Raw genomic sequence first — 56,928 nt, 5'->3', positions numbered from 1 at the left:
TTGTTTGCGCAAGCCAGGTGCCGCCGAAACTCGATGATGCACGCGTCTATTTTGGCCGAGCCTTCGCGATGAAGTTCGAGCCTGACATCGACCAAATTACCTCGTGGTATTTCGCAGAACGAGATTCTGGTCACGGATTGGAGCAATCGTTGAAGATTGCCGACTTCGTTTGCTCGGGCAAGACATACGATGAAGATACGAAGTTCGTCTTCTTGAGCAGGAAAGCCACTCTGCTATTCAATCGTGGTAGAGATAACATTCATTTTGATCCTTCCCGGGGTGCTCAGGATTTGGAAGCTGCTCTGAATTTACATCTCGTGTGCTACGAGAAGGCATTCGAGGGCGGGTCGAACCGGCTCAATAAAGTCGAGGAGTATGCCCGAAATTCTGCCTTCGTATTGTTTCAGTTCTTCAACGGAAATCATCGAAGAGACGATCTCTTCGCCGTTATCGCGCGGGTTCTCGGAAGCGAGAACTTGAAGTTTGACCCTCTCGAGGATCCTCTTGGAGCTGCGGTTAGCTCGCTAGCCGGCGTTCGAGGAACCAGAGCAGAATTGCAGAAGTGCGTTGGCCGGCTGCAGCAAATTACCAAGCTGATAAGCCGGGAAACTGGGTGGTATGATCGCTTTGCGCGCGAGCGGCTAACGCAGCAGATTAGCTCCTCCGTTGCGGAGCTTAACCGACAGGTGGGTGCTCTAGGCAAGCGCACTTGATTGCGTCGGCCTAAAGCACGTCATCGCTTGCGGTAAAGCCAGGGGTTTTTGAATGACGTCCAGACACGGCAATCCAATCTTCTACAAGGATGGTCACCCAGCAATTCCCCTCACCAATCTCAGGCTTGGACAGCGAGGACACGAGGGAGATCATCGCGAGAAGTTTCTTCAGACCTTAGTTTACGACCATCCCGACGTGATTCCCATGGCAGAAATCGAGCCGGCGTATCGGCCATTGATCTCTGTCTGCACGGAGCTGAATACGTCAGCCGGATCTGTCGACAACGTGTGGATCACGCCTGAGGGCGGGCTAATCCTTGGAGAGTGTAAGCTTATTCGTAACCCTCAGTCGCGACGAGAGGTTGTGGCGCAGGCACTTGATTATGCTCGCGCGGTAACAGGATGGCACTTCGACGATCTGCAAACCGCCGTGCGAAACGCTCGTAAAGATTCGACATTCTCTCTCTGGAGCTTGGTCAGTGAGCAGACCGACCTGCAAGAAGAGCAGTTTTGTGATTCAATAGAACGGCGATTGCGATTTGGTCGAATTATGCTTCTTATCATCAGCGACGGCATTCATGAGGGTGTTGAGGCATTAGCTTCCTATCTCCAACTTCATGCCGGGGTGCACGCCAGTTTGGCGTTGCTAGACCTCTCAATTTGGGAGGGTGTTGGAGGCGGATATTTGGTCGTCCCCAGAATCCCATTGAGAACGGTGCTGGTCGAACGAGGTATCGTGACTCTGGAAGGCGAGAGAGGGCGAATACTCGCTCCTCAACAGACTTTGGCATCAACGACCGTGCTCAAGACGACCACGGCTTCAGAGTCGGAATTTTATGCGCAATTGGACCAGCGATTGCCAGGTCAAGCCGACAAGCTAAAGGCGTTCGTGCTCTCACTAAAGCCTTTGGGTATTGAACCAGAATTCGGCAAATCTCTTTTTCTGAGATGGCAAAGCAAAGACGGATCAACGCTGTCCGCTGGGACCATCGAGCCAACTGGGAGTATCTGGCTTCTCAAGACCGCAACGGATGCACGAATTGCCGGCAATCAGGGTGCGGCGGAGCGATATTTGGAAACAATTGCTAACCTAGCAAATGGCTCTGTCAAGCGATATGAAAATGGAACGATCGACGTTCGCGGCCCAGATGAGCGTTCGCTTCGGTTGCCGACGCTTATTCAGTTCTCGACCGAATGGAAGGAGGCAGTCGCTAAATTGATAAGCGACATTTCAGAGACTGAGAAAAAGTAACGAGTAATATCAGCATCGACCTGTCGGCTATTGTTGTATCCCTTGACGGCCTGCGCAGGCAACGATGGCTTCATCCAGACGAAAACCGCTTAAGCCTCTCATCTCTTACATAAGCTCGCCAAGGATGAGAAGTTTTTCCTCCATCGGCAATGAGAGCGCGTTCAGTCAATTCGGGCGGACGAAGAGCCCATTTGAGCGCTAAGGGCCTCAACGATTTGGCAGAACTATTCATAGTCCTGGCCGGAATTTACATCGCTGACGATAGAATCGACTACTTGCCTCGCTCGGCCATTCGTTATCTGCCATCTGATGTGCTGGTCGAGCTTCACGATTTGTCGTCCTGTCAGTAGATTGACTGAGCAGCCTAGCCACTGATCCATGATGTAGCCCTTTGGAGACTCGAGAGTTCCGGGAGCAAGGAAATAAAGTAGCTTGGTGAAATAGGCGGGACCCATTCCAGCAATCGGATTGCTCTTGCCATTTGTCCTTAGCGTTGCAAATGAATCATAGGCACTAGAGCGGCTTAGCTGATTGCGGCGCACCTGATCGGCTATAGTAACCCACGGGTCAATAGGGCGTGCGAAAAGGAGGTCGCGGTGATTTCCACGCATTCCTCCCCAAGCGAAGATGCCTATGCACAGTTCCACGGTGCCCACGCCGCTAGCTGCCGCCATGGCCAAGAGTGAGGTGCGATTTACAGCGATTGGGAGCGCCCCAATCGTCAACCCGGCCTTCGTCCGGTCTACACTTTTGAACCAAGCAGCGGGACTGTTCCCTTCTTGTCTGGTGCCAGACGCGAAAGCGAGCGGCGACGGAAAGCATGCTTCAAATCGTGCAAGATGCTCAGTGTCAAACAACGTGCCAACCTTTACCTCGGCTATCAATTGTGGTCTTCCGCCTCTACCTCGCGCTTGAGATTCTGTGATTCCCCCTAATGAAGTCGAGCTTCACGCTACTGTCCTAGCGGTGGCGCGTCTTGCCGATCCGCGTGACGATGTTGGTTGGTATTTTTAGCTTCCAAATACCCCTTGAGTGGCGCGTCTATATTCCAGCAGCTGTGAGACTGCATCGTAAGAATGGTATCGCGCAAAGACACTCTTGGCATCCCTCTCGCGCAAGTCAGCTAATGCCTCTGCCCAATATGCAATTAGAGCTCGGCGAATGCCGGCCAACCTAAGCAGCTTCTCCGCACCCGCAAAGTCCTCATGGAAGCTTATGACGACGGCTCTATCAGCGCCGACATACTCGGCTTTCTGTATCTCACCATGACGTTTTCCAATCCAGATGATCGTATCCGGATACTCGAGTATGAGGCGATCCATGACAAGGTAATGCGAGAATCGCCCTTCAATGGCCTTTCGACTGGAAAAGGCGACCTCGTGAGGGCCAATATTGACCGTAAACCATCGTCCGCCTGCTGTTCTTGGCAAGAGTGTTAAAGTCCACGCGCCTTGAATGTCCAGGTTTCCAAACAGCCCGGAAAGATGAAATAGCTTGAAGAGAAATAAACTTGCTTCTCGGTTCGCAAAGAGCTGATCGGTCTTCTCATGATCAACGCGTAAGCGAATATCCGTCAGCCGCAGTCTTTGGCGCGCCTCGTGGGGAGGGACGCGAAATAACTCCCGCGTTCCTGTTGCATCGAGAATGTTTCGCCTCCGAAAATGGCGGTGCATCTCTCCTTCGACTAGCCGCCAGTCGGTCACGTGTAGAAAATCAGATAACTCCCACGGTCCGTGATCAGCATAGGCTTGCGTGCCGTTTATTGCTCGCAGTCGTTCACGAAGGGGTTTTTCGGTGCCACCAATCTTGACGTAATCGCTGTTTGGCGAAACCAGGATATATACAAGCCCCTGTGCCATAGAGTGTCCCTCAAGCAGCTGCCCTATTCATCGTCGTTTACGATTGGTTCGGGCACATAGACACGTCGGAGTGGCAAGAGGCCTTTGTATCTGGCATCGAAGCGATCGTAGTGGGCGAAAACGAGTTGAACAAACTCCTCGCCATCGATCAGCCTTAGGTTGCTTTTGCTCTGTTCGAAGTTTCTTGACTGAGCGCTGAAGGTGCTCAGGGTCACAAACAGTCCATACTCACCATTTGATAGCTTTCCATAAAGCGCAGATACATCCTTGTCGCTAACAGTGGAATCGCCGCTTTTAACTTGAACCTTAATAATTGGGGGCTCGATTCCTAGATGGTCTTTGTGTGCGATGATATCCACGCTCGGTTCATTTGGGCGAGTTAACCTGGCATGATAGCCCATGCATTCGAGTAACTGAACAACCACTCCCTCAAAGGGTGCCCCCTTAACTTCCTGAGACAAACGCTTGAGAACGAAATCCTTAGTAGTTTCCTCAATATCCTCGACCACCGCTGCAACGGTCTCGTCCTGCTGAGTCGCCGCTACAGGCAAAGATTTGACTTCAAGAGCGGAACGAAATTCGTCAGCGTAGTTCTTCACCTGAAAAAGACTGATCGCGGAGCCGATCTCGTATAGCGCCCCCTGGGTAAAGTGTGTTCGCGGAAGAGTTCTAAGCCACTCGACAGCTCGGAGGTTAGGATATCCCGGCTCCGTTTTCGGATCGTAGAAATAATTTCCAGTCACGCGACCTAAGTTTATCTGACGATCCTTTTTCGAAGGATAGACCACAAAATCACCGATCTCCATTTCATGGACAAATCGAAAGAGTTGCCCCGCATTGTTAGCGATGGCCCCTTTCTTCTTTCCAGCGTAAACCTGAGCAACACGCGCCTTAAAAGCGTCGCGGTCGGCCTTGATAGCCGATAGATCCCCTACTTGCTGCCACCCTAACGCTATGCATTTCTTGTTGAGAAACAGTGTCTCTGCGTCACCGGTCCGGCCGGCGTGAATGCCCCACATGGTTTGATCATTGGCGCTTTCCATTCTTGCCCCCTCTTGCTCAGCACTACTTAAAAGCGATCTCAGCTTACAATCTGATTCGCAATTAATCGATCGGCTGAGGTATGAGCACGGCTCGGGCAAAGCCGAACCTGCTGCTGTGGCATATGCCGTCGACCTCGCTGCGCTTCACGAGGCCGGCAGACGGCTCCTGGTGAACCCATCCGACGGGAAGTGCATGAGGCCAAAGAGAGAGCGTGGCGTGGGCGGTGCCGAGGCGAACCTGTTCTCAGGCCGTAAGGAAGCCGACGGCGCTGAAGAGAACGTAGTGTCTCGAAAACTTCAGAGAGCCCCCCGGCGTAAACCTCATCGTGCCATGGCCGTGCCGCTCAGACATTTTGAGCGCTAACCTGCCTCTAAGATGTTGTTTCCACGGGGAGTTTGGCGTAGAGAGCGTTGCTCTGCCAGAGCCATGGTCTATCTGACTCGCTTTAGACGGAGTGCCGACCTTAAGCCGGCACTCCGATCTGGTTGCTGAGCCAGCGAAAGCTCGCCGGCCTGATGGGCTCTGCGCGGGTTCGCCGCCGTCCCCATCACCACGATTGCTCCGCCTCCAAGTGCGGCTTCTCCCGTGGTCCCCGCGCTTATAGGGTCCGGGTCCCCTTAGACGCAAAAAGAGTTTTCAGCATGTCTCCGCCGTCATGCCGTCGTTTCAACGATACTCTTGAATTCGCTGAAGAATTCGGGGTGGTGTCTCTCCAGATATTTAGCGATCTTCGTGTTGCCGACGAGTTTGGCCAAGTAACCTCTGAGCACCGTAAGGTGCAGGTGGTCTTGGCCGTAGGTGTCCTGGATCGATGTTATCGCCTGCTGAAGCCTCGAGAGCTCACTTTCCATCCGTGAAAGAGCTTCCGCAGTCATGCCCTTTATTCGTTTCGGCGTGGACGAGTTTACGAGCTGCGCTTGAGGTGTGCCGGCGAGTATGGCCGAGGCGTATCCCACTGAATAGTTGTTTGCGTTGATCAGAAGCTCCGCCGTCTCAATTTGTCGTATCGGAATCATCTTCCGCAATACGTCGAAGACCGCCATCGGGCACATCTTATCTTTGAGAAGCGCCACGGCCTCTTCGCAGATGCCTTCAATCAGCGTTGCCTTACGGACTAAGCTACGAACGTTGATGTCGAGCGCTCGGGCGATCTTCTCCTTTGGAACATTGCGTTCCATCGCCTTCGCTATCATGCGCTGTTCCTGAATGGCTGACAACCGGCTTATCCTCTTATTGTAGGTGAAAGCCTCATCGTCGCTAGACAACAAGCATTCTACTTGCGTTTCGCCAAGGTCTTTCAGCACTTCAATCCGAAGGTGACCGTCTAGCAAAAGAAACGTATTTGCCCTCTGCTTGTCTCGGCAAACAACCGGCGGTTCGACCAGGCCGATCTCCCTGATAGAACAAGAAATTTGTTGGTATTTGCGGCTCGACTTTACGGTCTTGCGGATTGCGCGCACAGGCAGGATCGCAGAGATATCGATATGGACGGTGTCTGAGCTAAAGGCCTGCATTACCTCGCCCAATGCACCCGGATCGACGTATTCATTCATTGGTTTGGCCTCGCTGCGAGTCGTTCTTGCAATATTGAGGGCATCATCGCGAGGTCCTCGACCTGCAATAGTCTGACGAACTCGGTGTCATCGCGCAGGGCTCGGATTGCCTCGACCACAAACAGCAATCGGTTCTGAGTTACTTCAGCTTTCTTGATCAATAGGCGTTGGCGATCGGCCTCCTGCCTGTAGACCCTAATCATGGATTCACTCGTTAGGGGCCTCTTGGAAGTCTGTCGTCCAAAACTCTGCCCGTGCAGATGCTTGCCGCGCCTTTGGCGCTGTTCGATTACGCGCCTGACTGCAACTAATTTTCTGCCTCGCAACTTCTTTTCGGTATACGCCTGTGTCAAAGCGCGTTGCACCTCATTGTCGTCACATCGGGCGATCTCAATTGCCATGTTGAGAGGCAGAATGCCGGTTTCGACCGCGTGGACGAGGCGTTCTTCCCCTTTTGATAGGAGCAGGCTGATCATCCGAACGTAGTCGGGGCTGACCCCAATCTTGCTGGCAATCTCTCTTTCATCGTAACCGCGACCTCGTAGGGTGCTGATCTCCTCTAATAGGTCGATTGCGCGGTGCTGGCGACGAGCGCAGTTTTCGACTAAGCTCATAATGAGACAGTCGCTCTCCTCTGCATGAATTACGATGGACGGAATCTCCTGCTGACCTAGTTGAACGAACGCTTCTATTCGGCCCTGCCCACATACCAAGTCATATCGATAAGGCCCCCCGTCAGAAGCGCATGGGCTAACCGTGATGGGACGTTTCAAGCCGACCTTCGCTATGCTCTCTACAATCTCGTGAAAGTTTCGCTGATTGCGCGCGCGAGGGTTTAGGATACGAATCTGGTTGATCGGTATAGTCTTGATCTCTAGCCGAGAGCCGTCTGTTATGTTTCGCGTATTCATGCGGCCTCCTCAAAGGGGCACTGTCTAGCCAGCGCATACAGCAAATCTAGCGCGTCAAATCGATATGCATCCAAATGAAGCGCGTTGTCTTGAGCAAGCTTCAGCCGCGGTGTCGTGAGGTCGAGTCGAGGAAAGACGTAATAGTCCAATATGTCTGCGTTCGACGTGGACAATCGGACTGCGATCGTAAGATCTGGGACGAGACTCGTGTCAAACCGCACATGCCAGCGGTATCCGCTACCAGAAATGCACGCTCGCGCGATCACGACGGCTGCCGTGAATTGACCATTTATGGTCAGAAGCTGATTTTGATCTACCGCGATGCGAGCGCCAGCTAGCTCGAAGCCGCGAATTACGGTGGTGACAATTGCGGGATGGGTATCCCTTATCCGGCGATTTACCTCGATATACGAGTAGTCTCGATCCGGAATATATCCGATTAGACTATATGCCCTGATCAGACTTCCGAAGCGATGCCGATAGGCGCTTGCCGAAGGCATGTCCTCTCGCTCGTCGATAATAAGCCCAGAAAGATAGCCTTCATCTTTCAGAACCTCCTGCAGCAAAGCCAAAAGTTCTTCATCGGAATAGTGAGCGCTACGAGCATCGATGATCGTGCGAGCTCGCTCAAAGAGTTCACGGCTGATCACAGGGGGAAACGCAGCCTCCGCTCTAACCCAGGTATCTGGACTGTTTACAACGCGCTTCTGCTTGAGCTTGAACGAGACGCGGTTGAAAACATTGTTTCCGATATATTTTTCGTTGGTAAGGATCTGATGGACCGAAGCACGTGTCCAAGAACGCCCTAGATCCGTGAGAGTGCCGGCCATATTTAGCCGTGCGGCAATCTCCTTCTCCGACAGTCCTCGCTCAACAAACATCTCATAGATTAGACGGACCTGCTCCACTTCCTCTATCGGCCCGAGGGTAAGCACAACTCGGTCTGTCTGAAGGCTTTTTCGATCTCCACGGTTCAGCATCGCTTTCGGCGCGCGATTTTCGTCAATCAGCTGACGCCTGAGACCAAACCCAGCAGGTCCTCCCTGTCGGAACCCTAACTCGACCAGCCTGCATTGGCCGGCGAAGACTTTGACGGAGAGTTCTCGGCTGTATTCGCCGGCCATCACACGCTTTACGTTCTTAAGCAGGACCGATCCGATGCTGCCATCATTGTCAAACTGTTCGCCGCAATAATGAACTCGAATTCCGGCGCGAGAGCAGACATATTCGTAGTATGCGCCCTCATCTGCGTCTTGGAAGCGGCCCCATCGGCTGACATCGTAAACAAGAATAGCCGAAAAGGTGGCTTGCCCAGCCTGCACTTCGCGCATGAGGCGTTGGAGGCCTTCCCGGCCATCAACTCTTAAGCCGCTTCGGCCCGAGTCTTCAAAGGTCTCGACAATTTGGAAGCCTCGGCTTGCGGCATATCTTTCAATCGTCTCAAGCTGATTTTCGGTTGAATACTTCTGATGGTCAGTCGACATGCGGACGTAAGCAGCTGCGCGCTTAATGTCGCTATCGCGATCTTCGGCTTTGAAAGGTCGACGTATCAAACGGCGCCCCATCGAATTGCTCTGTTTGTGCCGTCACGTTGCGGCCGCCGGGCTCAGCGATCATAGGAAGCAGGGCAAGGGAATGTCGTTTCCAAAAAGGGGCAAGATGTTTCCTGGTGAGCAGAATGATGAGCGAAAATGGAACCCATTCCAGGATCTTCGCTGCAAGGGTTGCGTCTGCCCTAAACGAGGAGCTTGGAAAGACGAGTGCGCATGTGAAGATCGTAGCGGCTTGGACAGGAGCCAATGAGCGCACTGTGAAGAATTGGTTCGCCGGTCACTACGGTCCGAGCGGAGATCATCTGGTTACGCTCATCAAGCATTGCGATGCCGTCTTGATGGCGGTGCTTTCAATGGCCGATCGTGATCAGCTCGTGATGAGCGCTAGAATCGAGGACATCGAGCGGCGGCTAGCAGAACTGCTTGAAATTATTCGGCGGCGGTGAGAGATGGAGGCCCCAAGTAGACCCCGGCTGCTTTCCATCAAGCGACCTTGATATTGAGCGGCTCGGGAGCGTGGGTAGGCTTTGTTAAGTCGAGGCAAATCTGAAGATCTCATAGCGCGCCGCCAATCTATCTCGGTCAGGACGATCCCGTATTCGGTCGGGAAGGCGTATGCGGCGACCGTTCAGTTGTTTCAGGGCATCCAACATAGGGCCATCGTTTTGGCTCAGTAGCCGCTCGGATACATGTATTTCAAAGTCCGGATCGATGCCGATCAGGTGTGCGTCGAAGGCAGCATGGTGGATCTTAGACAAAGGAAGCCCGTTAGAGACCACTGGCTGTCCCAGCCGCTCGTGGGCGTCGGCAACGATGTGAGCAGCGTCCAAGAGAAGGGGTTCTGGAAGTCCTGAAAGGGCGCACCGTCCACAGTAGGCGGCAATCACCGCCTCTCTGAAGGTGGCTTGATGCAAGCGTTGTTTTATCGTCCGAAGCGCGTATCTACGCTCTGGCCCCTCCGATGGCGGGATCAGGCCGTGCTCGACAGACCCGAACGCTACCCCAGCCTTTAACGAGCGACTGTCCCAGCTCGATATGAATGCCGGAAGAAATGCTTGATAACGTCCCGGTGCCACTCCGAGAAAGTATATGATCGGAATGGCGTTTTCATATGCCTCCCTTAGCCAGCGGTTGTCAGCTGAGTTGGGATCCTGGCCCATAAAGGCGTAATCTACCGTCTCGTCACCTTCGAATATCTGACGATGAACTTCCCTTTGATCGTCATACCAAACCTTAGCTCCCGGCTTAGGAAAGACGGTCTTGATAGACAGCAGATATTGCATTTGGCGAGGCTTGAAGATGCCGCGGCGCTCGTTGAGCAGGGGCACTCGCTCGCCTTGGAATACGAAGCCGGGTCTCAATTCCGTTGATGTCAGATGCGAGTGGAGCTCGGTTAGCCGTCGGACGTGCGCAAAGGCAGCAATCCGAATCGATTTGTCGAGCGTTGCCGCTTCCATAGAGGGAATCACCGAGGAGCAGATCGGAGCATACCTCTGAGTGTGACATAGCTCATGCCGGGTTCGAAAGAGAAAGTCCTCGAGTCGAACTGTGGCCCGCGTGTGCCTGGCAGCAGAAAACCCTACGCCGGAGGCAGGGAAAGCCTTAATTTGCAGAGGGAAATACCCGTTCTTATTCCAGCTTCGGAGGGCAACGCTCTATCCAGCTGAGCTACGGGTGCCTGACGGTTCATTTAGCCGATTGGTCCCCCATCGGCAACGGTCTTGAGAGCGATTGTCTGACGAGATGCAGGCTGTAGACTGCCGGTAGAACCGCGCGAAAAGCGCCATCTGCTTGGGGAGATCGTCATGCGTCCGCTCGAATTTGGCTGGTATTTGCCGACGCATGGCGACACCACCGCCTATGGGCTGATGGAAGCCCAGGTGGCTGGCTCGCCGGAACTCTGCGAGCGGGTAGTGCAGGCCGCCGAAGCGGCGGGCTTTGAATATTTGCTGATCCCGGTCGGCTCGGTGTGCTGGGAGGCCTGGATCACGGGCGCCTTCATGGCGGCGCGGTCGTCGAAGATCAAGCCGCTGATCGCGGCGCGTCCCGGCTACATCAATCCGGTGCTGCTTGCCAAGATGATCTCGACCTTCGACCAGATGTCGGGCGGGCGCATCTGTATCAACCTGATCGCGGGCCAGAACGAGAGCGAGGTCGAAGCCGAGGGTATCCGTTACGTCAAGGAAGAGCGCTACGCGCTGATGGACGAGGAGGTCTCGATCCTGAAGGCGCTGTGGACCACGCGCGGGCCGGTGCATTTCAATGGCAGGTTCCACTCGCTGTCGGGCGCGCATATCCGGCCCCGGCCGCTGCAGCAGCCGTTTCCGAAATTCTATCTCGGCGGCGGCTCGCGGCAGGCGTGGGAATTATCGGCGAAACATTCCGATGTGCATCTGTTCTGGGGCGACCTGCCGGAGCGCATCGCGCAGAACATCGCCGAAATCAGGGCGCTGGCGCGCAGCCACGGCCGCGAGCAGGAGATCGGCTTCGGCATGCGACTGCAGGTGATCTGCCGCGAGAATGAAGCGGATGCGTGGGAGGCGGCCGACCGCCTGGTGCGTCACGCTACCGAACGGCAGAAACAGGAGATGAAGACGCTCTACAACAATTCAGCGGCCAATCAACGGGTGCAGCAGCTTGCGCGCGAGCATGGCGATTTCCTGTTGCCGCATCTGTGGACCGGCATCACCAAGGTCCGGCCCGGCGCCGGCATTGCCGTGGTCGGCAATCCCGTCCAATGCGCCGACATGCTGCAGCGATTCATCGATGCCGGCTGCCATTCCTTCTGCCTGTCCGGCTATCTGCATGACGAAGAGGCCGAGCGTTTCGGGCGGCTGATCCGCCCGATCCTTGCCCAGAACAATCGCGGCCGCTTGGCTGCGTAACGGATCAAGCGGGTACGATCGTCTTGCCGATCGGCCACAGCGCGATGCCGGCAAGCTTGAGGTGCGCCCAGGCGAAGGGCAAGCCGATGATGGTGACCGCCCAGATGATCGCCGTGACGAGGTGACCGAGCGCAAGCCACCAGCCCGCGAGCACGAACCAGATCAGGTTGCCGATCAGCCCGAGCGGGCCGGTCCCGACGTCGCTCACGCCGGTGATTTCGTCGCGGCGCGCGGCCCGCGAACCGAACGGCAACAGGGTATAGACAGCGATATTGAAGGCCGCGCGTGCCCAGGGCAGGCCGATGATCGTGATCGCCATGATGATCGCGGCGACAAGCCAGCCAAACGCCATCCACGCGCCGCCGATCAGGATCCAGAGCACATTGAGGAGGATGGAAAGAGGGGACATGGGTTCACTCGCCATTGCCTTATGGCCAGATTGCCTCGTGGTCGGGCTCGCACCCCATATTTGTACGCCATCGCCGTCGCGCAAGATAGCCGCCCGATCGACTCTAGGCCAAAACCCGCGCCGCCATCTGGTCCATGTCGAGCAATCGCCTGATCTCCGAGGCCGGCTTCGGTGCGCTGAACAGGAAGCCTTGCATCTGCGTGCAGCCCAGCTCGCGCAATAGTTTTCGCTGCTGCTCGGTTTCGACGCCTTCGGCCGTGGTGGTCATGTTGCGCGACGCAGCGATATTCACCACCGCCTGCACGATGGCCGAGGAACCGTCGACCTCGATGTCGCTGACGAAGCATCGGTCGATCTTGATCTTGTCGAACGGAAACCGCTTCAGATAGCTTAAGGAGGAATAGCCGGTGCCGAAATCGTCGAGCGCGATGCGCACGCCGATGGCGCGGAGCTGATGCAGGATCGCGAGCGCGGCTTCATCGTCCCTGATCAGCACCGCCTCCGTGATCTCGATCTCCAGCCGACCGGGCGCGAGGCCGGAGGCGGTGAGCGCGCCCGTGATCCGCAACGCCAGTGTTTCGCATTTGAGCTGGACCGGCGAGACGTTGACGGCGAGCCGAATGTGGGATGGCCAGGCGGCCGCTTCGGTGCAGGCCGTGCGTAGCACCCAGTCGCCGAGTTCGTTGATCAGTCCGGTGTCTTCGGCCACCGGAATGAACTCGGCAGGAGAGATCATGCCCCGCTCCGGATGACGCCAGCGCAACAGGGCCTCGCAGCCCGCGACCTGATTGGTCCTCAAGTCCAAGAGCGGCTGGTAGTGGATTTCGAAACCGCCTTCCATCATGGCTTGCCGCAGGTCCTGCTCCATGGCGAGGCGGGCCTGGGCGCTTTCATCCATTGCCGGTTCGAAGAAGCGATGGGTCCGGCGCCCGCCCGCTTTGGCGGCATACATCGCCAGATCCGCGTGCTTGATGAGCTGGTCGAGCTCGGTACCGTCCTGCGGCGCCAGCGCGATGCCAATGCTGGCGTCGGTGGAAAGATGATGCCCGAGGCAATCGCAAGGTTGCCGGATCGCGCCATGGATCCGCGTCACGAATTCCGCGACATCAGGCGTTGCATCAACTGCGGTCTGGATCACCGCGAATTCGTCGCCGCCAAGCCGGGCGATCAGGTCGCCGGGTTTGAGGCAGGCCTTGATCCGTGCGGCCACCGTCTTCAGCAACTCGTCGCCGACATGATGGCCGAGCGAGTCGTTGATGGCCTTGAACTCGTCGATATCGATGTAAAGCAATGCGAACCGTTCTCCGCGCATTGCCCTTTCGAGCTCGCGTGCGATCTGCGCACGGAACAGCACGCGGTTCGGCAGATCGGTCAGCGCATCGTAATGCGCAAGATAGGTGATCCTTTCGTTCGCGAGCTTGCGTTCGGTCACGTCCTCGACGACGTTGATGATATAGCGCGTCGCGCCGGCCTGATCGCGGATGCCGATGCGTTTCGAGGTGATGTAGCGTTCGCCCTTGGCCTGGGTCTTCCAGAGGTGTTCGTCCCTGTAGAAGCCGTCGGTGGATCCCAGCAGCCTTTCGTCGTCCGAGGTGATTATTCGCGCGGAGGCGGCCGGAAAGACATCGAATGCGGTCCTGCCGAAGATCAGCTCGCGCGAAATGCCGAACTGCTCCTCGGCAACTCGGTTGACCAGGAGATAGCGCCGGTCCTGCGCATCCTTGACGGTGATCTGCGAAGGGATGTGGTCGATGATCTCGCGCAGGAATGCGAAGTTCCGGTCGCGCTCCTGCTCGAGCCTGGAGCGCTCGGTGATGTCCTCGACGGTGGTGATCCACCCGCCGTGCTGGAGCGGCGTGCTGATGGCCGAAAACCAGCGGCCGTCCGCGCAACCGATCAATCGGCGATCAACCTGGCCTTGGGCGATATTGTCCATGACCGAGGTGCAGAATTCGTCGACATCGCCGTCGAACAATCCCTTCGCCTGGCGGTGGAGCATCAGGTCGCGGAAATGGCATCCCGGCTTCGCGACGTCGGTCGAGAGCTGGAACATGTCCAGATAGCGCCGGTTGAAGGCGACGATGCGCCCAGTGGCGTCGTACTGCACCAGCCCTTGGATCATGTTGTTAAGCGCCGTATCGAGCCGCTGCCGCTCCGCCTTCAGCCGTTGCCGCGCCTGGCGGTTTTGCTTGTTGATCTCGCGGATGATCAGGAACAGCACCCCTGCGATCACCAGGGCGGCGAGCGCCGCGGCGACGATCAGGAATTTGGTCTGCGCACGCCAGTCGGCGAGTGCTGCGTCGATGGAATTGGTTGCGACCACGACCGCCGGAAAATGGCCGAGCCGCGCCGCCGAGCCCAGCCGGTTCATTCCATCGACCGGGCTTTCGATGCGCAGGGTATGCTGGCCTCCCTTCGCCAGCACCTCTCGCATCAGCGGGGCGGAAGCGAAATTCCGTCCGATCATCTCATCGATGCGCGGATGACGGGCGAGCAAGGTCCCGTCGGCGTGAAACATGGCGATGGTGGCGCTATCGCCTGGAGCGACGGAAGCAAAGAACTTCTCATAGTTCGCGGGATCGATGCGTCGTGTCATGATCCCGAGAAAGATTCCGTTGTGCCCGATCAGGCGGTGGGCAATCACGGTACTGAGTTTGCCGTTGCGATAGCTGCGGACTGCTTCGGCGAGAACGGTCTCCGTGGTCGGGTTGGATTTGAAGCTCTTGAAGTAGGCGCGCTCGGATATGTCGAGCTTCGGCGCCGGCAGCGGTCCGGACCAGTTGATGATGTGCCCGTCGGTATCGAACAGCGAGACGTCGCCGAGATAGGACAGGCCCTTCGATCTCAGCACATGGTGCACTTCGGCGGTCGACATCCGTTCTTTGAACGCTTCCGACGAGGCGAGCTCCGGAATCCGCAATTGTGAGATCAGGTCGGAAGCGATCGTCGCGGAGTCTTCGAATTGCTGGTCGAAATGGCGCGTCAGCATCAGCACGGTATTCTCCAGTTCGCGCTCGCTGTTGTGCAGAGCGCGCTCACGGAATTGGCCGACCATCAGGATGGTGCCGGCAAAGATCGCGGTCACCAGCAATCCGCCGCAGAGTGTCAGCCACAGCACCGGGCCGCGGATCGTCGCGGCGAAATGGCGGCGGAATACCTTCGCGCGAAGGATGATCCTATGGATGTGCTTTGAAGGATTGCGCATTCCCGAATTCCCGGGAGGCAGGGATACAACGGAAAATTGTCACAAGCGGTTAGGAAATCCGGTTACTCAACGCTTAATTGGGATCTCGCAGTATTTCCTCGCAATGGTTGTAGGGACGCCAGTGCTCAGCGCCGATACCTGCTTGTCCGGGTGTAAGCCGGACGCGCCTCCTCCATCGCCCGGCTCGCCAGGTGGGCCCGCGCTTCGCTCGTCAGCGGCATCGACGGCTTGAGGTCGTCCAGGAAGATCGGTCTCGAGAAATAGTAACCCTGGGCGTAGCGGATCTTGGTCGCGGCCTGCAGGTAGGCCAGTTCCTCGTAGGATTCGATGCCTTCCGCGATCACGGTCATGCCGAGCGCCTCGCTCAAGGACTCGATCGCCCGCAGGATGCCCTGGCTGCGCGGGCGCTTATGGATGTCGGTGATGAATGAGCGGTCGATCTTGATCTCGTCGGCGGTGATGTCGGCGAGCGCCGACAGCGACGAATAGCCGATGCCGAAATCATCGATCGAGATCCCGACGCCGATCCGGCGCAGTATCGGCAGGATCTCCTCCTGGAAATGCGACTTGGTGACGAAGGCGTCTTCCGTCACCTCGATCATGAAGCGCTTCGGGTATCCCGTCTCCTCGAGCGCGCGGGCGAACGGGCGCATGAATTCGGGATTGGCGGCCTGCTTGGCCGCGACGTTGATGCTGATGGAAGCGTCGGGACCAAAGGTGTTGTTGATCAGGTCGATCGATCTTACGATCTCCGCCAGCACCAGATGGGTCAGTTCGTCGATCAGCCCGAGCTCGACGGCGAGGTTGACGAAAGTGCCGGGCGCCTGGATCACGCCCTCATTGTCGCGCAGCCGCACCAGCGCCTCGATGCCCCTGACCTCCTGCGTCCTGAGATCGACCTTGGCCTGGAAGGCGCAACAGAAGCGCTTCTCCAGGATCGCGAGCCGCAGCGACTGCTCGATCTTCATCCGCGCCATGGCCTCGACTTCCATGCTGGCGTCGAAGAAGGCCGCGGCACCCTTGCCGCCGTGCTTGACCCGATACATCGCGATGTCGGCGTTCTGGCGCAGCTCGTCGTAGCTTCGGCCATGCTCGGGATAAAGGCTCACGCCGATCGAGGTGGAGGCAAAGATCTCCGACTGGTCGATGAAGAACGGCGCCTTCAACCGCTGCAGCATGAATTCGATGTAGTCGGCGACCTCCTGCTCGGTCTGGATCGGATTGAGCAGCAGCAGGAATTCGTCGCCGGAGATGCGCGACAGGATGTCGGTCTCGCGCAAGGACAGGCTGAGCCGCCGGGTCATCTCCACCAGCAGCGCGTCGCCGATGGCGTGGCCGTAATAGTCGTTGATGTGCTTGAAATTGTCGATGTCGAGGAAGGCGAGCGCGAAATGGCCGTCTGCATCGTCACGGCGCAACAGGCTGTTGACGCGGTGCTCGATCACCCGGCGCGTCGGCAGGCCGGTCAGTTCGTCATAATAGGCGGAGCGGAATAGCTGATCCTCGAACGCCTTCTGGTCGGTGATGTCTGCGGAGGTCGACAGCAGGAGACTGCGGTCGGCGATCCGCACCGGCCGGTGCGCGGTGAGGAACACCTGCCTGGTCGCGCCGGAAGCAACCGCTTCCTCCAGCACGGCGGAGCGGCCGTTCCGTAGCAATTCGAGACAGGTCTCGCGGCGCTCGTCGAGTTGCGAGGCCATTGCATCGCTTGCCAATTGGAAGCGCGCCGCGGCGGCATCGTTAACGACCAGGAAGTCGCCGTGCTCGTCCTGGACCGTGACGCCCGCAGGCAACAACCTGACGACATCGCGCAGAATCCGCAATTCGGAATGGAGTTCGCTCTCATTCGTGGCCGCCGCCGTGGCCATCTGAAAGTCGTGCTTTGTGGGACTGTGCATGCGCGCGAACTTGGCAAAGTCCCTTGTAGTTTTGGTTAAGTGGAACTGAGAAAAACCGCGACATCTGTGTCGATAGGAGATTTCAACAGGCGCTGCCTCAATCGTCATTAACAGAGCGTCAACCCGATCATCGAGTGCTTGCGGCTGTGTTTCGTTTCACCTTCGCTTCGGCGCGGCGCGAAAAAGCGGGCTCACGCCGCGGGAATTCGGCACTGCATGGTGCAGTGAATACCGGTCTTGAGATAGCTGACGTCGGTCTTGCCGTCGAATGGCCTCAGCGCCGATTTCAAAAGCCTGGTGCCGAAACCCGGCTCGCCGATCTTCTCCACGGCCGGGCCCTCGGTCTCGTCCCAGGTGATGGTGAGGCGATCGTCGGATACCGACCATGATACCTGCAGGAAGCCGCGCGCGGAGGAAAACGCGCCATACTTGCCGGCGTTGGTGGCGAGTTCATGAAAGATCAAGGCCAGGCTCACCGCCAGCTTCGCCGGCAGGAACAGGCGATCGCCGTTCAGGCTGAACCGGACGTGGCCGTAGGGACCAAGCTCGGAGATCAGGAGGTCCTGGATATCGCATCCGTTGCCGTCAACCTTCGCGATCAAATCGTCGGTCGCCGACAGCGCGCGGATGCGATGATCGATGCGGCTCCAGATCTGCGGCTGGTCCTGCAGCGCCTGGTGCAGCACGGCGTGAATGGTGGAGGACTTGTTCTTCAGCCGGTGCTGCAATTCGTCGAACACGAGCTTGCGGTAGTCCTGCTCGCCGATCAGGCGTTTGGCGATCCGCTGCTGCTCGGCGACGATCGAGCGGTAGTGCTCGACGCCCCAGATCGTCAGGCCGCAGACCACCCAGAACATCAAAAGCAACGCGATCCGCGTCGGATCGGTGACCGTGCTGCCGAAATTGAGGGCGAGGCCGAGCAGGCCGCCTGCAAGCGCGGTCAGGATTCCGATGCGCAAGCCGCCGAACGCGCCGGCGAAGAACACCGCCGGAAAATACGGCGTGAAGAATACGTCGGGGCGGAGCTGGGACAGGCCCCAGCGGACCGCCGTCGCGAGCGCCAGGCAGGTGATCGCAAAGCCGATGCCGAGCGCGAGCGACGGCGGGGCGTCCCCGCGCCAGCCGCACCTGAACTCGTCGATCAATCTCTTCATGGCTTTGTCACTTCAGGTGATCAGCGAATCCAAAATAAGGCCGAACCGACGGGTAAGCTGCGATTTGTGGCCGGCAGAGGGCCGCAGGCCACAGCCGGCGGCGTTGTGCACCGAACAGTCCGCTTGCCTTGTTCCGCCTGTGGCAGGAATATCCCAGTTCATGGAATTCGATCGACAACTTAAGAGGGTAATGACATGGGACGGTTGGACGGCAAGGTCGCGGTGATCACGGGCGCCACGAGCGGCATCGGCCTGCGCACGGCGGAGGTTTTCGTTGCCGAGGGTGCGAAGGTCGTCATCGCCGGGCGGCGCGTCGCCGAAGGCGAAGCCTTGGCCAAGGCGCTTGGCGCCAACTGCATCTTCCGCCAGACCGACGTCACCGTGGAAGAGCAGATGAAGGCGCTGATCGCGCTGACGCTGGAAAAATTCGGTAAGGTCGACTGCCTCTTCAACAATGCCGGCGGCCCGGCGCAGACCGGCGGCATCGAGGGATTGGAGGTCGACCGTTTCGATGCCGCTATGGCGACGCTGGTGCGCAGCGTCATGCTCGGCATGAAGCATGTCGCGCCGCACATGAAGAAGCAGGGCTCCGGCAGCATCATCAACAATGGCAGCATCGCCGGACGGCTTGCCGGCTTTTCGTCCTCGGTGGTCTATGGCGCGGCAAAGGCCGCGGTGATCCATCTGACCAAATGCGTCGCGATGGAGCTCGGCGAGTCCGGCATCCGCGTCAACTCGATCTCGCCCGGCGCGATCGCGACCGGCATCTTCGGCAAGGCGTTGGGATTGTCGACTGACGCCGCGGAGAAGACGCCGGCCGTGATGCGCGAGGTCTACAAGACCGCGCAGCCGATCCCGCGCGCCGGCCTGCCCGACGACATCGCGCACGCCGCCGTATTCCTCGCCAGCGACGAATCCTCCTTCATCAACGGCCACGACCTCGTCATCGACGGCGCCATCACCGGTGGCCGCAACTGGACCCAGCAGCAGCAGGGCTACGTTGCCCTCCGCAAGGCGTTTGATCAGGGCGGGGGATAGATCTAGCGCCGGTGTCGTCCCCGCGAAGGCGGAGACCCATCACCACAGGATGTTGTTGTGGCGCGAGTAAGTGGTTGCAGAGGTGTAGGGTGGGCAAAGGCGCACTTGCGCCGTGCCCACCATCCAGCGCCGTGCTCGGGATGGTGGGCACGCTTCCGCCTTCGCTCTACGAGCTACGGCGCACAAGTCGCTTTGCCCACCCTACGGCGTCGTCGTGACTTATGATTCAAATTTCAAGCAGCGTGAGGATGTGAGGTCGCGTTCTCGCGGCGCGATGCGCCCGAGCTTTGCATCTCGTTCCACCCTCCTCAATCATCCGAGGGCGCAGGGAAAGCCGGGTGCTGGTTGCACCCATGGGTCCCGTGCAGCAAAAAGCACGGGGGTAGGACCACAGGTTCAACCGAAGCATTCCGGCTTTCCCTGCGCGATGGTGTTACGGCTTACTTCGTACTCTCCCCGGTGACCGGGCTTTCTTGCCACCGTCATCTCAAGCGCGAACTTGTTCGCGCGAAAAACTTAGCGCCAGCGTCGGGGCGCCAGGACCACACGACTTCGCCGTCCGCTGATGTTGCGTTCGTCTTTCGCAACAGCCGCGTCCACCGCATCTCACCGCAACGTTCGTGACGATCGCGACCCGCCCCTCATTCGCGTGAGACGCGCGGAGTCATAGTGCTGATTTGCCCGACGGGTTAAGCGATTTATTTTTCGCGAGAGGGATGGACAGACTTTTGCTGATTTGCCCGACGGGTTGTTATGTCGCACCGAAGGCAACCACACCGTCATTGCGAGCACCGCGAAGCAATCCATAGCGCCGCAAGCGGAGGCGTGGATTGCTTCGCTTCGCTCGCAATGACGGGTGGCTCACGCTGCGGTATTGCCGTCGACCATAGCGGCGATCACGGCGTCGATCGACACCGCGCCTTTGCGGGCATTGGCGCCTTTGTCCGCAAAGTCGATCCAGCCCTCGTTGAAGCCGTCGATCATCTGCATTCTCGGCAGCGGATTGCGCATGCCCTGCTCGCGAAAGATCGTTTCCCATTGGTCGCGCGGCACTGCCTCGGCCCGAACCGGCTTGCCGAGCGCCTTTGAGAACGCCGCTGCGATGGCCGCGGGGCTGACGCGCTCGGCGGCCTCGAGTTCGACGATGCGGGTGTCGCTCCACTGCTGCTGCAACAGATCGGCGATGGTGTTGCCGATGTCAGCGGTGGCGATCATCGGCACCGCGCGATCGAGCGGTTGCAGATAGCTTGTGATGACGCCGCGATCCCGGGCTGAGGCGAGATCGAATGCCGCGTTCTCCATGAACCAGGCGGCGCGAAGGAAAGCCACCGGCATGGCGATCGTCGAGAGCGCGCGCTCGAGCAGGCCGAGTTGGCTGAGCAGGTTCGGCCGCTCGGCATCGGCGCCGATCGTCGAGAGCGCCACCACGCGTTTCGGCGCGCCGCGTGTCAGCGCCGCGCGCAACGTAGCGATCATCGCTTTAGCTTCGCGCCAATCAGGCGAAGGATCGAACAGCGGCGGCAGCATCACAAACGCGGCTTCCGCGCCCTCGAAGGCGCGGCCCAGCGCATCGGCATCGCCGAGATCGGCTATCGCGATCTCGCATCCCTGTGCGGCCCAGCTCTCGCCCTTGGCGCGATCCCGCACGATGACGCGCGGCCGCTTGCCCTCCGCGAGCAGCGGGCGGGCTGTGGCGCCGCCGACTTTTCCCGTGACTCCCATGAGCGCGTACATGTCTCTCTCCTTTGGCCTGATATGATCGCCGCCGATTGTGCGACCCGTAGCCCGGGTGAAGCGAAGCGCAACCTGGGATGGTTGTTATGCGGCGGCACGGTTACCCGGGTAACGCGGAGCCTGTCATCGGGCGCGCGTTCGCGCGACCCGTTGGCTTTACCCGGCTACGGGTAGAAATCGGCTACCAGGGTAGGCTGTCGCCGTGCCGGCTCATGAACTTCAGGCCGGGTTTGCCGGCGCGGGCCTCAACTGCGGTCACGACAGCCGGGATGCTCTCCTCGATCGAGAGTATTGCTTCGCTGCCACCCATTTCGGTCCGCACCCATCCCGGCGCGATCAAGAGCATCGCTCGCGGGTCACCGGGATGCCGCTGGCTGAAGCATTTCATCAGCATGTTGAGCGCGGCCTTGCTTGCGCTGTAGAGCTCCCAGAAACCACGATTGGCGGCGATGCTGCCGAGCTCGGATGACATCACCGCAATGATGCCACGCGGCGGCACCTGGTCCTCGAAGGTTTCGACCACGCGCATCGGCGACAGTGCGTTGGTCACCATCATCGCGACGAAGTCGTTGACATCAGCATCGATCGGCGTGTTCTCGCGCGCGAGGCAAATGCCGGCATTGACCAGCAAGGTGTCGATGATGCGATTCCCGAGGCGCTGCTTCAGCGCCTTGACGGAGGCCGGCTCGGTGGTGTCGACAGTCTCGATCTCGAGGCTTACAGGAAAGCGCGCGGCAAGATCATCCAGCGCTTTCGACGGGGTACGCACGGTGGCGGTCACCTGGTAGTCGCGGCCGCAATATTCCTCGGCGAGCGCAAGACCAAGCCCGCGCGAGGCGCCGATGATGAGAGCGGTTTTCCTGGTTGCCATTGAGAGCGATCCTTTCCGAGATCGTTTGATCTGCTGGATGGACTCTCTCACTCAGGTACTGATGATCCCAGTGCGGATATGTCATGTGACTGGTGATCGATGGTCATCAATTACTTCGCATGCGAACGGGCTGCGCCCTGTGCCGCCTTGAGCGCGAAGTCGATGAAGGCGCGGACTTTCGCCGGCGGGTGGTGTCGCGAGGGATGCAGCGCGTAGAGCGGGAAGGTCTCGCCCGGCCAGTCCGGAAACAATTCGATCAGCCGGCCCGAGTCCAAGAGCGGCTGCACGCCGATGGCCAGCAGTTGTGCGATCCCTGTGCCGGCGATGCATTCGTTGATCATGGTGCCGACGTCGGTCAGCACCAACGCACTCGAGGTCTTCACCGGCAGAACTTTCTTGCCCGCATGAAATTCCCATTCGAAGAGCTGTCCGGACAGCGGGTCGATGAACTGGATGCAGGGATGATGCTGCAGTTCGCCAGGATGCTTGGGACGGCCGTGCTTCCTGAGGTAGCCGGGCGAGGCGACGGTCAGCACGCGGGTCTCCAGCAATTTGCGCGCGATCAGCGGGCCGGCGGGAGGTTCGCCGAAGCGCATCGCAACGTCGATGCCATCGGCGACGAGATCGCCGACATGTTCGCGCGTGATCAATTCCAGCGTCAGCTCCGGATGCTGGCGCAGGAAGCCGCCGATATGGCCAGAGAGGATCATGCGCGAGAAATAGGGATCGATGTCGACGCGCAGCCGGCCGCGGACCACGCCTGATGATCCCGACGCGGTGCTCGCGGCGTCCTCGATCCCGGCCAGCAGCGGCGCCACTTGTTCATAGAAGCGGCGGCCTTCGTCGGTCAGCGCCACCGAGCGCGTGGTGCGGTCGAACAGCCGCACGCCGACGCGCGCTTCGAGTCGCGCAACCGCCCGGCTGACGCCGGAGGCGGTGATGCCGAGCGTGTATCGGCGGCGCGGGCAAAGCTTTTGGTCTGCACCACCGCCGCCAGCACGCTGATTCCCGCCAACAGGCGGCCGTCGAAGGGCATTGCTTCACCATGACTGTGTGTCAGTAATGATGGAGCGGGAGTGTCGTTGGATCAATAGCGCAGGCGGTTGCGCTCCCTCTCCCGCTTGCGGGAGAGGGTCGGGGTGAGGGTGTCTCCGCGATTGACATTCTTTGAGTGGAGAAAGCCCTCGCCCGCTCAGCCTTTGGCGCAGCGACCTCTCCCGCGAGCGGGAGAGGTGGACCGAACCCTCACGCCTTGCGTTTCGCGGCTTCCTGCAGATCAGGGGCGTTGACGGCGGGGATCGCGACGCGGCCGGGGCCGGTCTTGGACAAGGCCGCGGCAGCTTTGTCGTTCTCCATGATCTTGGCCATCACGGCCTGGCCGGCGCGTTCGAAGATCGCGCGGTTCTCGATCACGAATTTCTGCGACTTGCGCAAGGGCTCGATAAAGCCGTTGATCTCGGGGATCACATAGCGCGCCACCATGTCCCAGCTTCGCCTTGTGTTTTCCGGATTTGCCCAGTCATGGGCGAAGCCGACGATGGTGCCGACGCCGCCGGAGACCTGCACCAGGTTCTTGATCATCTTCACGAGATCGTCAGGCGTGCCGATGGTGGAGGCCGCACCCTCGACGAAAGCAGTCTTGTCGACGGCCTCGTCCGGTGAGGAGAATGCGGTCAGCCCGGGCCGCATCAAAGTGCCGACATTATATTCGTTGTGCCAGCGCATCAGCCCGGCGCCGGCCTCGCGCCGCGCCTGCTCGCGGGTCTCGGCGATGTGCCAGGACAGCAGCACCCGCCAGTTCGACCGGCTCACGGTGGTGCCGGCCTTCTTGGCGGCGTCCTCGGCGAATTGCCATTGCTGCGGCAGCGCCATCAGGCCCTGGGTCGACATCGAGCCGAGCGAGATGATGCCGATGCCGTATTTGCCGGCGAGCGTCATGCCGGAGGGTGAGATCTGCGAGGCCACCACGAACGGCATGTCTTCCTGCAGGGGCAGGATCTGCAGCGCGGCATCGTTCATCACGAACCAGTCGCTCTTTGCGGTGACGCGCTCGCCGTTGAACAGGCGGCGGATGATTGCGATCGCCTCGTCCTGGCGGTCGCGCTGAGTCATCGGGTCGATGCCGAGCGTGTGCGCGTCGGAAGCGAGCGCGCCCGGGCCGGAGCCGAAAATGGCGCGGCCGCCGGTCATGTGGTCGAGCTGCACCATGCGCTGGGCGACGTTGAAGGGATGGTGATAGGGCAGCGAGATCACGCCGGTGCCGAGCTTGATCCGCTTGGTGCGCTCGCCGGCGGCGGCCAGAAACATCTCCGGCGAAGCGATCATCTCCCAGCCCGAGGAGTGATGCTCGCCGCACCAGAACTCGTCATAGCCGAGCTCGTCGAGCTGCCGGACGAAATCGAGGTCGCGGCGGAATTGCAGCAGCGGATGTTCGCCGATCGGGTGATGCGGGGCGAGAAAGGCTCCGAATTTCAGGCGTGTCATTGGGTGTTCTCTCCAGGATTATTGTTGTCGTTGGTTGCGCCAACCCTACGGGCAGGGCAGGTCCGACGCAATGCTCCGAGCCCGCGCGCCATGCATGGTTGTTGAGCAGGCGGCGCGGTATGCCGCCGCTCGGAATTTTGGGCACGCGATCGTAGGATGGGCAAAGGAGCGCAGCGACGTGCCCACCATCAAGCATTCCGCCCGCAATGGTGGGCACGCTTCGCTTTGCCCACCCCACGATTCCTGGTGCGAAGCTTACCTCGGAGGTAATCGCCGGAATGTGCCGAATCTGTAGCTTGCACGCACAACAGATTTTGAACGGAACGCCCTGCCATGCACCAGATCGTCACCTATGTCAGTGAGCCTATGTCAGTGGATTCCTCGCGGCGCTGGTGGGTGTTGGCGACCGTGGTCGCGGCGCAATTCATGTTCGGCGTCGATGCCTTCATCGTCAATGTCGCGATCCCGACCATCGCGGCGGAGCTGCATGCGAGCGCGGCCGAGATCGAAGCCGTGATTGCGATCTACCTGATCGCCTATGCGACGCTGGTGGTCACCGGCGGCCGGCTCGGCGACATCTACGGCACCAGGAACGTGTTCGTCGCCGGCGTTGCGGGTTTCAGCTTGGCGTCACTGTGGTGCGGCCTTGCGCAATCCGGACCTGAGCTGATCGTCGCGCGGCTGGCGCAGGGCGCGACCGCGGCGCTGATGGTGCCGCAGGTGCTGGCGACGCTGCATCTGCTGTTTGCGGATTCCGCGCGCGCCCGTGCCTTCGGCATCTACGGCATCGTGCTGGGCCTCTCCGGCGCCGCCGGCTTCCTGCTCGGCGGCGTGCTGGTGACGCTCGATCTCGCCGGGCTTGGCTGGCGCGCGGTGTTCTTCGTCAACGTGCCCTTCGGCATCGTCATCATTGCCGCGGCCCTCAGGATCATGCCGACGGTGCCGCATCGCGCCGGCACGAGGCTCGACATTCCCGGAGCGGTGGTGCTGTTTGCGGGATTGCTGTGCCTGATCGGACCGCTGTTGTTCGGGCATGACCTGCACTGGTCGCCCTGGGTGTGGCTGGTGATGGCGGGCGGCGCTGTGATCATCGCCGCATTCGTCCGGCTCGAACGCGTGATCGCGCGCGGCGGCGGCATGCCGCTGATCGATCTGGCGCTGCTGACTGACGCAGCCTTCATGCGCGGACTGGTTGCCGTGTTCTTTTTCTTCTTCGCCAATCTCTCATTCTATCTGATCATGACCATGTTCATGCAGAACGCGCTGCATATTCCGCCGCTTCAGGCCGGATTGGTCTTCATGCCGGCCGCGCTCACCTTCGTGGTCGCCTCGCGCCATAGCGGCGCACGGGCCAGGCATCGCGGCACGCTGGTGCTGATCGAGGGCTGCGCGCTGCAGATTGTGGGCCTTGCCGCGATTGCCGTGACAGCGGCGCTGGTTGAGGCGCCTTCCGCACCGTCGATTGCGCTGGTGCTGATGATCTTCGGCTACGGGCAAGGATTGGTGATGGCGCCGCTCTCGAGTGCGGTGCTCTCGACGGTGAAACCCGCGAGCGCGGGCGCGGGTTCCGGCATCTACGGCACCACGGCGCAGATCGGAAATGCGGCCGGCGTGGCCGCAATTGGCGCCGTGTTCTTTGCGATCGAAGTAGCAGGCTCAGCGGAGCTGGCGCTGCATGCGGCATGCGCCTTGTTTGGGCTGTCGATCATCATTTGCGCCGCATTCCTGTCATGGATGCGGCGCGCACCATGATCACAAATTAATCTTGCGATCACGAATTTACCGGCCGCCTCACGATTTCGCGGGAAATGACAGTATACGGACTTTTTATTTTGCGCTGCAGCAACTATGTGATTTGGCCGAGGCTGGACGAAATCACCTCAGGAGTTGCTGTTGTCACTTGCCAAGAACATCGAGTTCCTAAGCCATCTGCCCCGGCTGAGCGGATTCAATGGGCTTGCCGCCGTCTACGGGCGAAGCCTTGCACCTGCGGTCGACAGTCCGCTGGTCGAGACCGCCGATTTCGGATCGAATCCCGGCGCGCTGAAGATGTATTCGTTCGTGCCGGAAGAGCTGCCGCGCGGTGCCGCGCTGGTGGTCGTGCTGCACGGCTGCGGCCAGACCGCGGCCGGTTACGATCTCGGCGCGGGCTGGTCGACGCTTGCGCGTCACTATGGCTTTGCGCTGCTGCTTCCGGAGCAACAGGTCGCGAACAACGCCAACACCTGCTTCAACTGGTTCAATCCGGCGGACATCAAGCGCGGCAAGGGCGAGGCTGGCTCGATCCGTCAGATGATCGCGCGCATGGTGGTCGACCACAAGCTCGATCCGCGTCGCATCTACATCACCGGACTCTCCGCCGGCGGCGCCATGACATCGGTGATGCTCGCGGCCTATCCGGATGTGTTCGCCGCCGGCGCGATCGTTGCCGGCCTGCCGTTCGGCATCGCCACCAACCTGCGCCAAGCCCTCAATGGCATGATGCAGGCGTCGTCGCGCACCGCCACTGAATTGGGCGATCTGGTGCGCGGCGCGTGGAAGCACCACGGTCCGTGGCCGAAGGTTTCCGTCTGGCACGGCAGTGCCGATCGCACCGTCAATCCCGGCAATGCGGACGCGATCGTCCGGCAATGGCTCGACGTGCACGGCCTGCCCGAGACGCCGATGGCGACGACGATGGTCGACGGTTATCCGCGCGATGTGTGGTGGGATTCGAACGGCGAGACGGTCGTCGAATCCTACACCATCACCGGTATGGCTCACGGCACGCCGCTTGGCCCCGCTGCCAATGACGAACGCTATGGCGAGGCCGGCGCCTTCCTGATCGAGGCCGGGATTTCGTCGTCCTACCACATCGCGAATTTCTTCGGCTTGACCGAACAGGCTCGCCGACCCGCGCCGGCTCCGAAAGAAGCCGACAAGCCGGCGGTCAAGCCTGTGGCGCTGCCGGTCGCAAAGGAAACGGCAAAGCAGCCGATGCCCTTGCCGCGCGCCGCTCCCTCGCGTCAGGCTGTGCCGTCACGCAACCTCCGCGGCCGCGCCCGCGAGATCAGCGATGTGATCACCCGGGCACTGACAGCCGCTGGTTTGATGAAGTAATTCTGGCGCCGCGGTTACTAAAGCGCGATGAGATGAGGATGAATCATCATCGCGCTTTAGCTTATTGTTTGAGCATGATCTCCGCGCAAACGCTTCGCGTTTGTCGCGAGGGAAAACCGCTTCACACTTTTCCGGATCATGCTCTAGCCGCGGCGTCGCTCACAGCTCGCCGGTGATGAACGGGTTCGTCATCCGTTCCTGGCCGATGCTGGAGCCGGCGCCGTGGCCGCAGATGAAGCCGACATCGTCACCGAGCGGCAGCAGCTTCTCCTTGATCGACCTGATCAGCGTCTCGTGGCTGCCGCCGGGCAGGTCGGTGCGGCCGACCGAGCCGTTGAACAGGACGTCGCCGACATGGGCGAAGCGCAATTCGCGGTTGAAGAACACGACGCTGCCCGGCGAATGGCCGGGGCAATGCAGGATCTCGAAGGTGAGTTCGCCGATCGTGACCTGCTCTCCCTCCTCGAGCCAGCGGTCCGGCGCGAAGTCGCGCACGCCGCTCATGCCGAAACGCGCGCCGCTCGCAACGACATTGTCGAGCAGATATTTGTCCGCGATATGCGGGCCCTCGATCGGCACCTTCAGCGCATCGCGCAGTTCGGCGGCGCCGCCGACATGGTCGATATGGCCATGGGTGATCCAGATCTTCTCGACGCTGACGCCGGTCTGTTTGATCGCCTCCTGGATCTTCGGGACGTCGCCGCCAGGATCGATCACGACCGCCTTCTTGCTCGGCTCGTGCCAGAGGATGGTGCAGTTCTGCTCGAACAGCGTCACCGGCACGATGATGGCGCCGGCCTTCGGTTTTGTTTCGGTTTTGTCATCCATGGCGGCACCTTATTCTTCCCTTGGACCCCGTCAACAAGGGTCCGGAACATCCTGCGCCCATTGGCCGGTCTGTGATAGGATTGCACAGTTCTTGAACATGTAGTGTGAAAGAGGAATGGCATCCACCGTGACGGAACATCCCGTGAGCCAGGTTTCGCGGTCGCCGCTCGGAGGCGCGCGCACCACGGCCCGCGCCTTCTTTGTGGCCGAGCGCCTGAACACGTCGGGGCTCGAGCGCAGCGATGTACTGGCGACGACGCCATTGGCGTTCCGCGTCAATGACAACGGCGTCGCGATCCTGTTCCGTTACGGTGTCGTGGTCCTGATCGGCCTGAATGCGCTGGAGGAGGAGGAGTTCCTGCGCGGGCTGCAGTCGCGCCTGGTCGCGCCGTTTGCGCGGCGCGAGGAGGAGAGCGCCACCATCGAGCTCGCCTCCGAGAAGGACGATCAAATTCCGCCGGGCGGTCCGATCTGTCTGCAGAGCCTGTCGCCGGAGCGGCTGATCCTGGTCGGTGAGGCGCTGGCGAAGAGCGTCGTGCTGGCGCGCCATGAGCGCGAGGTCGCCGCGGTATTCGACACGACCGAGCCGTTCGCGCGCGAGCTCGCCAAGAGCGGGCAGATCCATCGCAGCCGCAGCGCGATCCTGAAGCACATCGGCAATGCCTTGTCGGTCCGTCATCGCGTCTCGGGGCCGGTCGAAGTGTCCGAGAAGCCCGATATCCTCTGGGACAAGCCGCAGCTCGAGCGGCTCTATGCCCGGCTCGAGGACGAATACGAACTGAAGGAGCGCACCGAATCGCTCAACCGCAAGCTCGCGGTCATCGCCGAGACCGCGCAGGTCCTGACCGACATCATCGATACCCGCCGCTCGCTGCGGCTCGAGCTGATCATCGTCTTGCTGATCCTGTTCGAGGTGTTGATCACCATCTACCAGCTCGCGACCGGCCGCCACGTGTGATGTTCCTCTCCCCGCAAGCGGGGCGAGGTGAAGCGGAGCTCGCGGCTCGCTTCGATACGAATCATTGATACGTTATGCATCGAAATTTTCACGCAAACGCGCCACGCGTTAGCGCCTTGCCACGTTCAAGCCTGAATTGAAGGGTGACGTGACGATATGAGTGATTTGGGCGATATTGAAAAAGATTGGTGGCGGCGCGGCGTCTTCTATCAGGTGTATCCGCGCTCGTTTCAGGATTCCAACGGCGACGGCGTCGGCGATCTCAAGGGAATTTTGCGGCGATTGCCGTACTTGAGAGAACTTGGCGTCGATGCGTTCTGGCTGTCGCCGATCTATCCGTCGCCGATGGTCGATTTCGGCTACGACATTTCCGACTACACCGGCATCGATCCGCAGTTCGGCGCGATGGAGGATTTCGACGCGCTGGTCGCCGCAGCCCACGACGCGGGGCTGAAGTTGATCCTCGATCTGGTGCCGAACCATACCTCGGACCAGCATCCCTGGTTCATCGAATCGCGAAGCTCGCGCGATAACCCCAAGCGCAACTGGTACATCTGGCGCGATCCGAAGCCGGGCGGCGGACCGCCGAACAATTGGCTGTCGGAATTCGGCGGCAGCGCCTGGGAATATGACAGCGAGAGCGGGCAATATTACTACCACGCCTTCCTGGCCCAGCAGCCGGACCTGAACTGGCGCAATCCGGAGGTCCGGGCGGCGATCTATGACGTGATGCGGTTCTGGCTCGGCAAGGGCGTCGACGGCTTTCGCGTCGATGTCATCTGGCATCTGATCAAGGACGCCAAGTTTCGCGACAACCCGCCCAATCCGCATTATCACGAGGGCCGGCCGCCGCATGAGAAGTTTCTGACGCAATATTCCACCGACCAGGCGGAGGTGCACGAGGTGATCGCCGAGATGCGGCGCGTCACCGAGGAATTCGAGGCCCGGGTCTTGATCGGCGAGATCTATCTGCCGCTGCATCGCCTCGTCGCCTATTACGGCAACGATCTCACCGGCGCGCAGATGCCGTTCAACTTCGCGCTGCTGTCGACCTTGTGGAGCGCGCGCTCGATCGAGCGGATCATCGAGGATTATGAGAAGGCGCTGCCACAGGGCGCATGGCCGAACTGGGTGCTCGGCAATCACGACCGGCCGCGGGTCGCGAGCCGGGTCGGGCCTGAGCAGGCGCGCGTCGCCGCCATGCTGCTGCTGACGCTGCGCGGCACGCCGACGCTCTATTACGGTGACGAGATCGGCATGCGCCAGGTTCCGATCGCGCCCAATGAAGTGCGCGATCCCTTCGAAAGGAACGTGCCGGGTATCGGCGTCGGCCGCGACGGCTGCCGCACGCCGATGCAATGGGACGCCGAGCCCAATGCCGGCTTCTCGACCGCAAAGCCCTGGCTGCCGCTCGCCCATGATGCGCTGCGCGAAAACGTCGCCAGTCTCGGTGCCGACAGGACGTCGATCCTCAACCTGTACAAGGCGCTGATCGCGCTTCGTCGGCAATGGCCACAGCTCGTGACCGGCAGCTATGAACGGGTCGCCGCGCAAGGCGACATCCTGCTCTATCGCCGGCGTGGCGAGGACGGCGCGCTGATCGTGGCGCTGAACCTGGGGGCCGAGCCGGCCGCGGTCACCTCGAGCGCGATCGCTTTCGGCAGCGAAATCCTGCTGTCGACCTTCCTCGACCGCAAGGGAGAGACGATCGAAAGCGTGCTCGAGCTGCGCGGCAATGAAGGCGTCATCATCGCGCCACCGGGGCACCGAGATCGCGATGCCGCCGACCTCCACCAGCCAGAGCTGGAGCAGGGCGAATCGGCCGACATCGATGATCAGGCCGGGTGACCGCCTTTGTCGGCCTGATCGATATCGCTGCGTTTCAACAGATAATCGAGCCCGCCGACCCTGTACCAGCGGTAGCCATAGGCCTCGAGCAATAGCCGGTGCTGACCACGGCCATTGGCGCGGCTGTGGTCTTCCGTGAGAAGGTTGATCAGGAGCTTGCCGGTGTCACCGGGAAGCCCGGCCCGAAAGGCCACCTCGCACGGTCTGTCATCGAGGTTATGGACGAACAGCACCGAATTGTTGCGCCAGTCGTAGCGGATCGCGAATACGGCTGGATCATGCGTGTCGATGATGCTGAAGTCGCCCCAGCCGACCTCCGGCACTTCCTTGCGCATGCGGATGATGCGCTCGGTCCAGTTCAGCATTGAATTGGGATCGCGGCGCTGCTTGGCGACGTTGACGTGCTCATAACCGTAAGGGCCGGTATCGATGACGGGCGCCGTCGGCCTGTCGCCCTTCGTGAATCCGGCATGCGGCTCCGTCGACCATTGCATCGGCGTGCGCGCACAGCCGCGCTCGGGCAGATCGAGATTGTCACCCATCGCGATCTCGTCACCATAACGGATGACCGGCGTGCCCGGCAGCGTGCACATCAGGCTGTAGGCCAGTTCGAGCCGGCGCCGGTCGCCGCCCAGCATCGGCGCGAGGCGGCGGCGGATGCCGCGATCGTAGAGCTGCATCTCCTTGTCGGGACCGAATGCCTTGAACACGATCTTGCGCTGCGCGTCGGTCAGGCGGCCGAGATCGAGTTCGTCATGGTTGCGCAGGAACAGGCCCCACTGCGCCGTCGCCGGTCGCGGCTTTGTCGCCTCGAGCGCTTTTGCGAGCGGACGCGAGTCGGCGGAGGCGAGTGCATAGAACAGATGCTGGTTGACCTGGAAATTGAACATCATGTGCATGCGGTCGCCATCGCTGCCGAAATACTCCATGTCGGTTTTCGGCAGCACATTGGCTTCGGCCAGAATGATGGCGTCGCCCTCGCGCCATTGCAGGAATTCGCGAAAGGCGCGCAGCATGTCGTATTGCTCGACCGGCTTCTTGACGTTTGGTCCCTTGGTCGCAATCACGAAGGGCACCGCATCCATGCGGAAGCCGGAGACGCCAAGCTGAATCCAGAACCCCATGATCTTGAGGATCTCCGCCTGCACATGCGGATTCGATGTGTTGAGGTCCGGCTGAAAATCGTAGAAGCGATGGAAGTACCAGGCGCCAGATTCCTTGTCCCTGCTCCAGGTCGACTTCTGCACGCCGGGAAACACCATGCCAGTGTCGGCATTGGCCGGCTTCTTGTCGGACCAGACATACCAGTCGCGATACTGGGATTCTTTGTTCTTGCGCGCCTCGCGAAACCAGGGATGCTGGTCGGACGTGTGGTTGACGACAAGGTCGATGATGACACGGATGCCGCGCTGCTTGCAGCCGTGGGTGAATTCGACGAAGTCTCCGAGCGTGCCATAGCGCGGATCGACGCCGTAATAGTTCGATATGTCGTAGCCGCCGTCGCGGCCCGGCGAGGGCTGGAACGGCATCAGCCAGATCGCGGTGACGCCGAGCCCGTGGAGATAATCCAGCCGGCGCAACAGCCCCTTGAAATCGCCGACACCATCGCCATTGGCATCCATATAGGTGTCGACGGAAAGACAGTAGATAACGCCGTTCTTGTACCAGAGGTCGTCGATCACGGGGCTTCCCTCACAGGTCCGCCCGGGTGATTCAGCGGCCGTCTATTAAGCGGAGAGAGCAGCTTGGGTTCCCGCCATAGCCATGTTGGGTGGTCCGGCGGAATCGGCTAGGTTATTGATATGGAATCGTCCGCCCGCAACATCGCTCTTGTTCCGCCGCCGGACCGTCGCCAGTCGGAGACGGCGCTTGCGATCGCGCGCGGCACGGCGCGACTGTTGCGCTCGCTCGGGTTCTCCTGCATCAGCGAATTGCCGCTGCCGTCGGGCCGGCGTGCCGATCTCGTGGCGCTGAACGAGCGCGGCGAGATCTGGATCGTCGAGATCAAGTCGTCGGTGGAGGACTTGCGCGCCGACCAGAAATGGCAGGACTATCGCCTCCATTGCGACCGGCTGTTCTTTGCCTTCACGCAGGATCTGCCGTGCGAGATCTTTCCCACTGATACCGGCCTGATCATCGCCGACGCCTATGGCGCGCACATGCATTGCGAGGCGCCGGAGCATCGGCTGCCGGCGCCGACCCGCAAGCTGATGACGGTGCGCTTTGCGATCGGGGCGGCGCAGCGGTTCAACCGCTTGCTCGACCCGCAGGGCCATGCGGAGTTTTAGACTAGGGTGAGACCCTCATCCTGAGGAGCGCGGAACGCGCGTCTCGAAGGATGAGGCCACAGACGGGGCCTCATGGTTCGAGACGCCGCTGCGCGGCTCCTCACCATGAGGGGAAACAGGGGAGCCGTAGGGTGGGCAAAGCGAAGTGTGCCCACCTTCTCTTGCACCGATCGTGAATGGTGGGCACGCTGCGCTTTGCCCGCCCTACAAATTAACGCTACGAATTACCGCGGCGCGCGCTTGGCCAGGATGCGCTGCAGCGTCCGGCGGTGCATGTTGAGGCGGCGCGCGGTTTCCGAGACGTTGCGGTTACACATCTCGTAGATGCGCTGGATGTGCTCCCAGCGCACGCGGTCGGCCGACATCGGGTTGGACGGCGGTTCGGATTTCTCGGTGCCGCTCGCCAGCAATGCTGCGACGACATCGTCGGCATCAGCGGGCTTGGAGAGATAATCGATCGCGCCCATCTTCACCGCAGTCACGGCGGTGGCGATGTTGCCATAGCCGGTGAGCACGATCGCGCGCGCATCGGGGCGCTTGCGCTTCAACGCCGAGACGACGTCGAGGCCGTTGCCGTCGCCCAAACGGAGATCGACCACCGCAAACGCAGGCGCGGCCTTTCCGATCTGCGCCAGACCATCGGACACAGTATCGCAGGATGTCACGGTGAAGCCGCGGGTCTCCATGGCGCGCGACAGGCGCTCCAGAAACGGCTTGTCGTCCTCGACGATGAGCAATGAGCGGTCGGTTTGATCGTTCAGTTCGGCGATGGCGTTCACGGTTCTGCTATCCCTTCTCCAATCCCAAACATATGGCGTGTGACTGCGGCGATGCCAAGGCCGCCCGAAATCGGCGATTAATGCGTCAAATTGTCGAATTGTGTTCAGCCCATCATGTCGTCGGCGGCATCGTTCGTCTCGAAGACGTCGCGGGGCCACACGATCTGAACCACGGCGCCGTGATCGGGAAACACGCGGTTGGTGAAGGTGACCTTGGCGCCGGTACGCTCCAGCAGCGTCCGCGCTATGAAAACGCCAAGACCAAGTCCCGTGCGGCCGTTTTGCGCCTCATCCGCACTGCGGCGCCGCGACAAATAGGGCTCGCCGATGCGGTTCAGCATATCAGGCGCGATGCCGGGACCGTCATCGGAAATGACGATCTCGACGGTGTCTGTGTTCCACCAGGCATTCACCTCGACGGTCTGGTTGGCGAAATCCACTGCATTTTCCAGGATGTTGCCGACGCCATAGAGGATCGCGGGATTGCGGGCGCCGACCGGTTCCGTGGTGACTGCGACAGCAAGCCGCACCTTGATTGCAACGCCGAAATCGCGGTGCGGTGCAACAGCTTCCTCGATCAGCGTCGACAGTTTCATGCGGTCAAACGGCGCGCCGGTGGAGGAGAGCTGGGTGATCTTGCCCAGGATGTCGCGGCAGCGCTGCGCCTGTTCGCGCAGCGTCTTCAGGTCGGCAGCGAGCGGGCCGTCCTTCACCGTACCTTCCAGCTCGCGCGAGATCAGGAAGATGGTTGCGAGCGGCGTGCCAAGCTCGTGCGCGGCCGCGGCCGCAAGGCCGTCGAGCTGGGTCAGATGCTGCTCGCGCGCCAATACCAGCTCGGTCGCAGCCAGCGCGTCCGAGAGCTTTCGCGTGTCCTCGGTGACCTGGAACGCGTACAGGCTGGTGACGCCGATCGCGAGCAGGATCGAGAGCCAGACGCCGAACAGATAGATCGGCGGCAGCACCAGCGGATCGTCGGCGTCCCAGGGCAGCGGCAAATGAAAGAACACCAGCGCCGATGCGCAGGCGACCGCGAGACAGCCGAGCGCGATCGTCAGCCGGACCGGCAGCGCGGTGGCGGAAATCAGGACCGGCGCCAGGAACAAATATGAGAACGGATTCTGCAGGCCGCCGGTCAGGAACAATAAGCCGGCAAGCTCGACAATGTTGAGCGCGAGCAGCGCCGCGGCATAGATCGGCTCCAGCCGCTGCATCGGGTTGAACGCGATCTGCAGGGCGAGATTGAGCAGCGCCGACAGCGCGATGATGGCGATGCAGGGGATAACGGGGACGTCGAATTCCAGGCCCTGCGCGACAATGAAGATCGCGGCGAGCTGGCCGAGCGCGGCCAGCCAACGCAGCCGCAGAATTGTATCCAGGCGAACATGGCGGCGTGGTTGGCGGAAATCGGAGGCGGCAATGTCGGTCATATCCTCACTCTAGCTACACGACAGCTCGATCACAAACGCGCGTGATCTGGCTGTTGTGGCCTCCGTCATGCCCGGGCTTGCCCGTCTTCGCTATCGCTTCGCCGGACTGACACTAGAGCGCCCGGCGAAGCCTCGGCGTAGCCGGGTCCCGGCCATCCACGTTCTTGCCGCCGAGGGAGAGTAAGACGTGGATGCCCGGGACAAGCCCGGGCATGACGAGCTCCTTGCGCTCGGGGACGTGATGCCTCAATGAAACGGGTTGAATGAACATCGAACAGACAATTTCGCGTAAGCCGCCAGCTTCCGATCCCGTAGCTTCGGCCGCGATCGATGTCGCGCATCTGGTGAAGGTCTACAAGGCCACCCGCGCGGTCGACGATGTCTCGTTCCGGATCGCGCGCGGCAGCATCACCGGGCTGCTCGGCGGCAATGGCGCCGGCAAGACCACGACGATCGCCATGATCATGGGCCTGGTGCTGCCGACCTCCGGCCGCATCCATGTGCTGGGCTTTCCGATGCCCGAGCAGAGCGCCGAGGTGCTCGGGCGGATGAATTTCGAGAGCCCCTATGTCGACATGCCGATGCGGCTCACCGTGCGCCAGAATCTCACGATCTTCGGCCGGCTCTATGCCGTGCGGAATCTCACAGAGCGGATCGATCGGCTCGCCTCCGATCTCGATCTGCGCGACTTCATCGACCGCGCCAACGGCAAGCTGTCCGCCGGCCAGAAGACGCGCGTGGCGCTCGCCAAGGCACTGATCAACGAACCTGACCTGTTGCTCCTGGACGAGCCGACCGCCTCGCTCGATCCCGATACCGCCGATTGGGTGCGGCAGCACCTGGAGAACTACCGCAAGAGCCATAACGCGACGATCCTGCTCGCCTCGCACAACATGCTGGAGGTGGAGCGGCTGTGCGACCGCGTCATCATCATGAAGCGCGGCAAGATCGAGGATGACGACAGTCCCGATCGGATCATGGCCCGCTACAACCGCGACACACTGGAAGAGGTGTTCCTGGACGTCGCCCGCGGCCGTACCCGGGAGAGCGCGACATGAGCGAGATTGCTGTCCATCGCGGGCTGTCGCTCAACCGCATCAACGCGATGGTGCTGCGCTATTGGTACCTGTTGCTGTCGTCCTGGCCGCGACTATTGGAATTGGTCTATTGGCCGGCGCTGCAGATCATCACCTGGGGTTTCCTGCAGAACTACATTTCGCAGACCTCGGGCTTCTTTGCGCAGGCCGGCGGCACCCTGATCGGCGCGGTCATCCTGTGGGACATCCTGTTCCGCGGCCAGCTCGGATTTTCGATCTCGTTCCTTGAGGAGATGTGGGCGCGCAACCTCGGCAATCTCATGATGAGTCCGCTGAAGCCGATCGAGTTCCTGATCTCGCTGATGATCATGAGCCTGATCCGCCTCGCCATCGGCGTCATTCCGATGACGCTGCTGGCGCTGTTCTTCTTCGGGTTCAACTTCTACGCCATTGGCCTGCCGCTGATCGCCTTCTTCTGCAACCTGATCTTCACGAGCTGGTCGGTCGGCATTTTCGCCTCCGGCCTCGTGCTGCGGAACGGGCTCGGCGCGGAGAGCATCGTCTGGACGCTGATGTTCGCGCTGATGCCGCTTGCCTGCATCTATTATCCCGTCAGCGTCTTGCCGCCCTGGCTGCAGGTCGTCGCCTGGATGCTGCCTCCGACCTATGTGTTCGAGGGCATGCGGGCGCTCTTGATCGACCACGTCTTCCGCACCGAGCTGATGGCCGACGCCCTCGTCATCAACGCGGTGCTGCTTGTCGCGTCATTTTCGATCTTTCTTGCCCTTTTGCGCAGCGCCAAACGCAACGGCTCGCTGCTCAGCAGCGGCGAATAACTTTCACTTTCCCGTGGATTCCCGGTTATTTACGGCTTTTCGAGGCATAAATGGACCGATCGGTGCATTGACGCTTTATTACTCATTGGCCAGTATGCTGCGTCGCAAACAAGGATTTTGAAGCAAATGCCGATTGGTGAATTTGGCGGCGCCCCGCCGCTGGCGGCCGAAGGCAGTCCGGCGCTCACGACGCCACTGTACTGGATGTACGAGATGGCGCATTCGTCGCTGAACCCGGCGCGCGCGGTGACCGACGCCACCAAGATCCTGTTTCAGAATCCGCTCAATCCGTGGACGCATACCGAAGTCGGCAAATCCGTCGCCGCGGCTTGCGAACTGTTCGAGCGAACCACCCGCCGCTACGGCAAGCCGGACTGGGGCCTCGACGAGACCGAGGTCAACGGCGTGCGTACGGCGGTTGAAGTCCGCACGGTCTGGGAAAAGCCGTTCTGCCGGCTGCTCTATTTCGATCGCAAGCTGACCCGGCCGCTCCGCAGCCCCCAGCCGCGCGTGCTGATCGTCGCGCCGATGTCCGGCCATTACGCGACGCTGCTGCGTGGCACGGTCGAAGCCTTCCTGCCGACCCACGAGGTCTACATCACCGATTGGGCCGATGCGCGCATGGTGCCGCTGTCCGAAGGTCGCTTCGATCTCGATGACTATGTCGATTACCTCATCGAGATGCTGCATGCGCTCGGCGGCAACATGCATGTCATCGCTGTTTGCCAGCCCTCGGTGCCCGTGGTGGTCGCGGTCTCGCTCATGGAAGCACGGCGCGATCCCTTCGTGCCGCTGTCGATGACGCTGATGGGCGGCCCGATCGACACCCGCCGCAATCCGACTGCGGTCAACAACCTCGCCGCCGAACGCGGCATCGAATGGTTCCGCAACAATGTCATCACCAAGGTGCCGTTCCCGCATCCTGGCATGATGCGCGATGTCTATCCGGGATTCCTGCAGCTCAACGGCTTCATCAGCATGAATCTCGACCGCCACATGGATGCGCACAAGGCGCTGTTCGCCAATCTGGTGAAGGGCGACGGCGATCTCGTCGACAAGCATCGCGAATTCTATGACGAATATCTCGCGGTGATGGACCTGACCGCCGAGTATTATCTGCAGACGGTCGACCTCGTCTTCGTCAAGCACGCGCTGCCGAAGGGCGAGATGACCCATCGTGGCGAACTGGTCGTTCCCTCCAAGATCAGGCGCGTTGCGTTGATGACGGTGGAAGGCGAGAAGGACGACATCTCCGGCCTTGGCCAGACCGAAGCGACGCATGCTTTGTGCACGTCGATTCCCGATCACCGCCGCGTGCATTACGTGCAGAAGGGCGTCGGACACTATGGTGTGTTCAACGGTTCGCGTTTCCGCGCTGAAATCGTGCCGCGCATCTCCGATTTCATGGTTTCGTCGGCGAATACACGGCTTTCCTTGGTCGCAGCCGCTGAATAGCGACGTGAGCGAGCCCGTTTTGGGTGGGTTTGTAAGTCGCTGAGTTGATTAAAAGAATCCGGATTCGGCGATCGCTCAAGGAATGAGTTTTGACTCGTTCCTTGGGGAGTGATTTCGGGCCGGGTCGGCCCAAATTTTTCGGGTTCCGACCCCACGATGTGGGGGTCAAACCACGGGCAGCCTCTGTATATTGGGCAAATGATTTGTTTTTGCGCCGAGCGATTTCCCTGGCGGCGGATATGGCAGAATCCGGGCGAACTCTTCCTCCCCGGACTCTCAGAAATGGCTACTCGCGCGCTCCTCTATCGGCGGCCCGCCGAACCCTCGACTCTTCTCATCAAGCACGGCTCCCAATATTTCGCGATCAGGCTACGGCGGCATAGGCGCGCGCGTCGCTACACGCTTCGCATTCATCCAACTGACCGCGAAGCGATCCTCACGATGCCGCCGCGCGGCACCATCGCCGACGCGCGCGACTTCGCGCAGCTTCATGGCGGCTGGATCGCCGCGCGTCTCGGTCGTCTGCCGAAGGCGGCACCGTTCCAACCCGGCACAGTGGTGCCGCTGCGCGGCGTGCCGCATCGGCTCGTGCATCGCGCCGGCGAGCGCGGCACGGTGTGGACCGAGACCCGTGACAGCGGCGAAAGGATTTTGTGCGTGGCCGGCGAGCCGGAGCACATGGACCGCCGCGTGCACGACTTCCTCAAGCGCGAAGCGCGCAAGGATTTGCACAAGGCTTCCTTGGCGTATGCGGCGGAACTCGGTGTGCGCGTGCGCCGTGTCTCGATCCGCGATCAATCGAGCCGCTGGGGTTCCTGCACCTCGCACGGATCGCTGTCGTTCTCCTGGCGCCTGATCCTCGCGCCGCCCTACGTGCTCGACTATCTCGCCGCGCATGAAGTCTCGCATTTGGTCGAGATGAATCACTCGCTGCGGTTCTGGAAGACCGTGGGCCGGATCTGCTCGTCGGTGGATCGCGCCAAGACCTGGCTCGACACCCACGGCAACGACCTGCACCGCTACGGGATCGAGGATTAAGGGGTGCTCTCGCGCCGCTCCGCTGTCGTCCCGGGCTTGACCCGGGACCCATAACCACAGGGAGCAGTTTTGCGGACGGCGACTGCCGCTGAAGCCTTATTGAGGCATCACGCGGTATGGGTCCCGGCCTTCGCCGGGACGACGTGGAATAGCTGGCAGCGCAAACAAATCAACGCCCGCCGAACAGGCGATCGACCAACCAACCGTCCAATCCTGCCGCAGCTTCCGGACGCGCGTTGGGGTTGGGGGGCGCGGACGCGCGCGTCGGCATCGGCGGCGGGCGATACTGACCGGCGGATGGAACGGGTGCGGGTGGCGCGAGCGACTGCGGTGATGGCGCGCTGACCTGCGACGAGGCCTGCACCAGGTTCGACAGCGCCCAGCCGACTTGCGAATTCGGCAGGCTCGCGACCGGCACGCCCTGATGCGCCGTGCGCATGAAGCGGCTCCACACCTCCACCGGCAGTCCACCGCCGGTCGCCTTCTTGGTGGGCGAATTGTCGTCGTTGCCGAGCCAGACGCCGGTGACGAGATTGGCGGTGTAGCCGATGAACCAGGCATCGCGGAAATCCTGGCTGGTGCCGGTCTTGCCGGCCGCGGTCCAGCCCGGAATTTCGGCCTTGCGCGCGGTGCCGGAAATCAGCGTCTCCATCATCATCGCGTTCATCATCGCGACATAACGCGGCTCGACCACCCGGGCGAGCGGGTCGGCCGGGCGGACGTAGAGCAGCTTGCCTTTATCGGTGCGGATCCTCGTCACCACATGCGGCGAGACGGCGGTGCCACCATTGGCAAAGGGCGCGTAGGCGCCGACCAGCTCGATCACCGAGACCTCGGAGGTGCCGAGCGCGATCGAGGGGTTGGCGTCGAGCTTGGAGGAGATGCCGAGCCGGTGTGCGGTCCGCACCACGTTCTTCGGCCCGACCTCGAGCCCGAGCCTGACCGCGACCGTGTTCAGCGACATCGCCAGCGCCTGCGTCAGCGTCACCGAGCCGAAATATTCGTGGGTGTAGTTCTCCGGCTTCCAGCCCTTGATATCGAGCGGCGCATCGGTGCGGATCGTCTCCGGCGTCAGCCCGGCCTCGACCGCGGTGAGATAGACGAACGGCTTGAAGGCCGAGCCGGGCTGGCGCTTGGCGGTCACCGCGCGGTTGTACTGGCTCTCGGCATAGTTTCGTCCGCCCACCATGGCGCGCACCGCGCCCTCGGGCGTCATCGCCACCAGCGCGCCCTGGGTGACGTTGAACTTCACGCTCTTGGCGGCGAGCTCGTCGATGATGGCGGCTTCGGCGACGTTCTGCAGCTTCGGATCGATCGTGGTCTCGACCGTGATGTTCTGGTCGATCTGGCCGACGAGGTCGTCGAGCACTTCGCCGATCCAGTCGGCGACATAGTTCACGGTGCCGGCGCCGGCCGGCTTCACGTTGTAGGAGGGATGGCCGATCGAGGCCTGCGCCTGGGTCTCGGTGATGAACTTGGCGTCCGCCATCGCCGACAGCACGACCTGCGCGCGCTGCTCGGCGCCTTCAGGATTGCGGTTCGGCGCCAGCCGCGACGGCGATTTGACGAGGCCTGCAAGCATCGCGGCTTCCGCCAATGTCACGTTCTTGGCGGACTTGCCGAAATAGCGTTGCGCCGCGGCCTCCACGCCGTAGGCGCCGGAGCCGAAATAGACGCGGTTGAGATAGAGCTCCAAGATCTCGTTCTTGGAATGCTTGCGCTCCAGCCAGATCGCGAGCTCGGCCTCCTGCAGCTTGCGCTGCATGGTGCGCTCCTGGGTGAGGAACAGGTTCTTGGCGAGCTGCTGCGTCAGCGTCGAGCCGCCCTGCGACACGCCGCGACGCAGGAGATTGGTCACCGCGGCGCGCGCGATGCCGATCGGGTCGACGCCATAATGCGAGTAGAAGCGGCGATCCTCGATGGCGATGAAGGCTTTCGGCAGGTATGGCGGCAGGTCCTTCAGCGCGACATTGGCGCCGGCCATTTCGCCGCGCTGCGCCAGCACGCTGCCGTCCATGCCGACGATCTGGATCGTCGGCGGGCGCTTCGGGATTTCGAGCGATTGGATCGGCGGCAGATGCGCGCCGACCCAGACCACGACGCCGATAACCGCAATCGCCGCCCACAGGCCGAGCACCACGCCCCAATAGAACAGGCGGCCGATCGAAAAGCCGCCGCGCGATTTCCGCCGTTTCCCGCCACTCGGGGCAGGCTTGCGCTCGCGCGGCGGTTCCGCGCCGGGGTCACTGCTGCCGCTGCTGCCGTTGCTGCTGCGCTTGGCGGATTTCTTCGGTCTGTCTTCGGGATTGGGGATGCGGTCGGCCGGCGAGAGCCGCAAATCGGCGAGCGCGGCCGGAAGCCCGAATAGCGGCTCCTTGCGCCCGCCGCTCTTTTTCTTTCCCCACGCCATCCACAAACGCTGCTCACACCACGTTCCGCCGCACGCTAGCGTTCCCGGTTTAAGGCCCGGTTACGCAAAGCTTAACGCGGGATTAGGAGGTGAGGCGGCGCGTGGTAAGGATTGGGGAACCAGGCGTAGAAAACGCGCCAAACAAAGAAAGGAGCGACGCATGGGCCATATCGATCCGACCAAGGAAGTCTTCGCGCAGTTCAGGGAGAGTGATCGGCCGGGGCCGATCCACATGCTCAATCTGGTTCGCCTGCGCGAATGGGCCGCCTATCCCGACGGCCGCAAGGTGACCGGCGCCGAAGCCTATGCGGCCTATGGCCGCGAGAGCGGGCCGGTGTTCGAGCGGCTCGGCGGCCGCATCGTCTGGCAGGGCCGCTTCGAATTGATGCTGATCGGGCCTGAGGCCGAACGCTGGGATCATAGCTTCATCGCCGAATACCCAAGCGTCGCCGCCTTCGTCGAAATGATCCGCGATCCCGTCTATCGCGAAGCGGTGAAGCACCGCCAGGCCGCGGTGGAGGATTCGCGATTGATCAGGCATGCCGTGTTGCCGGTGGGCAAGACGTTCGGGGAGATTCCGAAGTAGGCTTTTTCCTGTCATTGCGAGCGGAGCGAAGCAATCCATGCCTCCGCGAGTGGAGAGATGGATTGCTTCGCTTGCGCTCGCAATGGCGGATGGGGCAGCGTGCTCCGCCCTATCCCCTGAAGAGGTCGCGAAGCGACCGTCTCGAAAGGCGAGGCCACGGGCGGGGCCTCATGGTTCTCCGAGCGATGCGCAGCATCGTCTCGAGACGCGCTGCGCGCTCCTCACCATGAGGGTCAAGCAGCGCAGCGACGCATAAAACAAATCGGCGGCCCGGAGGCCGCCGATCGTGTCTTCCATAAGCCGCGCCACTAGCCCGCCGGGCCGGCGTCTTCGAGGATCGGGCCGAACAGCTCCCAGCGCTCGCCGTTGAAGCGCATCATCTGGAGCTGCTTGTTGACGCGGTAATCGGTCGGCGAGGTGTTGGCGACGATGCCGGGCAGCGAGAGGTCGAGCTGCACGTTCTTGAGGCTGGCGGCCTGCTTCATCACGTTCTCGCGCGTGAGATTGTCGCCGCACTCCTTGAGCACATGGATCAGGAGCTGCGCGGTCGAGTAGCCGTAGGTGTTGAAGTTCGAGTCCTTGTCGCCTTCCGGATAGTACTTGGCCATGAACTCGAAATACTTCTTCATGCCGGCATCATCCTTCCAGGTCGGATCGAGCGGATCCTTGCCGTAGTTGACGCTGATCACGCCCTTGGCCGCCTCGAGGCCGGCGGGCTTCATCACCGCGCCGACGGAGGTCGCGTTGATGTCGACGATCTGCACCGGCTTCCAGCCGAGTTCGGCGATCTTCTTGATCGCCTGCGCCGCCTGCTTCGGCGTGGTGGCGCTGAAGAACAAGTCCGCACCGGCGTCCTTGATCTTGAGGATCTGCGAATCCACGGTCGGATCTGAGACCTCGTAGGAGGCTTCCGCCACCACCATGCTGCCCGCCTTGTCGCCGAGCCCGGCTTTGATGCCGTTCAGGTAGTCTTTGCCGAGGTCGTCGTTCTGATAGAGGATGCCGACCTTGGCGTTCGGATGGTTCTTCAGAATGTACTGGCCGTAGATACGGCCCTCGACGAAGTAGTTCGGATTGAAGCCCATCGTCCACGGGAAATTCTTCGGGTCGGTGAACTTCGAGGCGCCGGTTGCTGCGAAAAGCTGCGGCACCTTCTTGGAGTTGAGATATTTCTGGACCGCGGCATTGGATGGCGTGCCGACGATCTGGAAGGTCAGAAGCACCTCGTCGCTTTCGACCAGCTTGCGCGCCTGCTCGACGGCCTTCGGCGGCGAGTAGGCGTCGTCGTACTGGATCAGGTTGATCTTGCGTCCGTTCACGCCGCCCTGGTCGTTGATCATCTTCATATAGGCGGCCTGGGTCTTGCCGATCGAGGCATAGGCCGATGCAGGTCCGGAGAACGGCACGGTCTGGCCGACCTTGATCTCGGTGTCGCTGGCGCCGGGGTCGTATTTCTTCTGGGCATTGGCCGCCGAAACCGACAGCGCGAATGCCAGCGCCGTCCCTGTGACCAGATGCAAAAACCCGTTCCTCATTCGCAGTTTCCTCATGTGTTGTGATTGTGCCGATGATCTTCTCCGCCGGACTTAAAGGCCCGCCGGATGCCATCGCTAGCGGCGATAGTGGAGGAACCCTTGCTGCAATGCAAGGTGGAGTCGTGCTGAAAAGCCGAGCGATATCAGTCGACCAAAGTAGGGTGTTGGCTGGAGCTTGGGTTCTGATGGAATCAGAACCGAAGCTCCAGATTCTTGTTTTGACGCGTTTTCTTCACGCGAACCGGTGTCCACCCTCGGATCAAGTCCGAGGGCATGCTTCGCTCGAAAATGCCCTAGGCAAGCCAGAGCAGAATCAGCGCGAGCGTAGCCGGCGCCGCCTGCACATAGAGGATCCGGCGGCTGACGGTTGCTGCGCCATAGACGCCGGCAACGATTACGCAGAGCAGGAAGAATGTCTTGATCTGAAGCGCGAAGCCCGGGTTGGCGTGAAGCAGGCCCCAGATCAGGCCTGCCGCGAGGAAGCCGTTATAGAGGCCCTGGTTGGCAGCCAGCACGGCCGACTCGGTAGCCTTCTCGATCGAGTTGCGAAACGTCTTCAGGCCGAGCGGCTTGGTCCAGAGAAACATCTCCAAAATCAGGAAGTAAATGTGCAGCGCGGCCACCACCGCGACCAAGAGGTTTGCGATCCAGAACATCTTGTCCCCCATCCCCGGAAACCGGGTGGACGGTAGCACGCGACGGATCGAAGATGCGACTGTTCATCGATGTCTGGAACGACAATGCCTGTTCGCGACAAACTGACGAAGCCGGCCACAACGTTTGGCCTGGATCGGCTGGAAACGCCGATCGGCGTGGCGTTGCTGGTCACCGATGACGACGGCGCGCTCCGCGCGCTGGATTGGGAGGACTATGAGGCGCGCATGAACGAGCTGCTGCGCCTGCACTATGGCGCCGTGGTCTTGAAACAGGCGCGTGCGCCGAAGGACATCCGCGCCGCGCTGTCCGAATATTTCAAGGGCGATCTCGATCGCCTCGGCGGCATCCAGTGGCGCGTCGCCGGCACGCCGTTCCAAAACAAGGTCTGGACCGCGCTGGCGAAGATCCCCGTGGGCACGACGATGAGCTATGGCGCAATGGCGGCAAAGCTCGGTGCGCCCAACGCGCAGCGCGCTGTCGGTCATGCCAACGGCTCGAACCCGATCAGCGTCGTGCTGCCCTGTCATCGCCTGATCGGTGCCAATGGCGCGCTGGTCAAATATGGCGGCGGGTTGGAGCGCAAGCGCTGGCTGCTCGCGCATGAGGGCGTTTGGGTTTAAGCCGGCCGTCGCCGGATCAAGAACTTCTGCATGCCTTCGAGCACCAATTCGCGGCGCTGGTTGAACACGGTGGAGCGCAACGTCACGATGCCGGTGGTGCGGCCGGGCACAAGCTCGGTCACTTCGAGCGCGGGATAGATGGTGTCGCCGGCATAGACCGGCTTCAAGAAGCGGCTCGACTGTTCGAGAAAGCCGATCATGGATTCCTCGACGATGAACGGAAACAGCCCGGCGCCGGGTGCGGTGTGGATCAGGGTCTGAAAGCCGTGCGCGAGCAGGTGCGGCATGCCGCGGGCGCGGCAATATTCGACGTCATAGTGGATCGGATGGGTGTCGCCGCTGGCGGTCTGGAACGCCGCGAACACCGCCTCGGTCTGGGTCCGGCTCGGGATCACAAAGCGCTCGCCGAGGGTGAAATCTTCGAACCAGCGCTGTGCTTGCACCATGCGGTGCTGGGCGGGGTCGAAGTCGGTCATATCAGGGCTTTCCTCGGCAGAATTGTTTTGTGATGTACCGGTATCGCAGCGATGTTGATGCGGCAATCGATTCCGCCTAAAGCGCGATGAGATGAGGATGAAGCATCATCGCGCTTTAGGCTATTGTTTGAGCATGATCTTTTCGGAAGACCGCCCCACACTTTTCCGGATCATGCTCTAATCCCGCCATGACGAGAAGCATCCCAGTCATCCATGACCCTGTTCGCAAAACTCTCCGCCTATGATGATCGCTCCGCCCGGCTTGCCGGCATCGGGCTGATGCTGCTGTCGATCTTCATGTTCTCGTTCGGCGATGCGATGGGGAAATTCCTTGTCGCGACCTATTCGGTCGGACAGTTGTTGTGGCTGCGCGCCTGTGCGGCACTGGTGGTGCTGCTGCCGATCATCTGGAAGCAGCGTGCGAAGTTCTTCCCTATCGAGCGTCCCTGGCTGCAATTGCTGCGGGTGACGCTGTCGACGCTCGAGGTTGCCGCCTTCTTCCTTGCGACCGTCTACCTGCCGCTCGCCGACGTCATCACCTATTATCTTGCCGGCCCGATCTTCGTCACCGCGCTGTCGGGTCTGGTGCTCGGCGAGCAGATCGGCTGGCGGCGCTGGAGCGCGATCCTGGTCGGCTTCTGCGGCGTATTGATCGCGCTCAGGCCATCAGCGCAAACCGTGAGCTTGCCGGCGATGATTGCGCTCGGCGGCAGCATGTCGTTCGCGGTCCTGATGCTGATCACGCGCTCGCTGCGCGCAACACCCGATATCGTGCTGACCTCGTCGCAGTTCTGCGGCACGTTCCTGCTCGGCGCCGTGCTGTCGCCGTTCGGCTGGGTGACGCCGGATGCCGGCAGCCTTGCTCTCTTCTTCGTCGCCGGGCTCATCTCGGTCGCGGCGCTGTTCTGTGTCAATCGCTCGCTGAAGCTGGCGCCGGCAAGCGTGGTGGTGCCCTACCAATATTCGATGATCGTCTGGGCGGTGATCTTCGGCTTCGTCGTGTGGGGTGACGTGCCGTCCTGGGCCACAATCGTCGGGGCCGCGATCATCATCGCCGCCGGGCTCTACATCTTCCTGCGCGAGCAGAAGCTGGGGCGGGAAGAGCCGGTGGTGAGCCCGCCGGGGTAGCCTCAACGACGCTGCGCAGTTTCTGCTTGCTCGCGCTTCAACAACTTCCTGTGGTTATGGGTCCCCGCTTTCGCGGGGACGACGGGTGTTGTTTGCGGCGAGACCCTATGCGGTCTTCTCTGCTATCGATCCCTTCGCATCGATGAGCCCCAGCGCCTCAGCGACGACCAGACGCTGCGCGACAGGCGGAAGCAGTCGACCGGGGTGGAGGAGCCGAGCGCTTCGAAGCGGTGCAGCTCGACGCCGCTCCACTGGAAGCCGCATTTCTCCAGGATGTTGCGCGAGGACGGGTTGGCGACGCGGGCGCCGGAAAAAAGGTAATCGTGGCCGAACTCCTCGAAGAAGTAGTCGATCGTGGCGCGCGCGGCCTCGGTGCCAAAGCCCTGGCCCCAATGTTCGACGCCGAGCCAGTAGCCGAGCTCCGGAGTATCAGGCTCGCGCCAGTCGATGCCGACCACGCCTATCGGCGCGGAGCTGGTCTCGATCAGGAACACGGTCTCGCCGCCTCCCCCGGTAGTCGCACGCACGAATTCGACCGCATGCTCGTTCAGATAAGGATGCGGCAGGCGGCGGGTGTTCTCTGCAATGCGACGATCATTGGCGAGATGCGCAATTGCTTTTACGTCCGCGAGCGTCGGCTTGCGCAAGGTCAGCCGTTCGGTCTCGAGGACGCAACCTCTCGACTCGCGTAATATTGAGGTCGGGATATCCTGCAGCATGTCGGGCTCCTGTGATGCGATAACGGTACGCTACGCTTCGATCCTTGCGCGTGGCCCCACATGGGACACGCGCAACAGAAAAGGGGAGGCCGGTATCCCGCCTCCCCTGGAGCCTCTTAGAGCCCCGCCGGTTCAACAGGATCCGGCGGACTCATATCGTCCACCGTCTATTCGGCTGCGGCCTCGAGCACCGGAATTACCGATACGAAGGTGCGGCCATTGCCTTTGGCGCGGAACTCCACACGACCCTCGACCTTGGCGAACAGGGTATGATCGGTTCCCATGCCGACATTAAGGCCCGGATGCCAGGTGGTGCCGCGCTGACGCGCGATGATGTTACCGGGAATCACGAGCTCGCCACCGAACGCTTTGACGCCAAGGCGTTTGCCCTTGGAATCACGTCCGTTTCGCGATGAACCGCCTGCTTTTTTGTGAGCCATAGCTCGTCTCCAACTGCAGTAATTCTCTAGATCAATTCCTTGACGGAATCATTTCACTTTTTGTCACGTTTCAACTTTTGATACGTGACAATCACATTTCTCTAACGCCGCGATTTTGAAGGTTTATGCAGCATCCTCAGTGGGCGCTGCAGCAACCTTTTCCTTCTTCGGCCGCGGGCCGATCGTCGGCTTCGCGTTGTCGGTCAGGATCTCGGTGATCCTCAGCACCGTCAGCTCATCGCGATAGCCGCGCTTGCGACGGGAATTCTTGCGGCGGCGCTTCTTGAACGCGATTACCTTCGGACCGCGCTTGTGCTGCAGCACCTCGGCCGCCACAGAAGCACCTGCCACCGTCGGCGCGCCCAGGACCGGCGTTTCACCGCCGACCACCAGAACTTCGCCAAGTTGCACGATCGTGCCGACATCGCCGGCGATCTTGCCAATCTCGAGAACATCATCCGGAACGACGCGGTACTGCCGGCCGCCGGTTTTGATGACTGCGAACATCGTTTTATTCCTTCGTGTTCGATCCCGTCCTCGGGGTATCCCTCGGGCCGGCTTCTTGTTCAGTCGCTATGGGTTACGATTTTCGCGCGGCGGGGACCTGCCCCGGAATTCGCACAAAAACAAGCGGCGCGAGAAATCCCACGCCGGATTGGGCGCCGTTATAGCGGCCAAGCGCCAGGAGTCAAGGCAACCGGGCCGAAAACCCGCCCAAATTGAAGGATTTGGAGCGATTTTAGGCCGGTTTGAGCTTACTTCCCGGCGCGTAGCCCGGGTGGAGCGCAGCGCAACCCGGGTCATCCATCGGCCCCGGGTTACGCGTTCCGCTCCACCCGGGCTACCGCGCCCCAGTCACGTCCCGGTCTTGGTCTTCGCCTTCGGATCGTCCGCCGCCATGGCGTGCACCGGCGAGGTCTGGCGGGCGCCGGGGCCCGGATGCACATGGACGGCCTTGGCCGACAGCGGCTCGCCGCATTCTGAGCAGACCATCACCGGGTCGAACATGTGTCCGCAGTTCTTGTGCTGATGCAGCATCGGTCGGCCGCGCGAGTCGACCATGTGGATGTTGCCCCAGTGCACGATCGACATGATGATCGGATAGAGGTCGAGGCCCTTCTGCGTCAGGATATATTCGTAGCGCTTCGGCGATTCCTGGTACGGGATTCGGCGCAGCACGCCGAAGCGCACCAGCTTCTTCAGCCGCTCGGCGAGCAGATGGCGGGTGATGCCGAGCGAGGACTGGAACGCCTCGAACCTCCGCTTGCGAAGAAAGCACTCGCGCAGGATCAGGAGACTCCAGCGGTCGCCGATCACGGCCACCGTGCGGGCCAGCGAGCACGGCTCCTCTTCAAGCGTATCCCATTTCATCAATGTCTCCAGTCACCTGCAGTCCGCGAAGCAGGATTCATTCTAATTCGGCACTGAGGCGCGTTCAACCGTTTGTGCGCCGACCGTTACCGCAGAGCCCAATCCGCTATTGACAGTTCTAAAATAGAACTTTAAAGCCGAGGTCGCAACCGATGGCGGCGATGGGCCGGCCTATGCGAGGAAAGGCAATCGATGGCTGCTCCGCTCAAAGTCGAGTTTCACTTCGATTTCGGCAGCCCGAACGCCTATCTCGCCGAGCTGGTCCTGCCGGCAATCGAAAAGCGCACCGGCGTGAAGTTCGACTACGTCCCAGTCTTGCTCGGCGGCGTCTACAAGGCGACCGGCAACATGTCGCCGTTCGACTCGCTGCGCGGGATCAAGAACAAGGCCGAATACAACGCACTGGAAACCGAGCGCTTCCTGCGGCGCCACCACATCACGAAATTCAAGTCGAACCCGTTCTTCCCGGTGAACACGTTGATGCTGATGCGCGGCGTGATCGCCGCGGAATTCGAGGGATTGTTCGAGCCCTATTTCCGTGCGGCCTACCACCACATGTGGGTCGAGCCAAAGAAGATGGACGATCCGCAGGTCTTCCGCGACGCGTTCCTCGCCTCCGGTGTCGATATCGACCGCGTGCTCGCGCGCATCCAGCAGGACGACGTCAAGAAGAAGCTGATCGAGAACACGCAAGCCGCGGTGGCACGCGGCGAGTTCGGCTCGCCGACTTTCTTCGTCGGCGACGAGATGTTCTTCGGCAAGGATCGCCTGCGCGAGGTTGAGGAAGAGATCGTCGCCCAGCTCGCGGCGGCGAAAGGCTGCGCGAGACGGCCAGGAACCTAAGCAAACCAATTCACAGCAAGGCCCGGAACAAGGGTCGTGGAGGCGGGAGGTGTCGTTGACGATATTGGAGCGAGCGGCCCCGGAGGCCGAAATTCTGGCAAATCTGCCGAACCGGATCCACGAGGTGATCGACCGGCATGTCGCGGCGACGCCGGATCGCACGGCGCTGATCGATGACGGCGGCAGCCTGACCTACCGCGAACTCGATCGCGCCATTGGCGGCACCGCGGACGCGCTGCGTGCGCTCGGCATCCGCGCCGGCGACCGCATCATGATCGTCAGCGAGAACGCGATCCCGCTCGCGTGCCTTCTGTTCGCCGCGAGCCGGCTCGATGCCTGGGCGATCGTGGTCAATCCGCGGCTATCGCCGCGCGAACTGGACCAGATCCGGGATCACAGCGGCGCGCGCCGCGTCTTCCTCACCACCGACGTTTCCAAGGAAGCGGCCGCGCATGCCGCGCGTTACAGCGCACCGGTGCAGGATGTCGGCCCGCTCTATGGCATCGGCGTATCCGCGCTGAACGAGGCGACCTCGCCCGAGCCGGTCGAGGCCGACGGCGCCAGCCAGGTTGCCGTGCTGATCTACACCTCGGGCACCACGGGCGCGCCGAAAGGCGTGATGCTGACGCACCGCAATCTCTTGTTCAGCGCCCAGACCACCGCGGCGCTGCGCAACATGACGTCGGACGACGTGCAATATTGCGTGCTGCCGATCTCGCACATCGTCGGCATCTCGCTGCTGACGATGACGCTGATGACCGGCGCCACGGTCCGCCTGGTCGCGAAGTATGATCCGGCGGCGTTGGTGCGGGCGATGGCGGAGGAAGGCATCACGATCCTGAACGGCGTTCCCGCCACCTATCAGCGCCTGCTCGAATACAAGCGGACGTCAGGTCTTTCGAAACTGAACCGCGGCGCGCTGCGCCTGATCTCGGTCGCGGGCGCGCCGCTCGACCTCGATCTGAAATCGCGGGTCGAACAGGAGCTCGGGCTGCCTTTGCTCAACGGCTACGGCATCACCGAATGCTCGCCCGGGATTTCCGGCATCCGTCCGGAGGCGCCGAGAGCCGACCATGGCGTCGGGACGCTGCTGCCCGGTCTCGAGGCCAGGATCGTCGGCAGGGATGGCAAGCTGGTCGCAAGCGGCGCGGTCGGCGAGCTCCATGTCCGCGGCGCCAACGTCATGCGCGGCTATTACCGCGCGCCCGATCTTACCGCGAAGGCGATCGATCCCGATGGCTGGTTCAACACCGGCGATCTCGCGCGTTTCGAGGGCGACTGCCTCTATATCGTGGGCCGTACCAAGGAGATGATCATCCGCTCCGGCTTCAACGTCTATCCGGCGGAGATCGAGGCGGTGCTCTCGACCCACGACGCCGTGGTGCAGTGCGCCGTGGTGGGGCGGCCGGTCGAGGGCAATGAGGAAGTGGTCGCGTTCGTCCAGCTGCTGCAGGGCTCGAAGGCGACGGCGGAGGACCTGATGGCCCATGTCGCGCCGCAGCTCACCTCCTACAAGCGGCCCTCGGAGATCATCCTGCTCGACGCGCTGCCGGCGACCTCGACGGGCAAGATATTGAAGCACAAACTGGCGGAGTCGCTGCGCACGTCCTGAGCACGCGGCGAGATCGATTTATTTCCAATCAGCAGTCGGGAGAGGCCAATGCAGAAGAGAAATGCGACGGCGGCGGTCATCGGGGCCGGCGATTATATCGGCGGCGAGATCGCCAAGAAATTTGCGTCCGAAGGCTTCACGATCTTCGCCGGACGACGTAACGGCGCCAAGCTCGAGCCGCTGGTGAAGGAGATCGAGGCGGCCGGCGGCGAGATCCATGCCCGCTCGCTCGACGCGCGGAAGGAGGAGGAGATCATCTCCTTCCTCAGCGATGCCGACAAGCACGCACCGCTCGAAGTCTGCATCTTCAACATCGGCGCCAACGTCAACTTTCCGATCCTGGAGACCACTGAGCGCGTGTTCCGCAAGGTCTGGGAGATGGCCTGCTATTCCGGCTTCCTCGCCGGACGCGAGGCGGCGCGGCTGATGCTGCCGCGTGGCCAGGGCAACATCTTCTTCACCGGCGCCACGGCATCGTTGCGCGGTGGATCGGGCTACGCCGCCTTCGCCAGCGCCAAGTTCGGTCTGCGCGCGGTCGCGCAAGCGATGGCGCGCGAGCTCGGGCCGAAGAACATCCATGTCGCCCATCTCATCATCGACTCCGGCGTCGACACCGAATGGGTGCGGCAGCGGCGCATCGAAGCGTTGGGCCCCAACGCGCTCGACAATCCCGATCTGTTGATGCCGCCGTCCTCCGTCGCCGCCTCCTATTGGCAGCTCTACCAGCAGCCGAAGAGCGCCTGGACGTTTGAGCTGGAAATCCGCCCGTTCGGCGAGAAGTGGTAACGGCGGGGTAGGGAGCAAATCATGAGCGAGCATGTCAAGACCGAGATCGTCGACGGCGTGATGACGGTGACCTTGCAGCGTCCCGAGAAGAAGAACGCGCTCACCGTGGCGATGTATGACGCCATGTCGGACGCACTCGAACGCGCCGAGACCGATGGCTTGGTCCGGGTGATCCTGTTCCAGGGCGATGGCGACAGCTTTACGGCGGGCAACGACCTCGCTGATTTTGCCAGCCAATCCAGCGGCAACAATTCCGTCGAGGGCGGAGCGCATCGCTTCATCGCCACCATCGGCAAGGCCAAGAAGCCGCTGGTTGCCGCCGTGCAGGGCAATGCCGTCGGCGTCGGCACCACGATGCTGTTGCATTGCGACCTCGTTTATCTCGCCGACAATGCGCGGCTGATCACGCCGTTCGTCAATCTCGCGCTGGTGCCGGAAGCGGCCTCGAGCTTCCTGCTGCCGCTTCGGATCGGCCATGCGCGGGCCTACGCGATGTTCGCGCTCGGTGAGCCGATGGAGGCATCCGCGGCGCTGGCCTGCGGGCTCGCGAATGCAGTCGTGCCGCAGACGGAGCTGCGCAAGAAGGCGCGCGATGCAGCGATCGCGCTGACCAAGCGGCCGGCCGGCTCGCTCAGCCTCACCAAGCAGTTGATGCGCGACCATGAGCGGATCGCGGCGCGGATGGCCGAGGAAGGCAGCCTGTTCAAGGAGCGCCTCAAGACGCCCGAAGCGCGCGAAGCCTTTGCAGCCTTCGCCGAGCGTAGGCCACCTGACTTCACCAAGTTCCAGGCCTGACGTCCGATACGCACCAGACACGGAGACGAACATGCATAGCGCGGGCAGCTATCAATATCCCCCAATGGACTCGGTTATCTATGGCAAGCCCGCGACTGAAGCGCTGCGCGAGGAGGCAGAAAGGCTCGGCGCCAAACGCGTCTATCTAATCGTCAGCCGCACGCTCAACACCACGACCGACGAGATCGAGAAGATCCGCACCGCCCTCGGCGATCGTTATGCCGCGACCTTCGACGGCATCCCGCAGCACACCACGCGCGACGTCGTGGTGCAGACCGCAAAGCAGGCCAAGGAGGCCGGCGCCGATCTCGTCGTCGCGATCGGCGGCGGCTCGGTGGTGGATGCGGCCAAGATCGTGCTGATGTGCATGGAGCACGAGATCTTCGATCCTTCCGGGCTCGACGGCTATGAGACCACGCCGGAGCGCCGCTTCGGTCCGTTCCGCACGCCGAAGGTGCGGATGATTGCGATCCCAAGCACGCTGTCCGGCGGCGAGTACAATTCCGGCACCCTGGTGACCGACACGCGCCGCAAGCTGAAGCAGATCTTCAATCACCCGATGATGATGCCGCGCACCATCATCCTCGATCCCGCCATCACGCGCTACACGCCGGAGAAGCTATGGCTTGGCTCGGGCACCCGCGCGATGGATCACGGCATCGAGGCGATCTGCTCGATCCGCGGCAATGCGCTGGTCGATGCCGTCTGCCTGCAGGGCCTGCGCTATCTCCATGACGGCCTCTTGCGCACCAAGGAGGATCCGAACGACGAAGCGGCACGCATCAATTGCCAGTTGGGCTCCTGGATGTCGGCGTTCGGGCTGCAGGGGCGGGTGCCGATGGGGGCGAGCCACGCGATCGGCCATGTGCTCGGCGGCACCTGTGATGTGCCGCATTATTTCTGCACGGCCGTGATGATGCCGAGCGTGCTGCGCTACAATCGCCCCGCGACCGAGCAGGCGCAGAAGAAGATCGCGGCAGCGCTTGGCGCGCCCGAGCTCGATGCTGGCGAGGCCTTCGCCGCCTTCATCGCCAGGCTCGGCCTGCCGCGGCGGCTGGCCGATGTCGGGGTGGGCGAGGACCGCTTCGAGCTGATCGGCAAGAATGCGATGCTATCGATCTTCACCCGCTCGAATCCGCAGCCGATCCGCGAGCCGGCCGACGTCGTCAAGATTTTGCGGCTGGCGGCCTGATTAGAGCATGATCCGGAAAAGTGGAGTCCGGTTTTCCGAAAAGATCATGCTCAAACAAGAAGATCTAACCGCCGTCGTGGGCGCAACTAAACCCGTTCCAGGCCGTTATCCCCGGGTTCCAACCGGGGCAAGGATTTCATGGCCGACGAACTGGTATTGACAACGGGGATCGCCCACCACGGTGCGACGCGGCTGCCGTCTGTCGACGTCGACAGCTTCAACATCGAACTGAAGGACGACGAGGGTTTCCTCGGTGACCGCGCCAGCAAGAGCGCGTTCCGCAAGATCCTCGATCGCTGGCGCAAGCCGCTGCGCAAGACCGGCGAGGACCCGTTCGGCGATGAGCCGTCCGACCAGGTCAGCAAGAAGACGCTGGACGCGATGCTGATCGGCGACGACACCGAAGCCTCCGCCGTGGTTCACAGCGCGATCGAGGAGTTCGCGCTGGAGCTTGCCTATGTGACTCGGCGTTTCCTCAAGACCAAGGCCTGGGCCAAGACTGAGCGCATCGTGGTCGGTGGTGGCTTCCGTGACTCCAGGCTTGGCGAGCTAGCGATCGCGCGCACCGAGATCATCCTCAAGGACGAGAAGTTCAAGGTTGATCTTCAGCCGATCCGCCATCACCCCGACGAAGCCGGGCTGATCGGCTGCCTGCATCTGGCGCCGTCATGGATCTTCGAAGCTCATGACAGTATCCTGGCGGTCGACATCGGCGGCACCAACATCCGCTGCGGCGTAGTCGAGACGCGCTGGAAAAAGGCGCCGGACCTCTCCAAGGCCACGGTCTGGAAATCCGAGCTGTGGCGCCATGCCGACGAAGCACCGACGCGCGAAGCCGCGGTGGAGCATCTGGTCGAGATGCTGCAGGACCTCATCGCGGAAGCCGAGACCGATGGGCTGAAGCTGGCGCCCTTCATCGGGATCGCCTGTCCCGGCGTGATCAATGAGGACGGCTCGATCGAGAAGGGCGCGCAGAACCTGCCGGGCAATTGGGAGAGCAGCAAGTTCAACCTGCCGGCAAGCCTGGTCGAGGCGATCCCGCAAATCGGCGACCACGACACCGCGATCGTCATGCATAATGACGGCGTGGTGCAGGGCCTTTCCGAAGTCCCCTTCATGCAGGATGTCGAACGCTGGGGCGTCCTGACGATCGGCACCGGCCTCGGCAATGCGCGCTTCACCAACCGCCGCAAGGAGAACGGCAAGAACGCCAAGAATGGCGAGAAAGCCGAGAAGGACAACGGCGAGAAGAAAGCGAAGAAGAGCGCGTGACGCTGGGTGGATGCCTACCCTTGATTTCGTCATCTTCCCGTAAGTTTACGGGCGGTTTCCCGGAAATCCGGGTGCAGTAAGGTTTAAAGGTTAGGTTAAGGCCGACATTGCGTTGGCCGTTGCGGCCCCCGTTGCTACGGTGATCGCGTCGCCTCCGCTGACCGGCGAAGCCGCACTTCCCCGGCCAGCATTTTGATGAAGCGGCACGGGACCGCCAGTTATTTTTGTCGCGTCTGGCGGTCCCACCCAATTTCTAAAGCGGGATGGGGTTAAGTTGAATCGATTTGGGATTCCCAAATCAGTGAGTTTCTGATTCACCATGCTGGCTGG

Annotated in this window: 49 protein-coding genes and 1 pseudogene (1 of these 50 only partly in view); 23 read left to right on the top strand and 27 right to left on the bottom strand. The window is 61.4% G+C overall.

From position 1 onward, the window contains the following. A protein-coding gene (locus AC5ZG1_RS24000; protein WP_496134252.1) for an RNA-binding domain-containing protein crosses the window boundary here: on the top strand, positions 1-713 show its end. Its footprint begins 1,855 nt before the window's first position; the window shows 713 of its 2,568 coding nt (coding positions 1,856-2,568); the start codon falls outside the window, past its left edge; its stop codon occupies positions 711-713. 52 nt (positions 714-765) lie between these two features. After that, entirely contained in the window at positions 766-1,965 is a 1,200-nt protein-coding gene (locus AC5ZG1_RS23995) for a hypothetical protein (RefSeq protein WP_496134251.1), read from the top strand. 224 nt (positions 1,966-2,189) lie between these two features. On the opposite strand, the gene AC5ZG1_RS23990 is transcribed toward AC5ZG1_RS23995, so the two are convergent. The 6 genes from AC5ZG1_RS23990 to AC5ZG1_RS23965 form a co-directional block, all read right to left on the bottom strand. After that, positions 2,190-2,822 carry an 8-oxoguanine DNA glycosylase OGG fold protein gene (locus AC5ZG1_RS23990; protein WP_496134308.1) on the bottom strand — a complete coding sequence of 211 codons (633 nt, stop codon included), beginning with the start codon at positions 2,820-2,822 and terminating at the stop codon, positions 2,190-2,192. Positions 2,823-2,975: 153 nt separating this feature from the next. Next, positions 2,976-3,824, bottom strand: coding sequence for a GIY-YIG nuclease family protein (locus AC5ZG1_RS23985; protein WP_496134250.1), 849 nt, complete (start codon positions 3,822-3,824; stop codon positions 2,976-2,978). Between the two features lie 23 nt (positions 3,825-3,847). Further along, positions 3,848-4,867 carry a DUF8426 domain-containing protein gene (locus AC5ZG1_RS23980; RefSeq protein WP_496134249.1) on the bottom strand — a complete coding sequence of 340 codons (1,020 nt, stop codon included), beginning with the start codon at positions 4,865-4,867 and terminating at the stop codon, positions 3,848-3,850. A gap of 654 nt (positions 4,868-5,521) precedes the next feature. Continuing rightward, on the bottom strand, positions 5,522-6,421 hold the full coding sequence (locus AC5ZG1_RS23975) for a plasmid partitioning protein RepB C-terminal domain-containing protein (RefSeq protein WP_496134248.1): 900 nt from the start codon (positions 6,419-6,421) through the stop codon (positions 5,522-5,524). Continuing rightward, positions 6,418-7,332: a plasmid partitioning protein RepB C-terminal domain-containing protein gene (locus tag AC5ZG1_RS23970; RefSeq protein WP_496134247.1), complete on the bottom strand. Its 915-nt coding sequence runs from the start codon at positions 7,330-7,332 to the stop codon at positions 6,418-6,420. The genes AC5ZG1_RS23975 and AC5ZG1_RS23970 overlap by 4 nt, the downstream gene beginning before the upstream one ends. After that, the gene (locus AC5ZG1_RS23965; protein WP_496134246.1) at positions 7,329-8,897 is read right to left on the bottom strand and encodes a recombinase family protein; all 1,569 of its coding nucleotides are present in this window, start codon (positions 8,895-8,897) and stop codon (positions 7,329-7,331) included. Before AC5ZG1_RS23965 ends, AC5ZG1_RS23970 begins: the two co-directional genes overlap by 4 nt. A 113-nt stretch (positions 8,898-9,010) precedes the next feature. Here AC5ZG1_RS23965 and AC5ZG1_RS23960 point away from each other — a divergent pair, with 113 nt between their 5' ends. Next, positions 9,011-9,331 carry a hypothetical protein gene (locus AC5ZG1_RS23960; RefSeq protein WP_027583022.1) on the top strand — a complete coding sequence of 107 codons (321 nt, stop codon included), beginning with the start codon at positions 9,011-9,013 and terminating at the stop codon, positions 9,329-9,331. Positions 9,332-9,415: 84 nt separating this feature from the next. On the opposite strand, the gene AC5ZG1_RS23955 is transcribed toward AC5ZG1_RS23960, so the two are convergent. Next, complete coding sequence (locus tag AC5ZG1_RS23955) at positions 9,416-10,342, bottom strand: HNH endonuclease (RefSeq protein WP_496134245.1); 927 nt, start codon at positions 10,340-10,342, stop codon at positions 9,416-9,418. 348 nt (positions 10,343-10,690) lie between these two features. Between AC5ZG1_RS23955 and AC5ZG1_RS23950 the strand changes: the two genes are divergently transcribed. Then, positions 10,691-11,770 carry an LLM class flavin-dependent oxidoreductase gene (locus AC5ZG1_RS23950; protein WP_496134244.1) on the top strand — a complete coding sequence of 360 codons (1,080 nt, stop codon included), beginning with the start codon at positions 10,691-10,693 and terminating at the stop codon, positions 11,768-11,770. A 4-nt stretch (positions 11,771-11,774) separates the two neighbouring features. Here AC5ZG1_RS23950 and AC5ZG1_RS23945 read toward each other — a convergent pair whose 3' ends face one another. From AC5ZG1_RS23945 to AC5ZG1_RS23930, 4 genes are all read right to left on the bottom strand, one after another. Further along, on the bottom strand, positions 11,775-12,179 hold the full coding sequence (locus AC5ZG1_RS23945; protein ID WP_028162454.1) for a YccF domain-containing protein: 405 nt from the start codon (positions 12,177-12,179) through the stop codon (positions 11,775-11,777). A gap of 103 nt (positions 12,180-12,282) precedes the next feature. Beyond that, positions 12,283-15,384: a bifunctional diguanylate cyclase/phosphodiesterase gene (locus AC5ZG1_RS23940; RefSeq protein WP_496134243.1), complete on the bottom strand. Its 3,102-nt coding sequence runs from the start codon at positions 15,382-15,384 to the stop codon at positions 12,283-12,285. Between the two features lie 125 nt (positions 15,385-15,509). Next, entirely contained in the window at positions 15,510-17,252 is a 1,743-nt protein-coding gene (locus AC5ZG1_RS23935; RefSeq protein WP_496134242.1) for a putative bifunctional diguanylate cyclase/phosphodiesterase, read from the bottom strand. Between the two features lie 221 nt (positions 17,253-17,473). Beyond that, entirely contained in the window at positions 17,474-18,436 is a 963-nt protein-coding gene (locus tag AC5ZG1_RS23930) for a sensor histidine kinase (protein ID WP_496134241.1), read from the bottom strand. 195 nt (positions 18,437-18,631) lie between these two features. On the opposite strand from AC5ZG1_RS23930, the gene AC5ZG1_RS23925 reads away from it, so the two are divergent. Next, the gene (locus AC5ZG1_RS23925; protein WP_028162451.1) at positions 18,632-19,474 is read left to right on the top strand and encodes an SDR family NAD(P)-dependent oxidoreductase; all 843 of its coding nucleotides are present in this window, start codon (positions 18,632-18,634) and stop codon (positions 19,472-19,474) included. 861 nt (positions 19,475-20,335) lie between these two features. On the opposite strand, the gene AC5ZG1_RS23920 is transcribed toward AC5ZG1_RS23925, so the two are convergent. From AC5ZG1_RS23920 to AC5ZG1_RS23905, 4 genes and pseudogenes are all read right to left on the bottom strand, one after another. After that, entirely contained in the window at positions 20,336-21,208 is an 873-nt protein-coding gene (locus AC5ZG1_RS23920) for an NmrA family NAD(P)-binding protein (protein ID WP_496134240.1), read from the bottom strand. A 181-nt stretch (positions 21,209-21,389) separates the two neighbouring features. After that, positions 21,390-22,079: an SDR family NAD(P)-dependent oxidoreductase gene (locus AC5ZG1_RS23915; protein ID WP_456644128.1), complete on the bottom strand. Its 690-nt coding sequence runs from the start codon at positions 22,077-22,079 to the stop codon at positions 21,390-21,392. Positions 22,080-22,189: 110 nt separating this feature from the next. Further along, a pseudogene (locus tag AC5ZG1_RS23910) lies at positions 22,190-23,115 on the bottom strand (LysR family transcriptional regulator). 209 nt (positions 23,116-23,324) lie between these two features. Beyond that, a complete protein-coding gene (locus tag AC5ZG1_RS23905) occupies positions 23,325-24,563 on the bottom strand; it encodes an LLM class flavin-dependent oxidoreductase (RefSeq protein WP_496134239.1) in 1,239 nt (412 codons plus the stop codon). A gap of 333 nt (positions 24,564-24,896) precedes the next feature. Between AC5ZG1_RS23905 and AC5ZG1_RS23900 the strand changes: the two genes are divergently transcribed. Beyond that, entirely contained in the window at positions 24,897-26,315 is a 1,419-nt protein-coding gene (locus tag AC5ZG1_RS23900; protein ID WP_496134238.1) for an MFS transporter, read from the top strand. Between the two features lie 141 nt (positions 26,316-26,456). Continuing rightward, entirely contained in the window at positions 26,457-27,662 is a 1,206-nt protein-coding gene (locus tag AC5ZG1_RS23895) for an extracellular catalytic domain type 1 short-chain-length polyhydroxyalkanoate depolymerase (RefSeq protein ID WP_456644124.1), read from the top strand. Between the two features lie 159 nt (positions 27,663-27,821). Here the strand turns inward: AC5ZG1_RS23895 and AC5ZG1_RS23890 are convergent, their stop codons facing one another. Continuing rightward, complete coding sequence (locus AC5ZG1_RS23890) at positions 27,822-28,490, bottom strand: MBL fold metallo-hydrolase (protein ID WP_130227969.1); 669 nt, start codon at positions 28,488-28,490, stop codon at positions 27,822-27,824. 142 nt (positions 28,491-28,632) lie between these two features. On the opposite strand from AC5ZG1_RS23890, the gene AC5ZG1_RS23885 reads away from it, so the two are divergent. Further along, on the top strand, positions 28,633-29,448 hold the full coding sequence (locus AC5ZG1_RS23885) for an RMD1 family protein (RefSeq protein ID WP_456644123.1): 816 nt from the start codon (positions 28,633-28,635) through the stop codon (positions 29,446-29,448). A 156-nt stretch (positions 29,449-29,604) separates the two neighbouring features. Then, entirely contained in the window at positions 29,605-31,296 is a 1,692-nt protein-coding gene (locus AC5ZG1_RS23880) for an alpha-amylase family glycosyl hydrolase (protein WP_496134237.1), read from the top strand. On the opposite strand, the gene AC5ZG1_RS23875 is transcribed toward AC5ZG1_RS23880, so the two are convergent. Continuing rightward, the gene (locus AC5ZG1_RS23875) at positions 31,284-32,978 is read right to left on the bottom strand and encodes an alpha-amylase family protein (RefSeq protein ID WP_456644121.1); all 1,695 of its coding nucleotides are present in this window, start codon (positions 32,976-32,978) and stop codon (positions 31,284-31,286) included. The genes AC5ZG1_RS23880 and AC5ZG1_RS23875 overlap by 13 nt on opposite strands. A 120-nt stretch (positions 32,979-33,098) precedes the next feature. Here AC5ZG1_RS23875 and AC5ZG1_RS23870 point away from each other — a divergent pair, with 120 nt between their 5' ends. Further along, positions 33,099-33,584 (top strand): MmcB family DNA repair protein, encoded by a 486-nt coding sequence (locus AC5ZG1_RS23870; RefSeq protein WP_496134236.1) that lies wholly within the window; start codon positions 33,099-33,101, stop codon positions 33,582-33,584. A 224-nt stretch (positions 33,585-33,808) separates the two neighbouring features. On the opposite strand, the gene AC5ZG1_RS23865 is transcribed toward AC5ZG1_RS23870, so the two are convergent. After that, on the bottom strand, positions 33,809-34,363 hold the full coding sequence (locus AC5ZG1_RS23865; RefSeq protein ID WP_130227973.1) for an ActR/PrrA/RegA family redox response regulator transcription factor: 555 nt from the start codon (positions 34,361-34,363) through the stop codon (positions 33,809-33,811). A gap of 104 nt (positions 34,364-34,467) precedes the next feature. After that, entirely contained in the window at positions 34,468-35,790 is a 1,323-nt protein-coding gene (locus AC5ZG1_RS23860; RefSeq protein WP_496134235.1) for an ActS/PrrB/RegB family redox-sensitive histidine kinase, read from the bottom strand. Positions 35,791-36,053: 263 nt separating this feature from the next. Between AC5ZG1_RS23860 and AC5ZG1_RS23855 the strand changes: the two genes are divergently transcribed. From AC5ZG1_RS23855 to AC5ZG1_RS23840, 4 genes are all read left to right on the top strand, one after another. Then, on the top strand, positions 36,054-36,848 hold the full coding sequence (locus tag AC5ZG1_RS23855; RefSeq protein ID WP_130227975.1) for an ABC transporter ATP-binding protein: 795 nt from the start codon (positions 36,054-36,056) through the stop codon (positions 36,846-36,848). Continuing rightward, the gene (locus AC5ZG1_RS23850) at positions 36,845-37,663 is read left to right on the top strand and encodes an ABC transporter permease (RefSeq protein ID WP_496134234.1); all 819 of its coding nucleotides are present in this window, start codon (positions 36,845-36,847) and stop codon (positions 37,661-37,663) included. Before AC5ZG1_RS23855 ends, AC5ZG1_RS23850 begins: the two co-directional genes overlap by 4 nt. Before the next feature lie 126 nt (positions 37,664-37,789). Continuing rightward, positions 37,790-39,118, top strand: a complete 1,329-nt coding sequence (locus tag AC5ZG1_RS23845) for a polyhydroxyalkanoate depolymerase (RefSeq protein WP_130227977.1) — start codon at positions 37,790-37,792, stop codon at positions 39,116-39,118. A 198-nt stretch (positions 39,119-39,316) separates the two neighbouring features. Further along, positions 39,317-40,156 carry a M48 family metallopeptidase gene (locus tag AC5ZG1_RS23840; protein ID WP_496134233.1) on the top strand — a complete coding sequence of 280 codons (840 nt, stop codon included), beginning with the start codon at positions 39,317-39,319 and terminating at the stop codon, positions 40,154-40,156. 169 nt (positions 40,157-40,325) lie between these two features. On the opposite strand, the gene AC5ZG1_RS23835 is transcribed toward AC5ZG1_RS23840, so the two are convergent. Continuing rightward, complete coding sequence (locus AC5ZG1_RS23835; RefSeq protein WP_496134232.1) at positions 40,326-42,566, bottom strand: transglycosylase domain-containing protein; 2,241 nt, start codon at positions 42,564-42,566, stop codon at positions 40,326-40,328. A gap of 160 nt (positions 42,567-42,726) precedes the next feature. Between AC5ZG1_RS23835 and AC5ZG1_RS23830 the strand changes: the two genes are divergently transcribed. Next, complete coding sequence (locus AC5ZG1_RS23830; protein ID WP_130227980.1) at positions 42,727-43,152, top strand: DUF1330 domain-containing protein; 426 nt, start codon at positions 42,727-42,729, stop codon at positions 43,150-43,152. 308 nt (positions 43,153-43,460) lie between these two features. Here AC5ZG1_RS23830 and AC5ZG1_RS23825 read toward each other — a convergent pair whose 3' ends face one another. Beyond that, complete coding sequence (locus AC5ZG1_RS23825; RefSeq protein WP_496134231.1) at positions 43,461-44,687, bottom strand: ABC transporter substrate-binding protein; 1,227 nt, start codon at positions 44,685-44,687, stop codon at positions 43,461-43,463. 293 nt (positions 44,688-44,980) lie between these two features. Further along, positions 44,981-45,343 carry a DUF1304 domain-containing protein gene (locus AC5ZG1_RS23820; protein WP_130227982.1) on the bottom strand — a complete coding sequence of 121 codons (363 nt, stop codon included), beginning with the start codon at positions 45,341-45,343 and terminating at the stop codon, positions 44,981-44,983. A gap of 84 nt (positions 45,344-45,427) precedes the next feature. Between AC5ZG1_RS23820 and AC5ZG1_RS23815 the strand changes: the two genes are divergently transcribed. Beyond that, positions 45,428-45,964: a methylated-DNA--[protein]-cysteine S-methyltransferase gene (locus AC5ZG1_RS23815; protein WP_130227983.1), complete on the top strand. Its 537-nt coding sequence runs from the start codon at positions 45,428-45,430 to the stop codon at positions 45,962-45,964. Here AC5ZG1_RS23815 and AC5ZG1_RS23810 read toward each other — a convergent pair. Continuing rightward, positions 45,961-46,440 (bottom strand): MaoC family dehydratase, encoded by a 480-nt coding sequence (locus tag AC5ZG1_RS23810; protein WP_496134230.1) that lies wholly within the window; start codon positions 46,438-46,440, stop codon positions 45,961-45,963. The genes AC5ZG1_RS23815 and AC5ZG1_RS23810 overlap by 4 nt on opposite strands. Positions 46,441-46,653: 213 nt before the next feature. Between AC5ZG1_RS23810 and AC5ZG1_RS23805 the strand changes: the two genes are divergently transcribed. Then, on the top strand, positions 46,654-47,568 hold the full coding sequence (locus AC5ZG1_RS23805) for a DMT family transporter (protein ID WP_496134229.1): 915 nt from the start codon (positions 46,654-46,656) through the stop codon (positions 47,566-47,568). A 122-nt stretch (positions 47,569-47,690) separates the two neighbouring features. Here the strand turns inward: AC5ZG1_RS23805 and AC5ZG1_RS23800 are convergent, their stop codons facing one another. From AC5ZG1_RS23800 to AC5ZG1_RS23785, 4 genes are all read right to left on the bottom strand, one after another. Beyond that, the gene (locus tag AC5ZG1_RS23800) at positions 47,691-48,287 is read right to left on the bottom strand and encodes a GNAT family N-acetyltransferase (protein WP_456644112.1); all 597 of its coding nucleotides are present in this window, start codon (positions 48,285-48,287) and stop codon (positions 47,691-47,693) included. A 167-nt stretch (positions 48,288-48,454) separates the two neighbouring features. Beyond that, positions 48,455-48,727 carry a 50S ribosomal protein L27 gene (gene rpmA, locus AC5ZG1_RS23795; protein WP_027583052.1) on the bottom strand — a complete coding sequence of 91 codons (273 nt, stop codon included), beginning with the start codon at positions 48,725-48,727 and terminating at the stop codon, positions 48,455-48,457. A 123-nt stretch (positions 48,728-48,850) separates the two neighbouring features. Then, positions 48,851-49,234, bottom strand: a complete 384-nt coding sequence (gene rplU / locus AC5ZG1_RS23790) for a 50S ribosomal protein L21 (protein ID WP_028162426.1) — start codon at positions 49,232-49,234, stop codon at positions 48,851-48,853. A gap of 348 nt (positions 49,235-49,582) precedes the next feature. Next, entirely contained in the window at positions 49,583-50,098 is a 516-nt protein-coding gene (locus AC5ZG1_RS23785; RefSeq protein WP_028162425.1) for a winged helix-turn-helix transcriptional regulator, read from the bottom strand. A 192-nt stretch (positions 50,099-50,290) separates the two neighbouring features. Between AC5ZG1_RS23785 and AC5ZG1_RS23780 the strand changes: the two genes are divergently transcribed. The 6 genes from AC5ZG1_RS23780 (at position 50,291) to AC5ZG1_RS23755 (ending at position 56,598) form a co-directional block, all read left to right on the top strand. Further along, a complete protein-coding gene (locus AC5ZG1_RS23780; protein ID WP_496134228.1) occupies positions 50,291-50,941 on the top strand; it encodes a 2-hydroxychromene-2-carboxylate isomerase in 651 nt (216 codons plus the stop codon). A gap of 55 nt (positions 50,942-50,996) precedes the next feature. Then, positions 50,997-52,553, top strand: a complete 1,557-nt coding sequence (locus AC5ZG1_RS23775; protein ID WP_496134227.1) for a class I adenylate-forming enzyme family protein — start codon at positions 50,997-50,999, stop codon at positions 52,551-52,553. A gap of 48 nt (positions 52,554-52,601) precedes the next feature. Further along, entirely contained in the window at positions 52,602-53,339 is a 738-nt protein-coding gene (locus AC5ZG1_RS23770; protein WP_496134226.1) for an SDR family oxidoreductase, read from the top strand. 21 nt (positions 53,340-53,360) lie between these two features. Next, a complete protein-coding gene (locus tag AC5ZG1_RS23765; protein ID WP_496134225.1) occupies positions 53,361-54,134 on the top strand; it encodes an enoyl-CoA hydratase-related protein in 774 nt (257 codons plus the stop codon). A gap of 31 nt (positions 54,135-54,165) precedes the next feature. Then, positions 54,166-55,326, top strand: coding sequence for an iron-containing alcohol dehydrogenase (locus AC5ZG1_RS23760; protein ID WP_456644107.1), 1,161 nt, complete (start codon positions 54,166-54,168; stop codon positions 55,324-55,326). 138 nt (positions 55,327-55,464) lie between these two features. Beyond that, complete coding sequence (locus AC5ZG1_RS23755) at positions 55,465-56,598, top strand: ROK family protein (protein ID WP_456644106.1); 1,134 nt, start codon at positions 55,465-55,467, stop codon at positions 56,596-56,598. The last annotated feature ends 330 nt before the right edge of the window (positions 56,599-56,928 follow it).

The sequence above is a fragment of the Bradyrhizobium sp. Leo78 genome (assembly GCF_059512425.1).
The sequence above is the reverse complement of the archived record's forward strand: the minus strand, read 5'-3'. Positions and strand labels throughout refer to the sequence as shown.

Excerpts from the sequence above, each read along its gene's own strand:
- rpmA (WP_027583052.1), bottom strand. The coding sequence starts at position 48,727 with ATGGCTCACAAAAAAGCAGGCGGTTCATCGCGAAACGGACGTGATTCC.
- AC5ZG1_RS23935 (WP_496134242.1), bottom strand. The coding sequence starts at position 17,252 with ATGGCCACGGCGGCGGCCACGAATGAGAGCGAACTCCATTCCGAATTG.
- AC5ZG1_RS23970 (WP_496134247.1), bottom strand. The coding sequence starts at position 7,332 with ATGAATACGCGAAACATAACAGACGGCTCTCGGCTAGAGATCAAGACT.
- AC5ZG1_RS23955 (WP_496134245.1), bottom strand. The coding sequence starts at position 10,342 with ATGGAAGCGGCAACGCTCGACAAATCGATTCGGATTGCTGCCTTTGCG.
- AC5ZG1_RS23840 (WP_496134233.1), top strand. The coding sequence starts at position 39,317 with ATGATTTGTTTTTGCGCCGAGCGATTTCCCTGGCGGCGGATATGGCAG.
- AC5ZG1_RS23915 (WP_456644128.1), bottom strand. The coding sequence starts at position 22,079 with ATGGCAACCAGGAAAACCGCTCTCATCATCGGCGCCTCGCGCGGGCTT.
- AC5ZG1_RS23925 (WP_028162451.1), top strand. The coding sequence starts at position 18,632 with ATGGGACGGTTGGACGGCAAGGTCGCGGTGATCACGGGCGCCACGAGC.
- AC5ZG1_RS23820 (WP_130227982.1), bottom strand. The coding sequence starts at position 45,343 with ATGTTCTGGATCGCAAACCTCTTGGTCGCGGTGGTGGCCGCGCTGCAC.
- AC5ZG1_RS23830 (WP_130227980.1), top strand. The coding sequence starts at position 42,727 with ATGGGCCATATCGATCCGACCAAGGAAGTCTTCGCGCAGTTCAGGGAG.
- AC5ZG1_RS23950 (WP_496134244.1), top strand. The coding sequence starts at position 10,691 with ATGCGTCCGCTCGAATTTGGCTGGTATTTGCCGACGCATGGCGACACC.
- AC5ZG1_RS23785 (WP_028162425.1), bottom strand. The coding sequence starts at position 50,098 with ATGAAATGGGATACGCTTGAAGAGGAGCCGTGCTCGCTGGCCCGCACG.
- AC5ZG1_RS23850 (WP_496134234.1), top strand. The coding sequence starts at position 36,845 with ATGAGCGAGATTGCTGTCCATCGCGGGCTGTCGCTCAACCGCATCAAC.
- AC5ZG1_RS23765 (WP_496134225.1), top strand. The coding sequence starts at position 53,361 with ATGAGCGAGCATGTCAAGACCGAGATCGTCGACGGCGTGATGACGGTG.
- AC5ZG1_RS23800 (WP_456644112.1), bottom strand. The coding sequence starts at position 48,287 with ATGCTGCAGGATATCCCGACCTCAATATTACGCGAGTCGAGAGGTTGC.
- AC5ZG1_RS23920 (WP_496134240.1), bottom strand. The coding sequence starts at position 21,208 with ATGTACGCGCTCATGGGAGTCACGGGAAAAGTCGGCGGCGCCACAGCC.
- AC5ZG1_RS23780 (WP_496134228.1), top strand. The coding sequence starts at position 50,291 with ATGGCTGCTCCGCTCAAAGTCGAGTTTCACTTCGATTTCGGCAGCCCG.
- AC5ZG1_RS23975 (WP_496134248.1), bottom strand. The coding sequence starts at position 6,421 with ATGAATGAATACGTCGATCCGGGTGCATTGGGCGAGGTAATGCAGGCC.
- AC5ZG1_RS23770 (WP_496134226.1), top strand. The coding sequence starts at position 52,602 with ATGCAGAAGAGAAATGCGACGGCGGCGGTCATCGGGGCCGGCGATTAT.
- AC5ZG1_RS23760 (WP_456644107.1), top strand. The coding sequence starts at position 54,166 with ATGCATAGCGCGGGCAGCTATCAATATCCCCCAATGGACTCGGTTATC.
- AC5ZG1_RS23845 (WP_130227977.1), top strand. The coding sequence starts at position 37,790 with ATGCCGATTGGTGAATTTGGCGGCGCCCCGCCGCTGGCGGCCGAAGGC.
- AC5ZG1_RS23905 (WP_496134239.1), bottom strand. The coding sequence starts at position 24,563 with ATGACACGCCTGAAATTCGGAGCCTTTCTCGCCCCGCATCACCCGATC.
- AC5ZG1_RS23755 (WP_456644106.1), top strand. The coding sequence starts at position 55,465 with ATGGCCGACGAACTGGTATTGACAACGGGGATCGCCCACCACGGTGCG.
- AC5ZG1_RS23965 (WP_496134246.1), bottom strand. The coding sequence starts at position 8,897 with ATGGGGCGCCGTTTGATACGTCGACCTTTCAAAGCCGAAGATCGCGAT.
- AC5ZG1_RS23880 (WP_496134237.1), top strand. The coding sequence starts at position 29,605 with ATGAGTGATTTGGGCGATATTGAAAAAGATTGGTGGCGGCGCGGCGTC.
- AC5ZG1_RS23825 (WP_496134231.1), bottom strand. The coding sequence starts at position 44,687 with ATGAGGAACGGGTTTTTGCATCTGGTCACAGGGACGGCGCTGGCATTC.
- AC5ZG1_RS23900 (WP_496134238.1), top strand. The coding sequence starts at position 24,897 with ATGCACCAGATCGTCACCTATGTCAGTGAGCCTATGTCAGTGGATTCC.
- AC5ZG1_RS23995 (WP_496134251.1), top strand. The coding sequence starts at position 766 with ATGACGTCCAGACACGGCAATCCAATCTTCTACAAGGATGGTCACCCA.
- AC5ZG1_RS23855 (WP_130227975.1), top strand. The coding sequence starts at position 36,054 with ATGAACATCGAACAGACAATTTCGCGTAAGCCGCCAGCTTCCGATCCC.
- AC5ZG1_RS23940 (WP_496134243.1), bottom strand. The coding sequence starts at position 15,384 with ATGCGCAATCCTTCAAAGCACATCCATAGGATCATCCTTCGCGCGAAG.
- AC5ZG1_RS23890 (WP_130227969.1), bottom strand. The coding sequence starts at position 28,490 with ATGGATGACAAAACCGAAACAAAACCGAAGGCCGGCGCCATCATCGTG.
- AC5ZG1_RS23805 (WP_496134229.1), top strand. The coding sequence starts at position 46,654 with ATGACCCTGTTCGCAAAACTCTCCGCCTATGATGATCGCTCCGCCCGG.
- AC5ZG1_RS23980 (WP_496134249.1), bottom strand. The coding sequence starts at position 4,867 with ATGGAAAGCGCCAATGATCAAACCATGTGGGGCATTCACGCCGGCCGG.
- rplU (WP_028162426.1), bottom strand. The coding sequence starts at position 49,234 with ATGTTCGCAGTCATCAAAACCGGCGGCCGGCAGTACCGCGTCGTTCCG.
- AC5ZG1_RS23870 (WP_496134236.1), top strand. The coding sequence starts at position 33,099 with ATGGAATCGTCCGCCCGCAACATCGCTCTTGTTCCGCCGCCGGACCGT.
- AC5ZG1_RS23815 (WP_130227983.1), top strand. The coding sequence starts at position 45,428 with ATGCCTGTTCGCGACAAACTGACGAAGCCGGCCACAACGTTTGGCCTG.
- AC5ZG1_RS23835 (WP_496134232.1), bottom strand. The coding sequence starts at position 42,566 with ATGGCGTGGGGAAAGAAAAAGAGCGGCGGGCGCAAGGAGCCGCTATTC.
- AC5ZG1_RS23960 (WP_027583022.1), top strand. The coding sequence starts at position 9,011 with ATGATGAGCGAAAATGGAACCCATTCCAGGATCTTCGCTGCAAGGGTT.
- AC5ZG1_RS23945 (WP_028162454.1), bottom strand. The coding sequence starts at position 12,179 with ATGTCCCCTCTTTCCATCCTCCTCAATGTGCTCTGGATCCTGATCGGC.
- AC5ZG1_RS23985 (WP_496134250.1), bottom strand. The coding sequence starts at position 3,824 with ATGGCACAGGGGCTTGTATATATCCTGGTTTCGCCAAACAGCGATTAC.
- AC5ZG1_RS23930 (WP_496134241.1), bottom strand. The coding sequence starts at position 18,436 with ATGAAGAGATTGATCGACGAGTTCAGGTGCGGCTGGCGCGGGGACGCC.
- AC5ZG1_RS23810 (WP_496134230.1), bottom strand. The coding sequence starts at position 46,440 with ATGACCGACTTCGACCCCGCCCAGCACCGCATGGTGCAAGCACAGCGC.
- AC5ZG1_RS23860 (WP_496134235.1), bottom strand. The coding sequence starts at position 35,790 with ATGACCGACATTGCCGCCTCCGATTTCCGCCAACCACGCCGCCATGTT.